Genomic DNA, 41,286 nt, shown 5'->3' on the forward strand with positions numbered 1-41,286 from the left:
AAGCCGTTGCCCCATTGGGTCAGAACACTATTTAGGGTCAGACTTTGGGTCCGAGGAAAAATGATTCTTTACCATTTATGGAGACTTGACCATGTCGCCAAAACCGCTTAGATGCAAAAAGTTGGAAACGCGGGGGGTATATACAACCTGCAAAAAATGGCCTCTCCAGCCATATAGGAGGAGGGGTGAGTGTAACTGGAGAGGCGTAAACACAGTGTTCAATTAGAAGGCGTTTCTGAGAAGGCAAAGTGATACGGTTTTTTCGAGAAATTTATAAATTTTTTTGGGATTCTCAATAGCGGGCTTTCGGAATGAGAAGAGTAACTCCCACCACGCCGGGTGGGGGCTATATATAAACGCCCAGACGGGGGGCATTGAAGGGGAATTTGCTTGATTTTTGGCGGGGAAAAGGCTTACAATGGGGTTTTTAAAGGCTTTTAATCTTAAAGGAGGGCAGGGGGCGTGACGAGTATAGAAGAGAGTTTTTAAGTCTATCTGCTCGTTCGATATGGGATTTCAACATTTTTTGAAGGTGATAGTAAGATGATTAAGCAATCGGTTCTTATATTGTTAGCGGTGTCAGTTTTGTTCGCAGTTTTACCTGTGGCCGCTGATGAAACTATCATCAAGAATGATTCCATAGCAGATACCAACCTGGCTGTCGTTGTCGGGGATTTTTACGCCGGCGAGCAGGCGGGGGTACGCCTTACCTCGCCTATTGACGGTATCATCGTAGGAGTCCAGATTCTGTGGAAGGGCGATGTCCCCGGCGATTCGCCGCAAAAGGGAAGCGCCATATACATTTATGCCGAAGGCGCTTTTCCGACGCCGGGAGCAGAGCTTGCGACAATAGACACTCCACTTCTGGTTGCGGACGGATGGAACGAATTCAGATACCTCGACCCTGACGAGACGGTCGCTTTAAGTATTCCGGTTGTCAGCGGCCAGAGCTTTTATGTAACGCTTGAATTTGCCAATGACACTGATGTTGGCTCCGGCAAGGCAAGCGTGGTGAGGGACACAGACGGCTGTCAGGCCGGCCGTAATGTTTTATATGCAATTCCGGGCGGCTGGTTCAACTTATGCCTGTTAGGAGTTCCCGGCGACCTAGTGATACGGGCGGTCGTCGAATCCGGGTCGGTATGCCCTGAGAAATTGGCCGGCGATATTAACGGCGACTGCTATGTGGATATGCTTGACCTCGCGGTGCTGGCGAATGACTGGCTGAAATGCAATAATCTGATGGACGAGGATTGTTCTTAGAAAAACAGTTCTTCGTTGCAGTTGGGTGGACAAAAGCGGTGTTTTTGGGGCGGAAAATGGGATATTCAGAAAAATTCAAGAAAGAAAAAGAGGATGGTCGATTTAGGTAAAGTGAAGGTCAATCCGCTTGTGGCGGACAAAAAACAAGTGGCTCTTTGTAAGCCTTAGGGCTGTAAATTGGCTGAACTTTGTATTGCCCACTTTCGATAACACGAACAAGGCAGAGCGAAATGAGGGCATAAGAAGAGAGAGCTGAAAGAATGAAGAAAAGAGCCACATAAACTAAGGGAGAGTTTACAAAGCTCTCCCTTGTTTTTTTGCCATGTCAATTTTCCTATTTTTCCCAGATAAAGGACTTGCTAAAGAGGAATATTTAGCTGAAGATAAACGCAATGAAACTTGGATTCCTGCTTTCGCAGGAATGACAGATACGAGAGAATTAAAGATGATGGAAGTACCACCAATTTTGCTGTCAGTGATTATCTGCGAGAGGGTGATTTTCGATAAATTCACCGGCATGCCGAGCATTATAAATATTATCCAGAATATCAATGCGCCAAAGTATCCGATACGGTATCCTTCGCTTGTGTTTTTCTGTGAATTGACAAACGGGCACGGGAGGACGAAAACAACGATTAGACTGGTTGATGAACAGGGGCCAGGGGGGCAGGAAGATAAAGTTATATTCGAGCAGAAGGGGGAGGGGGAGTTTAAGGACGTTAAGCAGGTCGTCAGTTTAGCACTGAATCTGCAGGGGGTGATGCTGCCTCACGAAGGCGAATATCGTTTTCAATTGTTCGCGGATGACTGTCTTCTCGGAGAGAGACGGATTATCTGCAGGAAGATTGCGCCGCCATCAAAAGGCGGGGAAACGGCCGAGTAAAAACTGAAGGAAATATGATTAAGATCGGCAGAGGGATTTTTATTTCGGAGGACGAATTTGTTTTCAAGTTTTCTCGCGGAGGCGGGCCGGGAGGGCAGAACGTCAATAAAGTCAATACGCGGGTCATGGTGTTTTTCGACGCTGCAAATTCGCGGAGTTTTTCCGATGAGCAGAAAGGACAGATACTCAGAAGGCTTGCAAACAGGGCAGATAAAAGCGGTGTGATAAGGGTTGTTTCGCAACAGTATCGGACACAAAAGGCAAACAGGGAGGCGGCGGTTGAGCGGTTAGTGGAGCTGTTGAAGGGGGCACTAAAAAAGAAGAAGGTACGGAAGAAGACGAGGGTGCCTGAGAGAGCCAGGAGAGAGCGATTAGAAAAAAAGAAACGACGCGGTTTTTTGAAGAGACAGAGGGCAGAGAGGAATTTTGAGCAGTAGAGGGGTCAAATCAATTCGATATTGAGAGGCTTTTCAGAAGGGGGAGAGTCGGAGGCGACTAATTTTTGGCCGAGGGCGAACGCTTCTTTCATTGCGGAAGGATGTTCTTTGATTTGGCCTGGGTCTTCCACCTTATTTACAAACAAGTTTGCGGCGTAATTTACATCGAGGACGTCGAAGAAGTATTTCATAGTGAGGCGGATGCAGTCGAACATTTTTTTGCTTTTCGAGCCGCCTACGGCGATGACCATAGCACGTCTGTCACGGCCGGTGGTGATGAGGGGCTTTTTCAAGACATATTTGTGAGCCCAAAGGCACTGGCAGCGGTCGATGAGGGCTTTTGCCTGAGCGCAGACGGCCATAAAGAATATGGGCATTGCGAAAATGATGCGGTCTGCGTCGAGCATTTTTGCGGAGACGACGTGATAATCGTCTTTAACGACACAGGTACCTGTTTTGTAACAACAGTTGCACTCGACGCAGGGGGCGATTTTGTAATCCGCCAAGCGGAGATATTCGGTTTGTGCGCCGGCGGATTCTGCGCCGGCTAAAGCCTGGCGGAGAAGCAGGTCGCTATTGCCATTAAGCCGAGGACTTGCCGAGATTCCGATTACTTTCAAAGCCATATCGGCAGTTAAGCTATCAGTATTTGGCGCGAAAAGCAACAGGGAGGAATGTTAAAGGAGTGATTTATTTTGTATTTGTTTTTTGACTATCCTCGATGGACAGAAGATAAGTTTGTAATTCAGCAACAGCATTTTCATCATTGGCATCTGAAAAGGAAGTGATTGCTTTTTGAAGGACCGCAACTGCTTCATCATATTGCTGCTGCTGCGCAAGAGCATCCGCAAGCATTAAATGGTTCTGTAGTTCGAGAGGATTTAAATTTATGGTCTGCTGAAGATATTCCGATGCTTCGCCGAATCGGCCGACTTCCATCAGCGCATTGGCCAAATCTTTGACTATCTCAATTGAGGAGGGTTTTTCAGTCAAATCTTCGCGATAGCCCTCAATTGCTTTATTTAGATATTCGGAGGCCTCTTCGTTTCTGCCTAATTGTTTTGATGCCAACCCTACATTGTAGTAAATATTCGCCATGCCCGACTTTACTTTGGTTTTTTCATTGTATTCGATGGCACTTTTGGCAGCGTCGATGGCCTGCTGCCATTTACCCTGTGAGGCCAGAATCTGCCCCATATTATTGTAGGCAATGGCAGCCATTGTCGGGTCGACCTGAATAACATTTTTATACATTGCCAGGCTTTCATCCGGTTTGCCCCGGCTTTCAAGTTTCATTGCCTGCTCGATGTATTTGTTTGACAGATAGTTGACGGCACCCTGACGAACTACCGGCGTCAGCATATTTTCCACCGGCGCATAATCATCTGTTATTACAATACCGTGTCCTTTTTCTACGAGAGCTTTTATTTCAACATCATTCGGTATCCATAAATTCATACCTGTTGTTGATTTCTCCAAGCCCAGGTTTTCGAGATTGATTTTTTGCCTGGCAGCAATAACCACAGTATTGCGCGGACCCGGACGCGACAAATATTCAGCAATAACATAAACATCAGGAAATGTTTGCCGCAGAGTTTTGACAATGCTTCCCAGGAACCGTCCGCTGTCATAGGTATCTATCAGGTTTAATATATATATGCCGTCGTCAGTCAGTATTTGAGCGATTTTGTCGTTAAACTCTTTGGTTGTGAGCTGATAGGGGACCGAATAGTCATTGATGGCATCTTCGTAAATGAAATCGTATCGAGATATTTGGTCGCCGGCTCGTTTTTTATGGAGTAACTCGTCAACATAATTGCGAGCATCCATTGGAAATGTGCTGATAGAAGTATTTTTGTCCAGGCCGAAAGCCATGACGGCTGCTTTGGTTACTCTTGGGTCGATTTCAGCGACATCAATGCGACTTCCCGGCCAGACTTTCTCGATATATCGAGGAAAGACGTACCCTCCTCCTCCGATTACCAAAGCTGAAATTTCATTTTTGTCACGAGTCAACAGATGTGTTACCGCAGCATAAATACGCCCATAGGAGGATTGTAAATCGAGTATGTCGTCCATTACGATTCGGCTGTGCATTAGTTTGTCCAGCATAAATGCACGTTTATCTGCCGTTTCCGGAATGCGAGTTACGGCGATATAGGAGTATTGGCTTTCGTCTTCATAAAGAAGTTTGGGGTCCAGTTTTTCTCTCAATGCGAGAGATGAGCCGACGTTCTCCGCCCATCCGACAGGCGCCATTCCCATAGTCATCAAAGCAATGAATATTGCCGCCCAGATATATAGCGTCCAGAGTCTCGGCTGATACAGGATAGCCATCAGCAGCAAGGCAGCGGCGACCGTCCAGATGATAGCAATAGTCCCCATCACGGCAATAAGGTAGAAGCCGGCAAGGAATGTCCCCGCGATACTGCCCGCGGCGCCGAAGGCGTATATGTCTCCGATGGTCCTTCCGGTAGGCAGTCCCCTGTCGAGGGCCATTTTCGCAACTACCGGACTTATCGTTCCAAGCAATGTTGACGGGAGCATAAAGACCAGGAATACATGCGTAAATGCATGTGCCGGCCAGCTTAACTTCCACAGCCATAGCCAGTCGCCGATGAGATTGTTCAAGATGATGGTTACCACGCAGGCAACGGAGGAGATGCCCAGAAGCACAGCCAATGCCTTTCTTGCGGGGAAACGGTCTGCGATACGGCCTCCCAGATAATTGCCTACGGTAATGCCTGCCAGGACTACGCCGATTACCGAGGTCCACGTATATAGGGATGAGCCGAGATACCTGGCTATGAGCCGGCCGGCGACAAGCTCCAGCACCATTATACAGGCGCTCGAGAAGAAGACGGTGGCGGCCGGGATGAGAATTGAGAGAAAACCTTTGTTTTTGCTCATTATTGTCCTTCCATAACTTATTCTATATTGATTGAAAGTATAATAAAGCATTTTACCACTAACAAGCGGTTTTTAACTCTACAGTTAATTGCAAATAACGATTGGTTGCGGTAAAAATGGGGAAAACGAGTGATTTTAGGGTTCTTATGTCTTTCCGGCCATATTAACACTTGGGGGCAAACTTTTATAACTGAAAGTCAAAAAATTTTTTGTTTTTTTCAAAATTATCCTTGGCGCATAGTTAGACCAACATATAATGCATGTCTAATTTGGCGTTAGATATCTCCTGACGTCACGGCTTTGAATTTCAAGGCCGTTGCCCTTGCCCTTTGCTGAGGCAAGGGCCTGAAAGGCAGTGAATTACTGCCTATACGTATTAACGGCCCACAACACGCTTGAGCTGTGTGTTCTGTGGTGTCCATATATTCCGTTGTGTTGTAATGGAACGGAGCGGTCGTAACGTACGACCCCAAAATCTGAGTCCTTAATTTACGAAAGGAGATATCTATATGGATAAACGGCAAATTCAGTTGGTCAGGGATATTTGCCATGAGGTAGATTGGTTGGTAACCCAAGACCAAGGGACTGCAGAATTGGATGTTTTGGAAAGGTACCGCCTTAAAATGAACGATCTGTTGTGGAAAAGAAAGTACCGGGAAGCTGAGGATATGGCGTATGCCATTCTTTTAAAGCGCGCCGGTCATGACGCAGATCGTTATCTTTCAGAATAAGGTTGGGACCAAAGAACTTCCAAAGCTCCGACTTTAATCGGGAAACAACCCGTGAATATAGGAAAAGATGAAGGAGGTAAGCAGTGAATATAGGTAAGGGCATAAAATTCGTTCGGATAGCTTCAGGACTTCGGCAAGGAGAAATGGCAGAGCGTCTTGGTATTAGCCAAAACTATCTATCTCTTTTGGAAAACAATAAAGCTGAACCGAGCATTGCGCTGTTGAAAAAAATATCGAAAAATTTTGGCGTTCCAGCAGGTTTCTTGTTCTGGGAAGATGCGATGCCATCTGAGGGGGAAAAGCCCGAAGTTACTGAAAAGTACGAACGTATCAGGAGCCTTGTACATGAACTGCAACAATTGCGCATCTCTCACCAGTTGCAATCAGCAACTGAATAAGGATGTAAAGTTAGACAAAACACTTCGTATCAGATCTGTTAAACATCTAGCCTCAATTCTTGGAATTTCGACTGATACGTTGTTAAGACTAAAAGAGAATTCTGATAGATACTATCGTGAATTTAACTTAGACGTAAAGGGTAAAAATCGCTTATTGGTTGAAGCAATCGGGCTGTTAAAAACTATACAACGTAGAATTCTTGACGATTTACTTTTAAGAATTCGTCCATTTGAAGGTTCCTTTGGGTTGGCGACAGGCAGAACCATTAAAGATAATGCAAAGGTACATGCTAAGTCTAAGTACATCGTAAAACTTGACATAAAAGACTTTTATCCAAGCATCCATCGAAAAAAAATTTACGAATTTTTCACAAAACAACAAAAATGCAGCCCGGATGTTACACATATACTAACTGCCCTGACGACCCGTAAACATTCGCTTCCTTTAGGGACATCTACGAGTCCGATGCTTGCTGACCAAATAGTAAGGCCTATCGACATGAGAATTAACGGTATTGCAAATAAGGCTGAATTGAAATACACACGCTATATTGATGATATCACCTTATCTGGAAATTTCCCCCTGGAGCGAATGTCCAAAACAGTTATGAAACTGTTAAAACAGTCGGGTTTTAGGACAAAGAAAGACAAGCTTATATATTACAAGCCATTTGAGATTGGACAAGAAAGAGTTATCACTGGTGTACGAGTTACTGATGGGCAAATTTCGGCACCATTGGATTATGTTAAAGCATTAGAAATTGAACTGAAAGCAGCTATTTATCAAAGTAAAAGAGAAACCCCCACAGGAGAGTTTCAGACATGTGAGCATTACCGGGGTAAAATAACTTACATCAACTGGTTGGATCCTAAATTGGGAGAGGGGTTGCTGAAACTTTATCACAAAGTAAAATGGCAACATCTTGAGTGGGCAGCAAGAAGACAGTAATCAAAGAATCTATAACAAAACCTAAAATGAGTTTTATAAAAACATCTGGATTCCCACTCCCTTAGGGATAAATTTTGCGGGAATGACAGAGAGCGACGGTAATTTTGTTATAAGCTTTAAAATCCGGGATGATTTAGATGGCAGTTCAATTTATTCTCGGCAGAAGCGGGACGGGCAAGACGAGCTATTGCATAAAGGCGATAGCGGATGAGCTGGCAGCAGGCGCTGATAGTCAGCCGCTGATTCTGCTGGTTCCGGAACAGGCGACATATCAGGCGGAGCGTGCGATTTTAAACGACAAAAGAGTGGGGGGGTATCACAGATTGTGCGTGCTTTCGTTTGCGAGACTGCAATTTTTGCTATCTGGTAAAAATACGGCAAAGCCGGCAGTAACACGCATCGGGCAACAAATGATAATCCAGAGGATTCTGCGGGACAATAAAAGCAAATTAAAATTGTTCGGTTCATCGGCAGAATTTCCCGGTCTGGGTCGGCAAATGGCGGAGACCATCACCGAGCTGCACGAATACGCAAAAACGCCGGAAGATATTGACCATTTATTGAACCAACTGAAAAAAGACGAGCGCAATAGTCTGGCTGCACTGAAGTTTGCCGATATAGGCCTGGTTTTGCGGGAATATCTGAAGTTTATCGAGGGCAAGTTTATCAATCCGGATGTTCAGCTGACCCGCAGCTGTCGAGCGGTCGCCACCTCGGCTTTGACTAAGGGCGCAAAGTTATGGGTTGATGGGTTTGCAGGGTTCACGACGTCTGAGCTTGCGATTTTAACGGAGCTGCTGAAGGCGGCGGCAGATGCTCAAATCGCGTTGTGCATAGACCCGTTAGAGATTGATTTGGTAAATCCCAATATTGCGAATCTCGAAGCGACGAGTATGTTTAGTCCGACTGAACGAACATACGCTGAGCTTGTCGAGATGGTAAAAAAGAGCAAGCTGCGGCTGGCCAAGCCGATAATTTTGAAGGATGGAGTCAGGTTTTCCCGCAGCCGGGAGCTTGCACATATCGAGCGTAATGTTTTTAAGCTCAATCCTTCAAAAATGCCGGCGGGAGACAGTGTTCGGATTGTATCGGCGCCCAACGTACGTGCCGAAGTACAATTTGTCGCGAGAGAGATATTGCGGCTGCTCAAGGAAAAAGAATATCGATACCGTGACATCGCTGTCATCGCTTCGGACATTGACCGTTACGAACATTATATAAGGGCATGTTTTGACGATTACGGGTTGCCATTTTTTATCGATAAGCGAAAGAGTTTGAATCAACATTCTGCAATCGCACTTATTTGTTCGGCGATGCAGGCGGTGCTGAATGGTTTTTCTAACAGCGATATTTTCAGCTTTCTTAAGACGGACCTTGCGCCAATAGAGCGGGGCGAGGTTGATTTGCTGGAGAATTACTGTCTTGCGTTCGGAGTGACAGGGAGCGACTGGATAAGCGCACAGGAGTGGCACTTTGCAGGTCAGGATGACAAACACTTTGACGAAGGGCGTGTGAACGGAATTCGAAAGAAAGTTTGCAGATTTTTGCTCGAACTGCGGGATAAACTTTGCCCTCTCGACAATCCGAAAAAGACGATGAGTGCAGAGGAGTTTACGAAGGCGATTTTTGATTTTGTTGACGAACTCGGTGTTCTTGAGACAATCGGCGGCTGGGCTGAAGAGACAGACGAGCATCGACAGTTTTACGACAAGTTTTTGGATATATTCGATGAATTTGGTGAGGTTTTTGCCGGTCAGGAAGAAACGGCTGAAGATTATTTTGCGATTCTCGATTCTGCATTTTCTCAGATGACGCTGGCATTTATTCCGCCGACTTTGGACCAGGTGCTTGTCGGCTCTATCGAGCGGAGCCGGCATCCGGACTTGAAAGCGGTTTTTCTTATAGGCACCACTCAAAGAGAATTTCCTGTCCCGGTGAGTTTCGAGAGGATATTGACGGATGAGGACCGGATTGCTGCCGAGTCAGTGGATTTTGCGCTGGCGGCGACGGCCGGCCAAAAGCTGGCAGAACGGCAGTATCTGGCCTATATCGCATTTACAAGGCCGAGAGAAATGCTGTATATTACGTATCCTGCAACCGATGAAGGGGGCGGTGCTGAAACCCGCTCGCAATTCATAGATAATCTGGCGGGGTTGTTTGAAAATCTTAAAGAAGAATCGGCCGCAGGATACAAAAACGATGTTGAGCGTGTCCATAGCAAGAGCGAGCTTGCTGATTTACTATGCAGCCAATTTGGTAAAGATGCTTTTTCGACCGAAGCAAAGGAAAAAGAGCAGCTTGGCGGGCTGTTAGGTGATATTGCCGCGGATAAGGAGCTTGCTGAACTGGGGTCGGAGGTTATGTCGGCGATAAGTTACGACAATCGTGCACAATTAGACACAGGGATAGTCAAAGAGATTTTCGCTGGAGAGCTGAAAAACTCAGCGACGCGACTGAGCACTTTCTCGGCGTGCCCGTATCAGTATTTCGCAAGATACATACTGGAACTGGAGGAGAGAGAGGAATTCAAGCTTGAGCCGCTGGATTTGGGCAATTTCTATCATCGTGTTCTGGATGCTTTATTAAAACGGCTTAACTCGGCGAAAAAAGATTTTGCAGTAGTCGCGGACGATGAGCTTCTTAGACTTCTAAGAGAACAGATAGCAAAATTCGCAAGTGAGAATGCATTTATATCAAACTTTTTACATCGGTCAGCACATAACGGTTTCATTATTCATTGTGCCGCTGAGGTCCTTGAAGATTGTGTCCTGGCAATAGCTGAAATGGTTCGGGCGGGCAGTTTCAGGCCGAGGTGGTCGGAGGTTTCGTTCGGCGAAGCGAAGGACAGCGTTATTAACATCGGCAAATATAAGATTAAACTGCCGGGCGGCAGGGTGACAGCTTTGAACGGGAAAATTGACCGGCTCGATGTTTCGGACGATAGAACTGCGATTGTTTTTGATTATAAACGCAGCGGTAAATCATTTAACTGGTCGGAGTTCTATCACGGTTTAGATATGCAGCTGCCGATTTATATGCTGGCGGTTAAAAACGCTGACAATCCTAAGTTTAGCATCCACAATGCGTTAGGCGCATTCTATATGCCGGTTGAGGTAAGCCCTGTGAAATGTGCTATCGAGGATTTGTCAGAGGAGACGGAAGGTTTCAATTATAAGGCGAAGGGGATATTTAACGGCGAAGTTTTCCGGCAGCTCGATAAAGAAGCTTCCAAAAACAGCAGGTTTTATAATTTTTACGTTACCAAAGACGGGCAGCCATACGGCAATTACGAAAGACAAGGGGCATTAAGGCCGGACGATTTTGAAAAAGCACTTAAATTTACCGAGAAAAAGATAATACAATTGTCTGAAGAAATTCTCTCCGGCAGAATCGAGGTCAAGCCATATCGTTTGAACCAGAAATCGCCGTGCAGTTTCTGCAAGTACAAAGCGGTCTGCCGGTTCGATTGGCAGGTAAATGAGTACAACTTTTTGGAATCCTTAGACAAAGCTGGTGCGCTCGAGAAGATGAAGGGCAAGAATGGTTGAGAAAAAAATAAAATGGACGCAGCAGCAGAAGCGCGCGATTTCAGCTCGCGGCAGAGACGTTCTGGTGAGCGCATCGGCCGGCACTGGGAAAACGGCGGTGCTGTCGGGGCGGTGTGTCGATATAGTATCCGACGAGAGTATATGTCCCGATGTGCGGAACATATTAGTGCTGACTTTTACCGAGATGGCGGCTGAGCAGATGCGGTCGCGAATCGGCGAGCAGTTAAAAGACGCATTTCTGGAAAGCGGCGACCGTCACCTTCGGCTCCAGCTTATGCTGCTGCAGAGCGCCGATATCAGCACGATACATTCGTTTTGCAAAAGGCTTATCACCGAATTCTTTTACAAGCTCGGCCTTGACCCGACTTTCGGGATAATCGATGGAGACGAGGCGAGGTTGCTGAAGGCGGAGACACTCGAAAAGACGGTTGAGTGGGCGTGGCGGCAGAATAATTTGGTGCAGGGGCTGGAACAGCTTTTCCGGCGGCGGGACCTTCGGACAAATGACGGTTTTCTTTCGAAGATAATAAGTTTGAGCAATTTTTTGGAGGGCGTAGTCTCGCGGGAGGATTGGTTCGAGCGGGCGATACAGCTTGGCGGGGTTGTCAGCCCGTTTACATCGGGACTGGGTGGGGAACAGAAACAAATTGTTGCGGAGAAATTGAAGAGCATTGCCGAACAGTTTCGACAGGCCAAAAAGCTTTACGAGAACGAGCACACAGGCGGGGACTGGGCGGAGAAGCTGAAAGTAAGTCATATTAAACCAGTTGTGCAATGCATGGAATTTTTAAATGAGGGCGACTGGGATAAATGTGCTGCGGGGATAAGAAATTTTGTCAAACCCACGACGCACAAGCCGAAAGATGTGCCGGAGACGCTTGCAGAGCTTATACGGAAAAATGTCAAAAGGGCTTTGGATGTCTTTGCGGGACTTTCGGCACTTGCCATATTGAATCCCGATTACCTCGACAGGGTCGGCGGAGCTGTGAGCCTGCAGACGAGAGTGCTTGTTGAGCTTGTTAAGAAATTCGGAGAGTTTTACAGCCACGCGAAGAGGGCGGTTAACTGCCTGGATTTCGCAGACCTCGAACGTTACGCGCTGAAGCTTTTAGTTGATGAAAATTCAGGGGACGAGAAATTATCGCCGTCGGCTACGGCATTGTCGCTGCGGCAAAGGTATAAGTATATATTTGTTGACGAATATCAGGACATAAACGCTGTTCAGCAGGCGATACTCGATATGCTCAGCAGCGGAGGAAATATCTTTGTTGTCGGGGACATTAAGCAAAGTATCTATGCATGGCGGGGAGCTGAGCCGGAGATTTTTCTCCAGCGGCTCAAGCCTGCAGCATCAGCCGGGTTGCGGGTTGACCTGAACGCCAATTTCCGTTCGGCCAAAGGCATTCTCGATTTTGTCAACAAGGTGTTCGGACGGATAATGACGGCCTCTTTCGCGAGAATCGATTACGATGAATCGGCTGAGCTGAAGCCGGCGTCTAAAAGCGAAGACGAAAAAGGCGTTGTAGAGTTTTGTTTGCTTGATGAGGAAGGCGAAGATGAGGAATTGCAGAATAAGGAGACTGCGGATAGCACAAAAGAAAGCGGGGACACCTATACTTGCCGTCAGCGTCAGGCGGCCATGATTGCCCGGCGTATAAAGCAAATGGTTGGGGCGGAAACTGGGCGGCCGGAATTCGAGATTTACGATAAGCATAAACACCAAAAAAGAGGGGTCGAATATCGTGACATCGTGGTACTGATGCGTTCACTGGCGAAAAGAGCGAACGATTATGTTGAAATTTTCAGATTGGCCGGCGTGCCTGTGAACTGTCAGGGGACAGCGGGCTATTTCGAGGCGACTGAAATCAGCGATGTTTTGTGCCTGCTGAAAGTTTTGGACAATCCGCAGCGCGATATTGAATTGGCTGCGGTATTGCGGAGCCCGTTTTTCAAGGTCAGTGACACGGAACTTGCAAAAATAAAAGTCTATAGTAAAACAAATGAGCGATATAAAAATTTCTACGAGCGCGTGCTTGAATATTCTACCTCGGGGACGGATGCGAAACTCGCTGAAAAACTTAAAAAAGCTTTTGAACAGATTGAGCAGTGGCGCGGCATTGCGCGTAACGGCAGCTTGGCGGATTTGATTTGGCAGATCTATCGGCAGACAGGCTTTTTGTCGTATATCTGCGCTTTGCCGAGCGGGGAGGCGCGCAGGGCCAACCTGCTTAAACTGCACGAGCGGGCGATTCAGTTCGAGGGCTTCGTCAGCAGCGCCGGCAGGCCGTCGTTGGGGCGTTTCGTTGAATTTGTCGAGGAGCTTCAGGAGATAGGGCAGGACTGGGTGCCTGCTGAGCCGGACAGCTCCGCTGAAAATGCGGTGCGGATTATAAGCGTTCATAAGAGCAAGGGACTGGAGTTTCCGGTTGTTTTTCTGGCTGAACTGGATAGTCAATTCAATAAGAGGGACATTCAGGAAGATTTTCTGGCGGATGTTAATGATACGCTGGGGCTGCAGATTATCGACCGCAAGTCGAACACAAAATTAAGCTCACTTGCGCATCAGGTTATCGCCGAGAAAAAATTGGCTGCCGGCCTGGCAGAGGAGATGCGCATTCTTTATGTCGCGATGACGCGTGCGAGAGAAAGGCTTATTTTAAGCGCGTCGGAAAAGAAAAAACACTGCCGGGACATTATCAGCGACGGTTTCTTTTCGGGCGATGAACCGATTAGCGATTGGCAGCTTCGACGCTGCCGCAGTCCGCTGGAGTGGGTTCTCTACGGGCTTTCAGACCAGAAGAATTTGCACGAGGCATTTGAAACGGAATTAGAGGCCGGCAGCGATGATGATTTGTTCAGCGTAAAACTTTATGGCCGGAAAGAGCTCGAAGGGCTTGGCGGGTATATTAGCAAATTAAAAGACAAGAAGAGATGCCTGCCTGAAACAATCGTAAAATCGCAGTCAAAATCTAAGCTGCTGTCGCAGGTGAAGAAATCTTTGGCGTGGCGATACAGCTTCGGCGATACTCATCTGCTGCCCGCCAAACAATCGGTGACGCAACTGACACATCGGGAAGACGAATACTTGAAACCGCTGCCTGTTTCCAGCCGCTCGCTGCTCGAATCACCTAAACTTACCAGTCGCGATATTGGTACTGCTTCGCATCTTATAATTTCACAGCTTGATTTGAGCAGACCCGTAACGGGAGAAATAATCGAGAAGACAAAGGAGAAACTTTTAGCTGATGGGGCGATAACGGAGCCGGTTGCGGAGCATATTAACACGGATTCGATAATCAAATTTTTTGAGGGTGAGTTAGGCAGGGCTGCCCTTGATTCTAAGAATATTGTTTATAAAGAATGGCCGTTTACTTTTGCTTTATCCGCTTCCGAATTGAATAATACGAGCGATGAAATCATCGTCGTTCAGGGAATTATAGATTTACTCATCAAAACGCCGGAAGGTTTGCTGGTGATAGATTTCAAGACCGACGATGTAACCGCCAAAAATGCGCCGCAACGGGCGGAACTTTATCGGCGGCAACTGGAGCTTTACGGCAGGGCGGCGGAGACAATTTTGAAAACCAAAACAATCGCAAAATGGCTGTATTTCCTAAGGCCGGGGTGTGAGGTTGAGGTTTAGCCGGCGGCATATTTCGCGGTTTCCTCTTTACGCTTGTCTATTGGTGTTACATTTGTATAATAAACCCTTTGTTTACAATCAAAAAGCAGCAATATAAGGGTTTTTAAGGAGAAGATATAGCAATGGCAAAGGCAGCAAAGGCAAATGCAGTAGTGGGCCAGTCGGGCGGGCCGACGGGGGTAATCAACGCATCTTTGGTCGGCGTAATTGAAGAGGCAAGGAAACACCCTGAAATCAAGAACCTCTACGGTGCAATCCACGCGGTAGAGGGGATGGTTAAAGATGAATTTATAAATCTGAAGAAACTGTCGCCGGCTATGCTCAAAGACGTCGTCGCTTCGCCGTCGTCTGCGCTTGGCTCCAGCAGAAATAAGCCCGATGAAGAATACTGCGCTAAAATACTCGAGGTTTTCGAGAAGCGCGATGTCAGATACTTTTTCTACATCGGCGGCAACGACTCGGCGAATACCGCGCACATTATCAATACGATGGCGGCCAAAAGCGGCTACGAGCTGCGGGCGTTCCACATACCCAAAACCATAGATAACGATTTGCTGGTGACCGACCACTGTCCGGGTTTCGGAACGGCGGCGAAATTCGAAGCGTGCGCCCTGGTAGGAGACGATATGGATAATCGCTCGCTGCCGGCGATAAAGATAGATGTGATTATGGGAAGAAACGCCGGCTTTTTGACCGCGGCTACTGTTTTGGGCAAGCAAAGAGACGATGACGGGCCGCACCTGCTTTATTTCCCCGAAAGAGTTGTTTCAATGGACAAATTCCTCAATGATATCGAAGGCGTGTATAAAAAACTCGGCCGATGCGTCGTCGCGGTAAGCGAAGGCGTTTGTGATGCCGACGGCGTGCTGTGGGCGGAGAAATTGGCCAAGGAGAAAGAAACCGATTCGCACGGAAACCTGCAGCTCTCCGGCTCGGGCGCTCTGGCGGACTTTTTGGCGGGCAAAGTGAAAGGCAGAATAGGGATAAAACGCGTGCGGGCGGATACGTTCGGCTATCTGCAGAGAAGCTTCGCGGGGCTGCAGTCGTCGGTAGATGTCAAAGAGGCAAGGCAGTGCGGCAGAATGGCAGTGAAATTTGCGATGAAAGAAGACAGCGGCTCGGTCGCAATGGAAAGGGTTGGCAGCGGGAAGAAATACGCGGTCGAGTATTTCCGCACGGAGCTGGAAAACGTCGCGGAAAAGACAAAGAAGATGCCGGACGAGTTTATCAACGCCGAAGGCAACGGCGTAACGAAGGCTTTTGTCGAATATGCGATGCCGCTGACAGGCGGGGTGCCGAAAAGCATATATCTTGGCGGCAATCCGAGAGTTTGATTGAGCGTTTTTAACGTCCATAATGTGTTTTTTACCTTTCTCGGTTATCCGATGAGCTACATCGAGCTCTCGGCCACTCTTTTGATTGCTGTTTATGTTCTGCTTATTACCCGGCGAATCATCTGGGCGTGGCCTTTGGGGCTGGTCGTCTTCTCGCTCTTTGCGGTGCTTTTCTATCAAATCCGTCTCTACTCCGATTTTTTCGAGCAGTTCTATTACATAGGCAACTGTTTCTACGGCTGGTATAGCTGGAAAAAAGCCAGGGCCGAAAAGAAAGAATTGACGGTAACTTACGCCACAGGCAAGGCCCGGCTGACAGCCATCCTGATAATAGCGGCAGGGGGGACGATTTTGGGATTTGTTGTGAGCAGGATTCATATATATCTGCCGGCGTTTTTTCCGCAGCCCGCCTTTTACCCGTATATCGACGCGACTGCCACGGTGATGGGGTTTGTCGCGGCGGCACTTTCGGCCCAGCGGAAAATCGAAAGCTGGCTGCTGTGGATTTGCGTCAATACTATTTGCATCGGCTTGTATTACGCGAGGGACGTAAAATTCGTTATGCTCCTTTATGTATTCTTCCTGGCACTGGCAGTCAACGGTTTGATTACGTGGGGAAGGGAACTGAGACGGGTAAAAGGCAGATAGTTGTTTTTGAATAGATCCCTCGACTACGCTCGGGACAAGAATTGGCTTTGTTTGGGTTTGTTTTAACCAAGTGTCCAATTTGAATTTTTCGCTATAACTGGTTGTTTTCATTGGGGTTATACCAAATTTGACTTTGTCCTAAATTGGCTTTGTTTTGCATAATTTATTCATTTTGATTGATTTTTTCCTTCTGCGCAGAAAATCAGCGCAGCTGCTGAAGGCAGACGAAAAAAAGAAAACAGAATACAGAAGACAGAATTCAGAAGACAGCAAGTAGCGTAAGCCATGCTGCGCACATAAAAGTCGAAATCATAAACAAACTCCGTTTAGTTTTAAGTTTTTAGTTCTTAGTTTTTAGTTAGTTAATAATAACTAAATCATTATTTGAATTGGACCTGCTGGACCTGAAACCTTGCCCTGCTGGGCGAATGACGTTCATCTACTGATGAACAGGGGGTATTTTACCATATTTCTGGCAAAAGTAAAGGAAAAAATTGCTGTTTTGTGTATGCAATTACAAACGGTTTTGATTGAAAAACGAAAGACGGTTAGCTTACAGATTTTTTCCTATGACCTCTGTTACTGTACTGGCTTAATTTTACTTCAATGGCCCGGACAAGGGCATCAAATGAACTCCTCTTGGCCTCATTAAGAGAAGCTGTTGGGTTATGCTCTATCATCTCAGCCACTTTACTTTTCAATTCTTGCTTTACACGATCGTTCCAATCCTTGCCCTGTTGAACAAATACATCACGCATTCTATCTGACCATTTCTTTGCTGAATGGAATTTTGGTGTGTCCAGTGTAATTCCATATACGTTCTCTACGATCTTTTTGTATATATTGGAATCGTAAAGATCTTCAATCTCGGCCTCTGTCATTCCTTCACAAGTTGAAAAATTTACATCTGCATCAGTCATAATTCCTTCTATTCTTGCTTTATCGAAGGATTCTTTACCACAACTATCGTGATCCAAAAAACAATGGATGAGACACAGAGCATCAGTTATCAAGCTGGCTTTGTATGATAGGTTTGTTCCCCCGTCCAATGTTTCAATCGCAAGAGTCTGGTTGTCAAACGCTGATTTAATTTTAGCTGATGCGTGGGAAAGAAGAGCCTTCATGGCAACCTTATCTTCATGGCCTTCGACAAGCAAAACTAATTCTGCATGGCGGAGGTTGTCGGATGCACGAACACCAAGAATATTTCGAATGTCTTCAACTTTTGTTGCTGGCTGCGCTCTCTGATTGTTAACTATAATATTGCTGGAGATATTCATCTTGTCTACAAACAATGGACAGTGTGTTGTGACGACTACTTGGTGTTTCTCGCTTAGTTCATTTAACACGGCGCGGAGTTCGTGAATTGCTGACGGATGAAGATGTGACTCTGGTTCTTCGATGGCGACGACAAGGTTTTTACCACTTGCCCCCCGCTCAGATGCGTGTCGCATTATTGCGAGCGCAGCAAGACTTTGAACTCCATCTCCTTTGTATTCCAGAAGGGTGGGTGTACCATCATCAACCTCTATCTCGCAAGATCTTCGCATTGCTCTATATCGTTCTTCCGAAGATATTCCAACGCGAACATTGGAAACAGCGGGCAAAAACTTTACGAGGGTGTCCTTTATAGTTTTTGAGAGAAGATCTAGTACCGGCTCTTGAATCTTTGCCACCCTCTCAAGTGCTTTTATGTAATCGGGATTATCCTCAACTTTAGCCAGCTCACGTTCTACCATATTCTCCACGACTTTCTGTGCCGACTCGGCTGTTCGTATGGCAGGAATATGAGTAAAATCAATATGTTCTGAAATGAACGTGCATACTTCTTCATGCTTGGCAGTCAATGCCTTTCCGCCCTTTCCCTGTTTTAGAACTCTAATCTTCATCTCGCCTTTCGAATTGAAAGATATCCGTACGGGAAGTGTTCCGGTTACATAACTTTTAATTTTTTTCCAGAACTCGTTTCTTTCATCATCCGACAAATCAAATTCCAATATAATTAAAGACTCACCATTAGGTTGTTCTTTCTGAAGCTGTATCGGGAAATCCCTATTCCAATCATAATGGCGGTGACGCCAAGATAATCTTGCTCCTAGGGGTAAACGCCTCCCCATTGTTAATACATCCATCGCAACAACTAATGCTCGAAGAATGTTAGATTTTCCTTCATTGTTTGGACCCACTAAGATAGCCTTGTTCCCCACCTTGATCTTATGGGCTTTAGTTATACTCCTATATTTTTCAACAGTGAAAGCAACGAGCTTCATCTCAAAAATCTCATTTCATAACTCTTTTTTTATTTCCCAATTCTACCCAAATTGTATTCATTTTCAACGACAAAATTTGGGGATGTTTGGACGAACACATAGGTTCGCCCCTACCTATGCGAATAATGCTTCGGTGAAGGTGTCGGGGTCGAATTCGGCGATGTCGGATGGTTTTTCGCCGAGGCCGACGAATTTGACGGGGATATCAAGCTGGTCTTTGATGGCGATAACGATTCCGCCGCGGGCGGTGCCGTCGAGCTTAGCGAGGAATATGCCTGTAACGTCGATTGCCTGGGTGAACATTTTTGCCTGCGCGATTGCGTTCTGGCCTGTGGTTGCGTCGAGAATCAATAAGACTTCATTGGGTGCGCCGGGGATTTTGCGGGCGACGATATCGCGGATTTTAGTCAGTTCTCTCATCAGGTCTTTTTGCGTATGCAGCCGGCCAGCGGTATCTAAAATCAGAAAATCCACGCCTCTTGCGACGGCGGCTTCGCAGGCGTCGAAGGCGACGGCGGCTGGGTCGGCTCCGCTTTTGTGTTTGACGATTTGCACGCCGATGCGCTCGGCCCAGATTGATAATTGCTCTACCGCGGCGGCACGGAAGGTGTCGCAGGCGGCGACGATGACTTTTTTATTGTTCTGGCTTAAGACGTATGCAAGTTTGGCAATACTGGTAGTTTTGCCGGAGCCGTTGACGCCGGCGATTAAGATTACCGTAGGGCCGGTCGAGGCCATTCGCAGTTGTCTATCCTGATGGGGCCAGTAGTTTTTGATATGCTCTTTGAGAAAGGGAATAATATCGTCGGTGGTTGCGATTTGTTTGCTGCCGTAAGCCGTCCGCAGGTCTGATATGAGCTTGTCGGTAGTTTCCACGCCGATGTCGTCGCTGATTAGGGTTTTTTCAAGCTCATCGAGCAGAGAGTCATCGATATTTCTGCTTAGTTTCAAAACCTGCGAAAGGGAGGAGCTGATTTTATCCCGCGTTTTGCTTAATCTGTCTTTGAAAAACTGGACGGTTTTAGAGAAGATTGCCATAGTTTAGTCAAAAATCCCAAGCACTAAATCCGAAATCCCAAACAATATCAAGTTACCAAGATTCAAATGTTCAAAATAAAAAACTGGATTCCCGCCTTCACGGCGGAGACAATTGCAAAGTTTCGCAGAAACGAGGGGGAATTTCAAGGGTTTCTATACTTTTTGTCACAAGACGGACAATTTTCTTTGACAAAAGGCGGGATTAAGGTTAGATTTTCATTAACACTTGGCGCAAGCCACCGGGTAAGGCTTTGTTCAATCACAGAGGGTGATGCGATTCAGCCTTATGAGGAATTTTTGGCAGGGATGGTTTAGGCAGATAGCCGCTGTTTTCACAGGGTAGCGATTTAGAAAGGAGTGGAGCTGAGTTTGGCAACGAGGGAAGTTGAAAATATTTTCGCTGATATACTCGAACGAGCAAAAGCGCTTGACCCTGTCAATACCCGCACTTGGTTCGATAAGCTGACAGTTCTGCACCTGGACGGCGGCTCACTTGAGATTAACTGTCCTGATGAGGCCACGGTGCAGTTTTTACGCGATAACTGCAAAGGCAGTTTCACCCGCGCAGCCCAGCAGATAACAGGCCATCTTGTTGCGGTAGATTTCAGTGTCGAAGAGAAAAGAAGCTTTTTGCGCCGGTCCCGCCGGCGTGAGGGCGGACCTAACCTGCATCCCGATTATACGTTCGATAATTTCGTAGTAGGGCCGAGCAACCGCCTTGCCCACGCAAGCTGTGTCGCGGTAAGCCAGTCGCCGGGCAATACTTATAATCCGCTTTTTCTTTACGGCAACGCCGGTTTGGGCAAAACGCACCTTTTGCACGCTGTCTGCGGCGAAACCAAGCGGAAATCCGATAAGAAGGTAATTCAATTCGTAAGCTGCGAGGATTTTGTCAACAGGTTCATCAGGGCGATAGAAGAAGGAAACCTGGCGGGTTTTCAGAGCCAGTTTCGCACTGTTGATATGCTGGTTATAGATGATATTCAGTTTTTGCGTGAGCGGGAGCAAAGCCAGGAAGAATTTTTCCACACTTTTAACAGCATTTACAGCAACGGCAAACAAATCATACTCAGCGCCGACTGTCCGCCCAGCAATATTCCATCATTGGAAGAGCGGCTTATCAGCAGGTTTAACTGGGGACTGGTTGCGAGGATTGATGCGCCGAGCTATGAGACGAGAGTCGCAATCGTCCAGAAGAAAGCCCATCTTCGGGGCCTGAGTATCAGCGACGAAATAGCAGAATATATCGCCCGCAAGGTGCATGCAAATATCAGGGAACTGGAGGGGGCACTTACAACCATTTACGCTGTAGCGACCACTACCGGCGAGCAAATCACCTTAGAAATGGCCCAGAGGGCATTGAAGGGCCAAATTGAATCAGCTCCCCGACATATAAATATTACGGATATTATCGACGTGGTAACCTCTCATTTTGATGTTCGGCTCGCAGATTTGCAGAGCAAAAAGCGCAGCCAAAGTATAGCTGAGCCGCGTCAGATTTGTATGTATTTAGCGAGGAACCTGACGAAGCACAGCCTCGAGGAAATCGGCGGTCATTTGGGCGGCCGAGACCATACGACCGTTATGCACGCCTGCAGCAAGATAGGTGAGGCCAGCAACAGTGACCCCCAGATGCACTCACTTCTGAACGAACTGACAAAACAAATCACGCAAGCACCGCAAGCTTGAATGCAGTTAAGCGGAGAACTTCTCTGTTGAACCCATGCGGGAGCAAATAAAAAAGGCTGTGAGGTTTGGTTTTCTCACAGCCTTTTGATTTACAAACTGAAATCAGGATTTATGCCCTGCGTTTTCTAATCAAAGCCAGTCCGCCAAACCCAAGCAGAACTAACGTCATCGGCTCCGGTACAACCTGACTCTGGTCTGCAAAAATAGTTATAGTCAAACCGTTGGCCGCATTATAATTATCTGTCAGATAATCTGATATGTCAGTACCGCCATCGAGTGAGACATCACTATCAAGACCGGCAACATTATCGCTGCCCCAGGATAACGAAACTCCATAGAGGTCGGACCAATCCGGATTGACTTCGACATTTGAAATGGCCACCCAGGCCTTACCATCCAGAGCGCCGAATCCTGTTCTTCCTTCCCAGTATTTACCACCGAAGCCGCCGCCGGAATCCATACCGCCGCTGATTTTTATAGACCAGTTGGTATCCGAGACATTCCAGTCGTAAAGCTCGACTGACCAGCTACCGCCGACGAGGTCAAACCTTGCTCTTGTCGGGGCGGTTGCAGAATCATAACGGTTCCAGCCACAGTCAACTATGGTACTGTTAAATAAGTAGGCACTGGTGTCCGTTAAAGTAATGCTTGCATCACCGCCGCTCCAAATCAAACTGCCGGTACCCGCATTATAATTGGCGCTAGCACCCGTTGTGTAATTGATTTGGACATTGTCAACGGGAGCGGCAAACGCAGACAAGGGAAGCAAAACCAAACACACAATCAATAGTACAACAAATCTTTTCATTTCACTCCTCCTAAAAAAAGTACGAACGTTTTATAACACTATCTTATTTTCTTCCGAATAAATAATGTACCGCCGACCAACAAGAGTAAACTTGCAGGTTCGGGTATTCCCGTGAACTTAATATTTGAAATGCCCGAATGGGCGAAGTCTCCCGTTACAAAATTATTTGCCGAGGCGGTTTTAAGTGAAAGGTCCATCTTGGGGCCGGTCATAACAAGCGTATCGCCATTGGAAAGCAAAATCCCTGATGCCACACCAATGCTTCCCGGTACAAAATCCAGAAACAACGTTTTGTCAAATCGTCCTTCTTCGCCGAGAGTTTCCTGGAAAAACCAGCGGTCTTCACCGGTGGCGAGGGGGTCTTCATACAAAGGAACAAGAGTAGCCTCGAGGATCTGTTTGGCTGAAGTGCCGATTCCGCCATACACCCAAGTCGTACCTTTTCTTATTCCTCCTGTGATTCTTACGGTAACGCTTCCCTCGAAATAACCGGCTGCCCGGGTGGTGGACGAAACGTCTCGTTCAAGGTTCGGTAGAAATTCAAGTTTACCCAGAATGCTGGCATAAGAACCTGTATAGTCAAAAACATATAAACTGGCCAAGCTAATTGTGTCCGGGTTAAAATCAATGTGACCTGCACCGTCCGCATATCGATACCAGGGTTCAGTCCCCATAAAACTCAAATCCATCTTGTCAACATGAAGAGTCGTAGCCGAGGAAGGAAAAGAGAAAAGAAGAACAAACACTACCCCCGCCAACAGATTTCGTACCGTTACTCCCTTTACGTTTCTCATCTCACGTCTCCTCCTTGCGTTTATCCAAACCCTTACAGCACGTTCGGAAACAAAGCCTCTTTTTGCCCAGCCACCGTTTTGAGTGGTCTTGTCTTCCAAGAGGGCAGACCGTGCCATAGCAAACGCGCCGCCTAACAAAACGTATACTCTCTTTACTCTTTCCTTTGCGGGGCCGTACTAACTGAGACCCTCTTCATAACTAATTTTGTGGTGGAGTGAAGGCATGCTTCTCTCTGTTCACCACCTCTTCCTTAACCACTATCCTAAATCAAAAGTAGCAGTAAAGTCAACAGAAAAAGGTAAAAAACATGCGTTTTTTTAAATTTTTCCATATTTTTATGTTACCTTGATTTTTGGTCTAAAAATCGGCATTACCAGTCTGCAAGGGCTCCCATATTGCCCTGTGCGAGCCACATATCGAACATATTTATCCTTCCGTCTTTATTTATATCACACAGGTCGTCATACATCGCAAAATATGCCTCATTCGTCGTATTGAGCGTTCCTCCCATTTTGCCTTGTATCAACCATGTATCGAAGAAATTAACGCGGCCATCATTATTAGCATCGCCCGAAAGTGGTGACCATGCCTTTTTTTGGCCAGGCCCATATGCAATTTGCATCAAGGGGTCGCCGATTACAACCTCAGCCCAGCTCAAAAAGGGGATGGCAGTAAACGCCGCTTCCGCAAAAGCAAGGTCGGCAAAGCCGTCGCCATCCTCGTCGGCCAGTAAATTGTACTGCAAGTAGAGATTATCAATAACGGCTTCGGATACAGGTTCAAAGGCGTGCCCAATTGCGCCTGTGCCTCCTATACTTATAAAATCCACGATTTTACCCTGTGCTACTGGACTCGTTGCCACGTTAGAAAACATCGTTACGGCATTGAGGCTTTCGATTGATGCAAAAACAGCGCCGTTCGTGCACTTAAACAACGGCTCAGAAGCAGGACCTCCGTGCAGAAGATAATCTGCAGTGCTGTCTTCGTCGCCGTTACATCCGTAAGTGGCCAAAGCAATAATTGCCTGGCTTGGCTGTCTGTTCGGGTCAGTCGCAGCATAAGCATCGAGGTCCGCCTGAGTAAGACGACGGGCAGCTCTTTGGTCAAGCATCACCTCTAAGTTATATCCATAATCCATAAAGTTTATATTCAGATTGTTTGCATTAACCTGCTGATTAGTCAGGGCTATGTATGATTCCGTATAATCATATTTGATAAGCGCACTGCGAGCATCTGGGGGCTGATTAACTGCAGGGTCATAAACGATATAATTGGCCTGGCCGTCGAGATTATAAATCCGGTTCCTGTCGAGTGCTTTTGCCGGGGCATCGTCAAGCACAACAACCGCTCCGGCCGGATTAACACCGATATTCGGATTCGAGGCTCTTTTTGCTCTTTCAAGCATCGCCCGAACGGAGAAAATGGCGCTTTGCCCCTGGTTCTTGGGACCATCCAGCCTGCACGTAAGATAAATGTCTCCGGCGTTAAATGAGCGATTTATTGCTCCGTAAATAGCAGGGTCTGGCCAGGACCATTCGTTCTCACCCTCGATTTTCGGTGGCATGCCTGTAGCCTGATAGGCGTTCGTCCAGAGGAACGTATTACTGTCCGGCGGCAGCCGCTCGAAAAGACTGATGCTGCTTTGGCTGTATCCCTGATAAGGATTGACCATTCTGTTTTCCGGGCCGAAAGGATTGCTGCCGTAGTCGCTGTACCACAGGCAGGTCAACTCTGATTCAACAGACGCTATATCCACATTTGCCAAATTATTTTTTACCGTACCAGGATTGGAGCCGGCGGGATATATGGCGTTGCCATAAGCCGGGTCTGAATCTTTGATTCGATAAGGCATACCGGCGGTTGTGATAATTACTTTGATTGTGGTGATACGCTCGGGATAGTTTAAATCGGCCAAGTAATTGCGGACAGGTTCGGCAATCGAATCGTTGTATTGCTGCCGTGTGATTATCTCGTTTTCAGGGTTGCTTTGTGGACCGCTGCAATCGGCTAAACCAGACAGATACAGAACTTGAGACTCATTGATTCCCGGATAATATTTGCGGTAGAGTTTAGCAACATAACGACTTGTTGGGCTGTTTTCATTGACCAGAACTAATACGTCCGAAGGATGCAACTGCCCAATTGCAGACGTAGAAAACAGGGCAAGACAACAGAAAAGTATTGCCCCTCCCCCCGGAAAACTTCTCCCACTCTTAAGCTTGCTCCTATGGGGCATTTTTTATATGCACCCTACTTTCTCACGCACTCGTATTTACGTTCGTGTGATGAGCCGTTCATTCGACCGAGTGCAAATATAAGTAATCCTTTATGGACAAAATACGGAAAAATTATTTTCCGGAATCAATCCTTCGACTTCTAAATGCCAAACCTGTAATAACTGCCATAATCAGCAAACTCCCAGGCTCCGGTGCTACTATCGTAAAGACATTATTCCCAGGCAAGAACTGGATGTTGTCGGGATACATGTATGACGGCATACCCTCGTCATCGCGTAGAACCCCAAAAAATCCTGTTGTGTGAGTATAATCTGTGAGTTCATAAGTAACCTGCTCTCCTACATTACCGATTGCTTCAATTGTTACTTGAGCAAGCAGGCTAAAACCACCGATGCCGGTGTTGGAATCCGTCGGCCCCGGCGTAAAAACTCCCAATGCATATATATTGCCGTTTTTGTCAGCATTCAACGACGACCAACCAGAACCTGCGGCTATTGGAGTAGGGGCTATTAAAACAGGGTCAGCATTAACCTGAACCACACCGTCGGTATCGACAACCATATCGAGCTGCCAGACGTTCAGGCCATTACCTGCTTCTACTTCTTCTTCGATATGGGCCCAAATGCTGATGGTTGCTTCCTCGCCGAAAGCAAGGGTATTTTTATCCGCAGTTATTTGGAATAAAAGATTAGCAGAAGAAACAGCATTAAAGAAAAGAAGCACAAGCGTGGCAAAACAGACGAGCTTTGATTTGCTATTCATCACCACCATTCTACTCCTCCTCTGCTGTAGAAGTCATTTAGTATGACCCCTAAGCACACTCAAAACCAAAACTGTGTTTTTCTTCGATGGTTTAGAGCAAAATTTCAAAAGCTTAACAATTACCCAAACTACCATACGAAAAAGTAAAAATCAAGGGGAAATTCTTTAAATTCGCATTTTTTGCTTGAAGAAAGTCATTTTTTTCCAAAAGGTGTTTTTTTAAGCCAAAAACGCATCATTAACTTTGCTAATACCAACAATAGAGGGGGGTTATTTCCGCCCAGGTTCTGATAAAATAGGGAACCCAAAAGCTGTGAATCACTTCACAGCTTTTGGGTTTTTAGTTGATGTTTTAGTAGATTTAAGCGTTGCGTTTTCTTAACAGAGCAAGTGTTCCGAGGCCGAGCAGGCAAACCGTCGCCGGCTCCGGAGTATGCGGCGGTGTCGTCGGCAGTAGAATTAGGTAGTCCTGACCGGAGAGTGTGCTGGTTGCGGCAAGGTTCCAATCAAAGTATGCCGTGTCGCCGTTCAGCCCGCCAAGCCAGGAGTTAGCTGCAGCGGCCTGTTCGATACCTGTAGAGCGGAAACCTGTCCCGGTGCTCACATTCCAGGTGGCGGGGTTGCCATTCTGTTCGTAAACAATCTCCCATACAGCAGCACCGAAGGCTTCCGCCAGTCGTTTATTTGCAGTAGTCGGGTTGGTGACCCAGTTGGTGTCGAAATGTCTGCCCCAAAGCTCGCGAATGTAGTTGGCTTTGAGGGTCTGCATGGGCGTACCGTATTGAGCCGGCAGAGGCGCTTCGTCCAAGGGGACAACATTCTGCCAGCCATTATATGGTTCTTGAGGCAATTCTATACAGAAGCCCCAATCAGGAACCTGTGTACCCAAATCGGTGCCGCCTGCGTTGGTCCAAGAATAGATTCCGGTGTATACGGTTACGCCGGAAAGGCCGCCGCCCCAGATTGTGCCTGTGTCCGAAAGACTATTATTGTGATTCTTGGCGTTTACAGTTCCAAGAATAGTCGCACTTGCTGTCGAAGTTAGTGCGAGGCTTACAATAACTGCCGAACAAGCAATAATTAGCCATTTTTTTCTCATCATCTTCTTCTCCTTAATTTAGTACTAAGTATTATTAATACGGATTAAACATAAGCTGCTGCGAAAGGCGCAGCTTTTCAGCACATAAGCGGTTGGGCTGTTTAGACGCATTAAAGCATCGAAATAAAAAGAAAGGAGAACAGCTCTCGCATCGTTGGCAAAGACCGCCAGAGCAACTGTGGTTAGTAATTTTATACTTCTCATCTTCCTCTTTCCTTATAGTCCGGATGACTTTAGTTAGTATCCACGGACAATCAAACAGCAAGATTCCGTCCCAAATTTACTGTGATGGATACGAGGTGAAAATCCCTTGCCCCTCTACTTCTTCCAGCCCAGACCTTATAACAGCATTGTATCTGAAATGTTTTTACGAGTCAAGAAGTATCTACCCTATTTTGCCTATTTTATCTACTTTGCCATTTTTCTTTTGTTCGTCTTATAAAAACGTAATTTCAGGCGAAATTGGAAGGAAATAGTGCAGAAAAACTTTCGTAAGTATCACTGGACAGGAACAAAAAAAGCTGTGAATTGCTTCACAGCTTTTTGATTTTTGTTTTTGGTTAGGTTCTCGTTGATTTAAGTTTGTCGTTTTCTAAGCAAGGCCAACCCGCCAAGACCGAGTAATAATATTGATGCCGGTTCCGGTGTTATTTCATAGTAGGAGCTTCCGCTTGCCGTAGCTCCGGCGCTCAAAATAAACTGGAACTTGGACTGCATACTTGTAATAGTACCAGGCAGGGCTACTATCCCTGTGTCACCTCCTGAGTATGATGTGATAGGAGTGTTTACTAAGTACGCGAAATTAGTTGTATTATTGTAAAGCGCCTTATAAGCCTTGCCGCCCGAATAGCTGCCCCAGAGAGTACGGCCAGTAGGTCCAGTGACTAATACGCCTGCTTCGGCATAAGCTTCGGTGTTGCTGAGCGGGTCGAAAGTCATCTGAGGCGAGCTGAACGAAAAACTCGTGGCATACGTACCGGCTGTAACGGAAAATCCAAGGGTGACAACCGGGTCTCCCTGAAATGCGACTGTTAACCCATTAAGGTGTGCCAATATGAGTTCACCATTGTCTTCAGCCGCAATATCGATTCCCTCTGGGAAAAGGATATTTGAATTCCACGGAACTGGGACATTAGAATTTACAACCTGTTCCCAATAAGTTGGGTCGAATAAGCCGGGGTCTATAGTGCAGTAACCCGTATATCCTCCACCTTCAACTATTAGTTCTATCGCACCGGTACTTGTAAATCCCGCGACAGCTATATTGCAAAATGTGAAACAACAAAAGGCGGTGATTAAGAATGAAATGGATACGGATTGGACCTTTGCGGTCCGTCTTCTCTTCATCATCTCTCTACTCCTCTTCCTTTGCGAAACTGAACTAAAGCTGTTTTAGTAACAACTTTCGGGGTGAAGGAAAGACTGATGCTATTTCTCTCTTCACCACCTAACCCTCATCTTATGCCGGACGTGATAGTAAAGTCAACAAAAAAATGAAAAAATTCGTATTTTTTAATTTTTCCTCCAAAGCTGTTTTTTTGAGTCAAAAACGCATCATTTTAGTTTCGCTGATACTGATAGAAGAAATTGTTTAACCCGATGGTTATGGTATTGGCAGGCCGAGCTCGGCGAGGACCTTTTTCATATCCTCCCAGACCTTTTTGCGGTTCTCGGGTGAATAATTTCGTAAAAGGTAGGCGGTGTGGTATGTAGGCATAACTTTAACAGGGGCGCTGCCGAGGCCGGCATAGTATTCGTGGAATTGTCCCCGCAGCTGGCCGATAGGTGTGTTTGTGTTTAATAGCGTTCGTGCCGCGGGAGCACCCAGAGCTACGATGACCTCTGGATTTATTATCTCAATCTGCCTTTGAAGGTATGGAAAACAGTTTATTATTTCCTCTGCTCGCGGCTCACGATTTTCAGGCGGCCGACACTTCACGATGTTGGCGATGAAGACTTCTTCGCGTTTTAGTCCGCAGGCAGCAATTATCTTATTCAGCAGCTGTCCGGCTCTTCCGACAAAAGGCCTTCCCTGGGCGTCTTCATCGGCTCCGGGGCCTTCGCCGACAAAAAGTATGCGGGCTTTCGGATTACCCTCGCCTGGCACGGCATTAGTTCGCAGCGAACCAAGGTCGCATTTGCGGCATTGGCGGACCTCATCGGCGATTTTTTCAAGCTCTACAGCTGCATTGGCGGAAGCTGCGCTATCCTGCTGCGGTTTTGGTTCCGAAGGTTTGGCTTTGAGGGTAAAGCTGCCGGTGAAGAAATCCTCCATTTCAAGGTGCTGACGGACAGTTTTGTTTATATCTATTTCTTTTTCCATTATGGAATATTGTAGCCGATTTTCAGGGGTATTCAATAAAAAAGGACGCCTGTTAAAAAGAGGCGTCCTTTTAGAATTTGTAATCAGGATTTTTTATACGAGTCCCTGATCGAGCATCGCGTCGGCGACTTTGGTGAAGCCGGCGATATTTGCTCCCATTACGAGATTGCCTGGCTGGCCGTATTCTTCGGCGGCATCGTAGCACTGCTTGTGAATGGCAATCATAATGTTGTGAAGGCGTTCATTGACCTCCTCACGTGTCCATGAGAGCCGCATTGAATTCTGCGACATTTCCAGGCCGCTGGTGGCAACGCCGCCGGCGTTTGATGCCTTGGCCGGGCCGTATAGTATCTTTTTATCGATGAATAGTTCAGCAGCTTCCGGCCTGGTCGGCATATTGGCTCCTTCTGCGACGAGGATACAACCGTTCTTCAGGAGGGTTTTCGCATCGTTCTCGTCTATCTCGTTTTGTGTTGCACTGGGGAAGGCGCAATCGCATTTAATTTCCCAGGGGTATTTGCCCTCACGATATTCTACGCCGAACTTAGCGGCGTATTCCTTGATGCGTCCGCGCCGTACGTTTTTAAGCTCAAGGACAAAGGCAAGTTTTTCCTCATCGATTCCAGCCGGGTCATATATTGTTCCGTTGGAGTCGGAAAGGCTGACGACTTTTGCGCCAAGTTGATTAAGTTTTTCTACGGTGTATTGTGCGACGTTTCCAGAACCTGAGACTGTACAAACTTTATCCTCGAAGCTTTCGCCTTTGGTTTTCAGCATTTGTTCGGCGAAATATACACAGCCGTATCCGGTTGCTTCGGGACGAATGAGCGAGCCGCCCCATTTAAGGCCTTTACCGGTAAGGACACCGGTGAACTCGTTGCGAAGACGTTTGTATTGGCCGAACATAAATCCAATTTCCCGACCGCCAACTCCGATATCGCCTGCCGGGACATCAGTGTCAGGACCGATATGACGGAAAAGCTCGGTCATAAAACTCTGGCAGAATCGCATAACTTCGCTGTCGCTTTTGCCTTTAGGGTCGAAGTCTGAACCGCCTTTGCCTCCGCCCATCGGCAGGGTGGTGAGAGCGTTTTTGAATATCTGCTCGAACCCGAGGAATTTGAGGATGCCGGCATTAACAGTGGGGTGGAATCTTAGGCCGCCTTTATATGGTCCAAGCGCGCTGTTGAATTCAAACCGGAATCCCCTGTTGACGTGGATATTTCCCTTGTCATCCTGCCATGGCACGCGGAACATAATCTGTCTTTCCGGCTCGACAACCCTGTCAAGGATTTTGGCATCGACGTATTCGGGATGTTTTTTGAGGACTGGCTCCAAACTATCAAGCACTTCTTTTACGGCCTGATGGAACTCCACTTCGCCGGGATTACGTTTTAGAACTTGCTCATAAACGGTCTTTATAATAGTGTTTTCAGCCATTTGAGAGATCTCCGAAAAATAAATTTCTATCTTCTATGACTAACTTTTATAATAAGTTACGCTAATGAAAAATCCAAGTATTTGTTTTGAATACGGCTCAAAGATGCAATAATATATACTATTTAGATGACGTTTAGCAAAGGATTAATAATAATATAATTTATTAGATAGGCTTATAATGCATATAGAAACGTTAAAGATATTCTGCGATTTAGTTGAGCTGGAGAGCTTCTCAAAAACCGCTGAAAAACATTTTCTAAGTCAATCTGCGGTTTCTCAGCAGCTTGCACAACTGGAACTGGTTCACAAGGTTCAACTGCTGGACAGAAAGAAAAGGCCTCCGGCCCCGACCGCAGCGGGTCAACTGCTTTATGACGCCTGCAAGGACATCATTGGAAGATACGAGCAATTCAAAAGAGAGCTGAACGCTTTGCAAAAACCTTCCGCAGGAAGAGTCAACGTGGCTGCGATATACAGTATCGGTATGCATACTCTTCCGGACTATGTTAAAAAATTCATGGTCAAGTATCCGGATGTTAATGTCCATATTGAATATTTAAGCTCCGGCCGGATTTATGAATTGGTTCTGTCCGGCGAAGCAGATATTGGTCTTGTAGCTGTTCCAAGAAGAGATAAAAGACTGGAAGTGTATGATTTTATTGATGAGCCGTTAGTTTTGGTCTGCAGTCCTAAGCATCCCTTAGCAGGTGAATCACAAATCGATGTCCATAAAGTGCAATTTGAGAAATTCATCGCCTTTGAGAAAGATACTCCCACCCGCGGCCTGATAGACAGTATCCTACAGCGTTACAGTATTTCTGTTCGCCCTGTGATGGAGTTCGATAATACGGAAACCATTAAACGAGCGATAGAGATAAACGCGGGGATAAGCATATTGCCTGAGAACACGATAGTCCAGGAAGTCAGCAGCGGAACAATAAAGGCGATACCGTTTTCGAATGAGAGATTTATCAGGCCGACCGGCATAATCGTTCGCAAGGATAAACTTTTGGGGATGGCCAGCCGGTACTTTATTGAGCTGCTTCGCAAAAAATCGTAAAACGAGATACGAGGTATGTCTATCAAAGCTGTGATATTTGATTTGGATGGGACGATAACCCAACCGTTTTTTGACTTTGATGCCATTCGTGAAGAGATGGGGCTGGATAAAAATTCCGGTCCAATTCTGGAATCGATGCAGAAGATGTCGCCGAGTCAGCGCAAAGATGCAGAAAGGATATTGCACTATCACGAAGAAAAGGCGGTGATGGAATCCAAGCTTAACGACGGCACCAAGAAAACACTTGAATCGCTTCGCAAGGCAAAAATTAAAATCGGGATTTTGACACGTAATAAAAGTTACAATGCGCTTGCTATCGCTGAAAAGCACGGACTGCAATTCGATGCTATTGTTGACAGGGACGACGGTCCGGTCAAGCCGGATGCATTCGGTGTGCTGCGGATATGTGAGAAGTTTGGCATAAGGCCGCAAGAAGCCTTAATGGTCGGCGATTATCTTTTCGATTTGCAGTGCGCCAAGGCCGCTGGCGCTGTTGCGGTACTTTTGACCAATCACGAGCGGGCGGATGAATTTGCAAAGCAAGCGGATTTTTGTATTGAAAGAATAGACCAGATACTTGAGATTGTTGAGAAATCAGATGACAGGAGTAAAATCGGCTGATGAATGAAAAGATAATAACGAGAATTTTTTATCTGTCGGCAGCAACAATGGGAGTGTGGGTGGTGAGCTGTTTGGCTAAACAGACAGATTCTAATTTGGCGGCTAAGCCGCAGGTAGAAATAGTTTTGGAACAATTAAAGAAGCAAACCGCCGAGCTGAAATCTTACCAGAGTCATATTGAATATAAATTCATTCAGCCGTTATTGGAATCAGAAACGCTAAAGAAGGGCGTTCTGTATTATCAAGGGTCGCAGGGGAAATCGGCGCTGAGGATAAATTTTCAATCGCTTAAGCAGGATGAGGAAGAGGAACAGAAATACATCGAGCAGTATATTTTCGACGGCGTCTGGCTGACGCTCATTGACTACCAGATTAAAGAAGTCAAACGTTATCAGAGGGCTGAGCCGGACGAGCCGGTTGATGCTTTTGAGCTGGTCGGGGCAAGTTTTCCCATAATCGGCTTTAGTAAAGTGGAAGACCTTAAAAAGGAATTTGAAATAGGGCTGGTCGAGTGGGTTGAAGCAAAGGAGTTTATTCAGCTGCATTTGAAGGTCAAGGCGGATTCGACTTATAAGGACGATTATACTTCTATTGACTTCTGGATTGATAAGAAGATGCATCTGCCGGCGAAAATTGTCGCGGTTTCAACCGAAGACGATATTTATGAGATAAAATTTCTTCAGCCGAAGGTCAATGAGAAGATTGATAAAAAGATCTTTGACTTAAAAATCCCTGACGGATTCAATGTTGAAACAGAGCCGCTTAAATAAGAAAGACAAAAATAAATAGAATGGAAAGGAATGAAAATGGCAAAAGGGATAGTTGTTTATTATTCGAGAAGCGGAAATACGAAAGAAATGGCGGATCTGATAGCCCAGTCAATGAATGAGGCCGGTCTGCCGACCGACTGCAAATCTGTCGAGAAGGTCAAGGCAGATGACCTGCTCAAATATGACGCGATAGTCATCGGCTCGCCGACCTATTACGGCCATATGGCAGGGCCTATTAAGCAGTTGTTCGACGACATGGTTGCCTTCCATGGCCAACTCGACGGCAAAATAGGGGCGGCCTTTAGCAGCGCAGCAAATATCGGCGGCGGTAACGAAACTACAATCATAGGCATAATAGAAGCGATGCTCATCGCCGGTATGGTTGTCTGGGGCGACCCGCAAGGCGATCACTACGGGCCGGTATCTATCAGTAAGCCCGATGAGAGGGTTAAACGGCAATGCCAGCGGCGGGGGCAGAGAATTGCAGAATTAACGAAAAAACTCCATTAAATTTACGTTGTGAAGGCACCAGGGCACAAATGGATAGGGGGAAAGTTGTATAAGTGCTTATATATTATGGTCTTAAGCGGTTTTTTGCCTTAATGGTAAAAAGTGAAAAAATGTGTGTTTTTTTGCGAAAAAAAGCATTTTTCTTTGACAAAATGACGGCGGGCGGTTAGCTTTTTAGCGTTTTTAGCTGGAAAATAGCAGTTTTAACCTACGAAGTGGAGGTTTATTTTGATGCAAGAGTATGAAGCTCTAAAAGCACTGGTTGCAGAAACAGAAGCTGACATCAGCAAAGCCGAAGGCGGAAACAAGGCAGCAGGGACGCGCGTCCGCAAACAAATGCAGAAGATAAAACAAGCTTCTCAAGTTGTTCGCAGCCGCATTCTCGAAATCAGGTCAGCCGAGTAGATTAGCACTAGTAATTGAAAACACGGACGGTTGTGCATATTTCAGTCTGGTTCCGACCGGATAGTCGGCTTGTTGAAACCGGCGGGATAGGGGTGTTTTGAGTGCGCAGAGCGTTTCAGTATAGGTTCAGTTATGCCACCTGCATTATTGTTTGATTTAACTCAAATAGACCTTACGGCAAAGCCAGTCTTCGACAAAGAATCGATTGGCAAAGTAAATCCCCAAAGGTTTGAGATGCAACAGCTTGATGGTATCCTTTGGTATGACAAAGAAAAAATGCTGGTTCTGGGTTATAAGGATATAACGGAGAACGAGTTCTGGATTCGGGGCCATATTCCCGGTCGGCCGCTGATGCCGGGGGTGATAATGATAGAATGTGCAGCGCAGCTGCTCAGCTTCTTCGTCAGGTATATTTTAGGCGAGGATGTTTTCATAGGCTTTGCAAGCATCGATTCCGCTAAGTTTCGAGCAACTGTTCTGCCGGGACAACGACTGCTGCTATTGGGCAGAATTACGAAATTCCGGCCGGGGCGCAAATATGACGCTTATATTCAGGGCATTGTCGATGATAAAATGGCCTTTGAGACCGAGGTTTCGGGAATGGCGGTTTGAATTGTAGTGAAATTGGTGTGGCAGGTGTAATTGTTCTGCATATCGCCATCAGTGCCAATTACCTCTCATACACTGCCTAACCGGTCGTGGAGGTAGAAGAATCTGGCCGCATTGTAACTGCCGTTATGCTGCGCTAAAATCTGTGAATCTGCGTAAATATATGTCTTCTTGATAGCCATATTGTCATTCGGGTCAAGCTCAAGCAATATCGTAGGCAGTTCTCCGAAGATGTCAACTTACAAAGTCTCCGAATCATTACGCCTCTACACCATCAATCCCAAAACCAATACTTCCAAAGGGCGCCTAAAAATACTATTAAAAAATTAACACCTACAACGATAGGAAGAAGTAAACGTTTAATAATAATCGCACCGTTTCTAACCTCACGAACAAGAACAGATTCAATGGGATTCTTGTTGTTTACGAAACAGACTGTTTCATCCTCTAATGAATAAGGGCCTTTAACCTCTTTTCCGGCTTTTCTTGTCTTTTTTATTTCCTCTTTTTCCTTCCCGCCTATTACCTTATTTTTCTCTACAATATTGTACCTGCTGGATGTATATAGACTTCCTTTGTATTCATACTCGTAAGAAATAACCCGATAGAAAATCGGAGGGTTAGCCATAGGATGAACATCTAACTTCACATTTTTTATTAGGCAGGGCACCTCAATCCAATTCTTAACTCCTTTCACATCTTTGTTTGTCTTCGACAAGGTGAGCAAAAACCAAATAACACAAACCGACACTACTGTCGCAGAGACTATCGCTTGTTTTTTATATCGACTCTTATAATGTCTGTTCTGTTCTTCTCGTTCCACAATCAATCCCGGAGGAAACGTTCACCCCAACTACTGAGATAATTCTCGAAATTTTTCATTGACGGATCATCAAGCAGCCAATCCAAATTGCCACTAGCTATATCCCCTGCCAGATAATCACCAAACTTAATTAACTTGTCCTGAAGTACGGTATCCGTCAGGTTCGAACCAACAAAGTTTACAATACCAACAATTCCGCGTATGCCGGCCCGTGTTAATCCTCCTTCAAACTGTGCCATTAAGAGTTCTGCCTGAATTGCCTGATTCATGCCCATAATATTAAATATCTCACTTGCTTTCGCTGATTCTCTAAATAACGTTGTTGAAAACGCACAATCCAATTTTCGAAGACTACCCAGAATACCGTTAACTACAAGAGTTTCCGCATAGCTTATCTCTCGCCCACTCGGATCAGTGTGGTTTATCGGGTTATTTAAACAATACAGATATTTGTGCAGCGTCAACGGTTCTTCGAACTTGCCAGATTCCGGGTCTCTTCCCGTAAAGCGCATCAGCGCAGGGTCGTATTGGCGGGCGCGGAGATAGTATTGGTTGATTTCACTGTCGTAATACTGTCCAGTATATTTAAAACTATTCTCTGTGTTCTCTGTGCACTCTGTGGCAAAGGATTCACCGAAGGGATTATAGGTGTAACTATTTTGCGTTGCACCTTGATTGTTGATAACAAGTCGCGCGCTGCCTAAACGGTCGTGGAGATAGAAGAATCTGGCCGCATTGTGGCTGCCATTATGCTGGGCTAAAATCTGTGAATCCGCGTAAATATATGTCTTCTTGATAGCCATACTGTCATTTGGGTCAAGCTCAAGCAATATCGTAGGTAATTCTCCAGATATGTCAACAACATACTTTCTTCGCGTCGTTGTCTGGCCTGAAACGGTCGATTGCCGCCAGACGCGGTTGCCGAACGGGTCATATTTTAGCGAGATTGAATCAGAGCCGGCTGTCGCAGAGCGCAGCTTGCCTTCCCAGTTGTATACGAAGGAGAATGAAGGCTTGGCGGTAAGCCGGCCGTTTTCGTCCCACGTAAGCGCATCATTGCCGGCCTTGGTCATAATGTCGCAGTCGTAGATATCGCTGTCGCCTGCGGTTTTATCGTATTCGTAATCGGTATCGACGCTGTTGAGAGTCTTTGTTTCTATTACGAACTCTAAAAGATATGCCAAATATTCAATAGCCCCAAGGGGATTCGAACCCCTGTTGCCGGGTTGAAAACCCGGTGTCCTAGACCGGCCTAGACGATGGGGCCAAGCATTTTATTCCATAGTGATGGCTTCGACGGGGCAGCTATCAACACAAACGCCGCAATCGATGCAAGCGTCAATATCCACTACCGCCTTACCATCAACCATCTTTATTGCCTCACTCGGGCACTCTGGAACGCAGGATTCACAACCTGTGCATTTTTCTTTGTTTACTTTAGCAGGCATTTTCATAACCCTTTCAAAAACGAATAAAAACCTACCATATCCCATAAGGGATGCCTTCCGGCATAAAAGACGAAATGTTACAGAATTATGTTCATATTACAATATAAATTTTTACAAATCAAGGGGATTGCCCCAATTTTTGAGGGGGAAACGGATGATTTGGGTCTCCTGTTCCTGGCTTTAAGCCTGAGGATGTCAATCATCGGTTCTGAAGGGCGAAGCGGGGAGGCCCGTCTGATTATATAAATTTGCGCCTTCAGGATTGTCGGCCCAGGCATAGCGGACGGCAACAGGGTTGGGCACAGAGTTGTTCCAGACGATGATTTTGTCGCCTTGGATTTTGGCATTTGCCCAGACGAATTTTTTGTCGGCACCGGCAATGGCGAAATATTTCAGGTTGCTGTCTTTTGCAATTAAGCCGCCGTCGGTATTTGTAAACGTGAGAGTGATTTTGTTGCCATCTGTTGTCATAGATTGGTAAATCGGGCCTGAATAGATGACGTCTTTCTCGCCATAAGCGAGGTTTTCGGCAGCGAGGGCGAGGCGTTTGCCGACGTCTTCCTTATTCAAGGGATGAATATCATTCCATTCACCGATATCGATGGTGACAGCCATTGCAGTGTTGGGGATAGCGAGAGTTTTAAGCTGAGCTTCCCGTAGTTCTGCCCAGCCGCTTTCGGAGGGCTGGTCTTTAGCTGCCATGAAAGAGGTCAGCTGGACATACAGGAAGGGGAAATAGCCCTGGTTCCATTTTTGTCTCCAGTCGGCTATCAGAGTGTAGAAGAGTTTTTGATATGCAGACGGATTTCTGCTGGCGTTGGATTCGCCCTGATACCAAATCACACCTTTAATGGAGTAATTGAGGAGCGGGGCTATCTCTCCATTATATAAGCCTACCGGCTGCCAACGAACAAAGGTCGTCGGCGGGATGGGGTCCATAGTGACACCTAATTTATACTGCCACATGCCTTTTAAGTCGATAGTCTGGCCTGCCCCAACCAACTGGTAAAGTTTCTCGGTGACGAAGCCGCCGCGTGCCCAACTGTTACAGTTGATGACCCTTACGACGATGGTATTTTTGCCTTCCTTTAGGAGGTCGGCGGGGATTTTGTATTTTCTGGGGGGCCATTCGTAGGTGATTGCTCCGACCTTTTTGCCGTTAAGGTAAGTTTCGTCGCCGTCGACAATTCTGCCGAGCCAAAGCCGAGCGGGTTTTCCGGCCATAGAGGCAGGGACATTAATATCTTTTCTGAACCAGACGACGCCCTTAACAGGGCCGAGGGGGCCATCAGCCCAGTGGCCGGGGACATCCATTGTTGCCCACTGCGAGGCATCATAGGTTGGGTCGAACCATGGTTTTTCGCCGGGAGCAATACCTTTGTCGGTCTGGTTGAGACGGCCATACCAAGCATCACTGGCAGCCTTATCTCCATCTTCGACTTGCTTAATGTAGGCGGGGTCTTTGAATTTTTGCAGTGTTGCAAGGTCCTCCGGAAAGGCCTTTAAGGCGTCCTCGCTCATCCAGGCCTGTGCCGGCGAGCCGCCAAGACTTGCATTTATAAGGCCGATTGGGACGTGGTATTTCTGGTACAATTCCTTTGCGAAAAAATAGCCAATGGCTGTGAATTTAAAGATAGTTTGGGGATTAGCCGATGCCCAGGTGCCCGATTCGAGGTCATCATGGGGGGCGTCGAAGTAATACTTATCAGGAACCTCGAATTGCCTTATAGAGTTATTGTCGGAATTAGTTATTTCGTTGGGGTATTTATCTTTTACCCTTTCCATTGTCAGTTCCATATTCGATTGTCCGGAGCAGACCCACACATCGCCGATGAGGATATTTTTCAGGGTTATATTGTTGGCGGCTTTAATTTCCATATTGTAAGGGCCGCCGGCTTTTGATGGAGAAAGCGTTGCCGTCCATTTACCATCTGGGTCGGCTGCGGCGGAATACATTTTACCGTTAAAGTCGATGGTTACCTTTTCGCCTGCGTCGGCCCAGCCCCAAATTTTTACATTAGCGTCTCTTTGTAACACCATACCATCGCTGACCAGTCGCGGAAGCCTGACATTGCAAAAGGCTATCTGACAAATCAGCAATACATAACAGCATAATGCCGAGCCAAGTGTTCTTGCATTCAAGTTCATAAACAATCTCCATTTGGGTTTTTATTAGTTGAAACAAGAAAGTTATTTTGGGGCGAATTTTTTGCGGTAGTCCAAAGGGCTCATTCCTTTTTGCTGCTTGAAATAACGAGCAATATTATTAGCTGCATAGGGATACCCCAGTAACTTTGCAATCTGGGACACGGATAAATTTGTGCCAATCAACATATTAGCCATCTGATTAATGCGGGTATATTTGATTTCTTCGTGTATTGAGTGGTTTAGGACTTTGCGGAAATGCTGCTCGAGGGCTCTGCGAGAGAGGCCAACCGCCTGAGCAACATCGCCGACCTGGATTATCTCTCTGGAATGCCTGCGAATAAAGCTGATGGCTTCTGCGACATCCTTGTCTTCTATGGCCATAATGTCCGTAGATTGTCTAGTTACGACGTGCAAAGGCAAGATGGTAACTTCTTTTTCATTTTCTGTTATTTTCTGGTTCCTCATCAGCTTATCGAGGATTTTCGCAGCTTCGTAGCCAGCTCTTTCGGTGCTTAAAGCTATGCTTGATAACTGTGGATAAGAGAAATTGCAGATTAATTCGTCGTTGTCAACGCCGAGAATAGCCACATCGTCGGGGATTTTACATTCTGCGATTTTACAGGCCGCCAGTATATCCAGGCCACGGTCGTCATTACAAGCCATCAGGGCGACAGGCTTTGGCAAAGACTCGAGCCAGGCGGCGATGAGGGACTGCTCTTTGGCTGGCTTGCGCAGATGCTTTGCTCCTGGTTGCTGGTAAACAGAAGTCTGGAAGCCGGACTCGGCGAGGATGCGTTTAAAACCATCGCACTTTTGCTGAGACCAAATCATATCGTCGAAGCCACAGTAGGCAAAATTTCTGAAGCCGCGTTGAATAAAATACTCAGCTGCCATACGACCAGCGTCGATTTCATCGGTGGAGAGGCGACAGGCTTTGTGTTTTGGCTTATCCAAACCGCAAATAACGGCCGGTAGGCCTAGATTAACGATACTGTCAATGAAATCAGGGTCCCAAGTGTGGGCAATAACGCCGTCCGCATCTATGTCCGTGAGCCATTTGTGCGATTTTTCTTTGTCCTGTCTGTAGAACTCCGGCTTCATATAGTAGAGCCAGTGCCCGTGAAGGTTGGAATACTGGATAATGCCGTGGAGCAACCCTCTGCCGAAGCTTCTTGACCTTTCGATGATTAATATAACTTTGGGAATTTTTAACATATATTTGTTATTATACTATATCTTTCTATGCTGTGTCTATAAGGAATTATGCGCAAAATGATGTTATTTTTGCGCATAATAACGGCCCGTTTGGGGCCGGAGTATGTATAATTACTATAGTGTGCTATTAGGCTATATTACTGCTGTTATTTAATGCCGTGTTTGCAACAGGGTTAATCCTCGTGTCGAGCATAAGCAAGAGGAGCACTTTGGGTGAAAGTTGAAGAGGAAGGTGTTCGTTGATGTTAAGCCAAAAAACAATTAATCATTTCATTAATAAAGCAAATAAACATTTCGTTAATAATTACAATCTAATTTTTTAGGAGAAATACCATGTATAGAAAATTTCTGTTTTTAGCCACTCTCGTCCTGGTGCTAAGCCTGGTATGCAGCAGCTACGGCGCAGATACCACTGCTCCAAGGCCGGTCCCTGCGAAGTGGCGGATTGTCCCGATAACACTTGGGCCAACCT

Annotated in this window: 37 protein-coding genes and 1 tRNA gene; 18 read left to right on the top strand and 20 right to left on the bottom strand. The window is 46.4% G+C overall.

What is annotated here, in order from left to right; all coding sequences use genetic code 11:
• The first annotated feature begins 543 nt into the window (after positions 1 to 543).
• From PHG53_09955 to arfB, 3 genes are all read left to right on the top strand, one after another.
• On the top strand, positions 544 to 1,263 hold the full coding sequence (locus PHG53_09955; GenBank protein ID MDD5381941.1) for a hypothetical protein: 720 nt from the start codon (positions 544 to 546) through the stop codon (positions 1,261 to 1,263).
• Positions 1,264 to 1,684: 421 nt separating this feature from the next.
• Complete coding sequence (locus tag PHG53_09960) at positions 1,685 to 2,146, top strand: hypothetical protein (GenBank protein MDD5381942.1); 462 nt, start codon at positions 1,685 to 1,687, stop codon at positions 2,144 to 2,146.
• Between the two features lie 14 nt (positions 2,147 to 2,160).
• Entirely contained in the window at positions 2,161 to 2,583 is a 423-nt protein-coding gene (gene arfB, locus PHG53_09965) for an alternative ribosome rescue aminoacyl-tRNA hydrolase ArfB (GenBank protein ID MDD5381943.1), read from the top strand.
• Between the two features lie 5 nt (positions 2,584 to 2,588).
• On the opposite strand, the gene PHG53_09970 is transcribed toward arfB, so the two are convergent.
• On the bottom strand, positions 2,589 to 3,209 hold the full coding sequence (locus tag PHG53_09970) for a flavodoxin family protein (protein ID MDD5381944.1): 621 nt from the start codon (positions 3,207 to 3,209) through the stop codon (positions 2,589 to 2,591).
• Between the two features lie 64 nt (positions 3,210 to 3,273).
• Entirely contained in the window at positions 3,274 to 5,493 is a 2,220-nt protein-coding gene (locus tag PHG53_09975; protein MDD5381945.1) for a fused MFS/spermidine synthase, read from the bottom strand.
• 509 nt (positions 5,494 to 6,002) lie between these two features.
• Here PHG53_09975 and PHG53_09980 point away from each other — a divergent pair.
• From PHG53_09980 to pnuC, 7 genes are all read left to right on the top strand, one after another.
• Positions 6,003 to 6,224, top strand: a complete 222-nt coding sequence (locus tag PHG53_09980) for a hypothetical protein (protein MDD5381946.1) — start codon at positions 6,003 to 6,005, stop codon at positions 6,222 to 6,224.
• An 83-nt stretch (positions 6,225 to 6,307) separates the two neighbouring features.
• Positions 6,308 to 6,622 (top strand): helix-turn-helix transcriptional regulator, encoded by a 315-nt coding sequence (locus PHG53_09985; protein MDD5381947.1) that lies wholly within the window; start codon positions 6,308 to 6,310, stop codon positions 6,620 to 6,622.
• Positions 6,623 to 6,701: 79 nt separating this feature from the next.
• Positions 6,702 to 7,571, top strand: a complete 870-nt coding sequence (locus tag PHG53_09990) for a reverse transcriptase family protein (protein ID MDD5381948.1) — start codon at positions 6,702 to 6,704, stop codon at positions 7,569 to 7,571.
• A 137-nt stretch (positions 7,572 to 7,708) separates the two neighbouring features.
• Entirely contained in the window at positions 7,709 to 11,119 is a 3,411-nt protein-coding gene (locus PHG53_09995; protein ID MDD5381949.1) for an exodeoxyribonuclease V subunit gamma, read from the top strand.
• On the top strand, positions 11,112 to 14,762 hold the full coding sequence (gene addA, locus PHG53_10000) for a helicase-exonuclease AddAB subunit AddA (GenBank protein ID MDD5381950.1): 3,651 nt from the start codon (positions 11,112 to 11,114) through the stop codon (positions 14,760 to 14,762). The genes PHG53_09995 and addA overlap by 8 nt, the downstream gene beginning before the upstream one ends.
• Before the next feature lie 122 nt (positions 14,763 to 14,884).
• Entirely contained in the window at positions 14,885 to 16,096 is a 1,212-nt protein-coding gene (locus PHG53_10005) for a 6-phosphofructokinase (GenBank protein MDD5381951.1), read from the top strand.
• Positions 16,097 to 16,744 carry a nicotinamide riboside transporter PnuC gene (gene pnuC, locus PHG53_10010; GenBank protein MDD5381952.1) on the top strand — a complete coding sequence of 216 codons (648 nt, stop codon included), beginning with the start codon at positions 16,097 to 16,099 and terminating at the stop codon, positions 16,742 to 16,744.
• A 548-nt stretch (positions 16,745 to 17,292) separates the two neighbouring features.
• Here pnuC and PHG53_10015 read toward each other — a convergent pair.
• Both PHG53_10015 and ftsY read right to left on the bottom strand, forming a co-directional pair.
• Entirely contained in the window at positions 17,293 to 19,014 is a 1,722-nt protein-coding gene (locus PHG53_10015) for an ATP-binding protein (protein ID MDD5381953.1), read from the bottom strand.
• A 114-nt stretch (positions 19,015 to 19,128) separates the two neighbouring features.
• Positions 19,129 to 20,052 (bottom strand): signal recognition particle-docking protein FtsY, encoded by a 924-nt coding sequence (ftsY, locus tag PHG53_10020; protein MDD5381954.1) that lies wholly within the window; start codon positions 20,050 to 20,052, stop codon positions 19,129 to 19,131.
• A 66-nt stretch (positions 20,053 to 20,118) separates the two neighbouring features.
• On the opposite strand from ftsY, the gene PHG53_10025 reads away from it, so the two are divergent.
• Together PHG53_10025 and dnaA are read left to right on the top strand one after the other, a co-directional pair.
• Entirely contained in the window at positions 20,119 to 20,367 is a 249-nt protein-coding gene (locus PHG53_10025; protein MDD5381955.1) for a hypothetical protein, read from the top strand.
• A 54-nt stretch (positions 20,368 to 20,421) separates the two neighbouring features.
• Positions 20,422 to 21,741, top strand: a complete 1,320-nt coding sequence (gene dnaA, locus PHG53_10030; GenBank protein ID MDD5381956.1) for a chromosomal replication initiator protein DnaA — start codon at positions 20,422 to 20,424, stop codon at positions 21,739 to 21,741.
• Between the two features lie 109 nt (positions 21,742 to 21,850).
• Here dnaA and PHG53_10035 read toward each other — a convergent pair whose 3' ends face one another.
• The 9 genes from PHG53_10035 to gdhA all read right to left on the bottom strand — a co-directional run bounded on the left by PHG53_10035 (position 21,851) and on the right by gdhA (position 31,205).
• Positions 21,851 to 22,549 (bottom strand): PEP-CTERM sorting domain-containing protein, encoded by a 699-nt coding sequence (locus PHG53_10035; GenBank protein ID MDD5381957.1) that lies wholly within the window; start codon positions 22,547 to 22,549, stop codon positions 21,851 to 21,853.
• A gap of 38 nt (positions 22,550 to 22,587) precedes the next feature.
• The gene (locus PHG53_10040) at positions 22,588 to 23,343 is read right to left on the bottom strand and encodes a PEP-CTERM sorting domain-containing protein (protein MDD5381958.1); all 756 of its coding nucleotides are present in this window, start codon (positions 23,341 to 23,343) and stop codon (positions 22,588 to 22,590) included.
• A gap of 371 nt (positions 23,344 to 23,714) precedes the next feature.
• Positions 23,715 to 25,478, bottom strand: coding sequence for a dockerin type I domain-containing protein (locus PHG53_10045; GenBank protein MDD5381959.1), 1,764 nt, complete (start codon positions 25,476 to 25,478; stop codon positions 23,715 to 23,717).
• 214 nt (positions 25,479 to 25,692) lie between these two features.
• On the bottom strand, positions 25,693 to 26,352 hold the full coding sequence (locus PHG53_10050; protein ID MDD5381960.1) for a hypothetical protein: 660 nt from the start codon (positions 26,350 to 26,352) through the stop codon (positions 25,693 to 25,695).
• A 352-nt stretch (positions 26,353 to 26,704) separates the two neighbouring features.
• A complete protein-coding gene (locus PHG53_10055) occupies positions 26,705 to 27,445 on the bottom strand; it encodes a PEP-CTERM sorting domain-containing protein (GenBank protein ID MDD5381961.1) in 741 nt (246 codons plus the stop codon).
• Positions 27,446 to 27,466: 21 nt separating this feature from the next.
• Positions 27,467 to 27,646 (bottom strand): hypothetical protein, encoded by a 180-nt coding sequence (locus PHG53_10060; GenBank protein ID MDD5381962.1) that lies wholly within the window; start codon positions 27,644 to 27,646, stop codon positions 27,467 to 27,469.
• Between the two features lie 372 nt (positions 27,647 to 28,018).
• Positions 28,019 to 28,792 (bottom strand): PEP-CTERM sorting domain-containing protein, encoded by a 774-nt coding sequence (locus PHG53_10065; protein MDD5381963.1) that lies wholly within the window; start codon positions 28,790 to 28,792, stop codon positions 28,019 to 28,021.
• Positions 28,793 to 29,045: 253 nt separating this feature from the next.
• Entirely contained in the window at positions 29,046 to 29,765 is a 720-nt protein-coding gene (locus PHG53_10070) for a uracil-DNA glycosylase (GenBank protein MDD5381964.1), read from the bottom strand.
• Positions 29,766 to 29,858: 93 nt separating this feature from the next.
• Positions 29,859 to 31,205: an NADP-specific glutamate dehydrogenase gene (gene gdhA, locus PHG53_10075; protein ID MDD5381965.1), complete on the bottom strand. Its 1,347-nt coding sequence runs from the start codon at positions 31,203 to 31,205 to the stop codon at positions 29,859 to 29,861.
• A 178-nt stretch (positions 31,206 to 31,383) separates the two neighbouring features.
• Between gdhA and PHG53_10080 the strand changes: the two genes are divergently transcribed.
• From PHG53_10080 to PHG53_10105, 6 genes are all read left to right on the top strand, one after another.
• Positions 31,384 to 32,265 (top strand): LysR family transcriptional regulator, encoded by an 882-nt coding sequence (locus tag PHG53_10080; protein ID MDD5381966.1) that lies wholly within the window; start codon positions 31,384 to 31,386, stop codon positions 32,263 to 32,265.
• A gap of 15 nt (positions 32,266 to 32,280) precedes the next feature.
• Positions 32,281 to 32,886, top strand: a complete 606-nt coding sequence (locus tag PHG53_10085; GenBank protein MDD5381967.1) for an HAD family hydrolase — start codon at positions 32,281 to 32,283, stop codon at positions 32,884 to 32,886.
• On the top strand, positions 32,886 to 33,656 hold the full coding sequence (locus tag PHG53_10090) for a hypothetical protein (GenBank protein ID MDD5381968.1): 771 nt from the start codon (positions 32,886 to 32,888) through the stop codon (positions 33,654 to 33,656). The genes PHG53_10085 and PHG53_10090 overlap by 1 nt, the downstream gene beginning before the upstream one ends.
• Before the next feature lie 36 nt (positions 33,657 to 33,692).
• A complete protein-coding gene (locus PHG53_10095; protein ID MDD5381969.1) occupies positions 33,693 to 34,166 on the top strand; it encodes a flavodoxin domain-containing protein in 474 nt (157 codons plus the stop codon).
• 231 nt (positions 34,167 to 34,397) lie between these two features.
• A complete protein-coding gene (locus tag PHG53_10100) occupies positions 34,398 to 34,571 on the top strand; it encodes a histone H1 (GenBank protein MDD5381970.1) in 174 nt (57 codons plus the stop codon).
• A 132-nt stretch (positions 34,572 to 34,703) separates the two neighbouring features.
• Positions 34,704 to 35,183: a beta-hydroxyacyl-ACP dehydratase gene (locus tag PHG53_10105; GenBank protein MDD5381971.1), complete on the top strand. Its 480-nt coding sequence runs from the start codon at positions 34,704 to 34,706 to the stop codon at positions 35,181 to 35,183.
• Between the two features lie 65 nt (positions 35,184 to 35,248).
• On the opposite strand, the gene PHG53_10110 is transcribed toward PHG53_10105, so the two are convergent.
• From PHG53_10110 to PHG53_10140, 7 genes are all read right to left on the bottom strand, one after another.
• On the bottom strand, positions 35,249 to 35,389 hold the full coding sequence (locus PHG53_10110) for a hypothetical protein (GenBank protein MDD5381972.1): 141 nt from the start codon (positions 35,387 to 35,389) through the stop codon (positions 35,249 to 35,251).
• 65 nt (positions 35,390 to 35,454) lie between these two features.
• A complete protein-coding gene (locus PHG53_10115; GenBank protein ID MDD5381973.1) occupies positions 35,455 to 36,003 on the bottom strand; it encodes a hypothetical protein in 549 nt (182 codons plus the stop codon).
• 2 nt (positions 36,004 to 36,005) lie between these two features.
• A complete protein-coding gene (locus PHG53_10120; GenBank protein ID MDD5381974.1) occupies positions 36,006 to 37,187 on the bottom strand; it encodes an RHS repeat-associated core domain-containing protein in 1,182 nt (393 codons plus the stop codon).
• Between the two features lie 8 nt (positions 37,188 to 37,195).
• Positions 37,196 to 37,270 (bottom strand) — tRNA-Glu (locus tag PHG53_10125).
• 7 nt (positions 37,271 to 37,277) lie between these two features.
• Complete coding sequence (locus PHG53_10130; GenBank protein ID MDD5381975.1) at positions 37,278 to 37,451, bottom strand: 4Fe-4S binding protein; 174 nt, start codon at positions 37,449 to 37,451, stop codon at positions 37,278 to 37,280.
• Positions 37,452 to 37,646: 195 nt separating this feature from the next.
• Complete coding sequence (locus tag PHG53_10135) at positions 37,647 to 39,599, bottom strand: sialate O-acetylesterase (protein ID MDD5381976.1); 1,953 nt, start codon at positions 39,597 to 39,599, stop codon at positions 37,647 to 37,649.
• Positions 39,600 to 39,641: 42 nt separating this feature from the next.
• Positions 39,642 to 40,814, bottom strand: a complete 1,173-nt coding sequence (locus PHG53_10140) for a DNA-binding transcriptional regulator (GenBank protein MDD5381977.1) — start codon at positions 40,812 to 40,814, stop codon at positions 39,642 to 39,644.
• Between the last annotated feature and the right edge of the window lie 472 nt (positions 40,815 to 41,286).

This window comes from Phycisphaerae bacterium (assembly GCA_028714855.1).
Classification (GTDB): domain Bacteria; phylum Planctomycetota; class Phycisphaerae; order Sedimentisphaerales; family Anaerobacaceae; genus CAIYOL01.

Excerpts from the sequence above, each read along its gene's own strand:
- PHG53_09955 (MDD5381941.1), top strand. The coding sequence starts at position 544 with ATGATTAAGCAATCGGTTCTTATATTGTTAGCGGTGTCAGTTTTGTTC.
- PHG53_09960 (MDD5381942.1), top strand. The coding sequence starts at position 1,685 with ATGACAGATACGAGAGAATTAAAGATGATGGAAGTACCACCAATTTTG.
- arfB (MDD5381943.1), top strand. The coding sequence starts at position 2,161 with ATGATTAAGATCGGCAGAGGGATTTTTATTTCGGAGGACGAATTTGTT.
- PHG53_09970 (MDD5381944.1), bottom strand. The coding sequence starts at position 3,209 with ATGGCTTTGAAAGTAATCGGAATCTCGGCAAGTCCTCGGCTTAATGGC.
- PHG53_09975 (MDD5381945.1), bottom strand. The coding sequence starts at position 5,493 with ATGAGCAAAAACAAAGGTTTTCTCTCAATTCTCATCCCGGCCGCCACC.
- PHG53_09980 (MDD5381946.1), top strand. The coding sequence starts at position 6,003 with ATGGATAAACGGCAAATTCAGTTGGTCAGGGATATTTGCCATGAGGTA.
- PHG53_09995 (MDD5381949.1), top strand. The coding sequence starts at position 7,709 with ATGGCAGTTCAATTTATTCTCGGCAGAAGCGGGACGGGCAAGACGAGC.
- addA (MDD5381950.1), top strand. The coding sequence starts at position 11,112 with ATGGTTGAGAAAAAAATAAAATGGACGCAGCAGCAGAAGCGCGCGATT.
- PHG53_10005 (MDD5381951.1), top strand. The coding sequence starts at position 14,885 with ATGGCAAAGGCAGCAAAGGCAAATGCAGTAGTGGGCCAGTCGGGCGGG.
- PHG53_10015 (MDD5381953.1), bottom strand. The coding sequence starts at position 19,014 with ATGAAGCTCGTTGCTTTCACTGTTGAAAAATATAGGAGTATAACTAAA.
- ftsY (MDD5381954.1), bottom strand. The coding sequence starts at position 20,052 with ATGGCAATCTTCTCTAAAACCGTCCAGTTTTTCAAAGACAGATTAAGC.
- PHG53_10025 (MDD5381955.1), top strand. The coding sequence starts at position 20,119 with ATGTTCAAAATAAAAAACTGGATTCCCGCCTTCACGGCGGAGACAATT.
- PHG53_10035 (MDD5381957.1), bottom strand. The coding sequence starts at position 22,549 with ATGAAAAGATTTGTTGTACTATTGATTGTGTGTTTGGTTTTGCTTCCC.
- PHG53_10040 (MDD5381958.1), bottom strand. The coding sequence starts at position 23,343 with ATGAGAAACGTAAAGGGAGTAACGGTACGAAATCTGTTGGCGGGGGTA.
- PHG53_10050 (MDD5381960.1), bottom strand. The coding sequence starts at position 26,352 with ATGGTGGTGATGAATAGCAAATCAAAGCTCGTCTGTTTTGCCACGCTT.
- PHG53_10055 (MDD5381961.1), bottom strand. The coding sequence starts at position 27,445 with ATGATGAGAAAAAAATGGCTAATTATTGCTTGTTCGGCAGTTATTGTA.
- PHG53_10060 (MDD5381962.1), bottom strand. The coding sequence starts at position 27,646 with ATGAGAAGTATAAAATTACTAACCACAGTTGCTCTGGCGGTCTTTGCC.
- PHG53_10065 (MDD5381963.1), bottom strand. The coding sequence starts at position 28,792 with ATGATGAAGAGAAGACGGACCGCAAAGGTCCAATCCGTATCCATTTCA.
- PHG53_10070 (MDD5381964.1), bottom strand. The coding sequence starts at position 29,765 with ATGGAAAAAGAAATAGATATAAACAAAACTGTCCGTCAGCACCTTGAA.
- gdhA (MDD5381965.1), bottom strand. The coding sequence starts at position 31,205 with ATGGCTGAAAACACTATTATAAAGACCGTTTATGAGCAAGTTCTAAAA.
- PHG53_10080 (MDD5381966.1), top strand. The coding sequence starts at position 31,384 with ATGCATATAGAAACGTTAAAGATATTCTGCGATTTAGTTGAGCTGGAG.
- PHG53_10085 (MDD5381967.1), top strand. The coding sequence starts at position 32,281 with ATGTCTATCAAAGCTGTGATATTTGATTTGGATGGGACGATAACCCAA.
- PHG53_10090 (MDD5381968.1), top strand. The coding sequence starts at position 32,886 with ATGAATGAAAAGATAATAACGAGAATTTTTTATCTGTCGGCAGCAACA.
- PHG53_10095 (MDD5381969.1), top strand. The coding sequence starts at position 33,693 with ATGGCAAAAGGGATAGTTGTTTATTATTCGAGAAGCGGAAATACGAAA.
- PHG53_10100 (MDD5381970.1), top strand. The coding sequence starts at position 34,398 with ATGCAAGAGTATGAAGCTCTAAAAGCACTGGTTGCAGAAACAGAAGCT.
- PHG53_10105 (MDD5381971.1), top strand. The coding sequence starts at position 34,704 with ATGCCACCTGCATTATTGTTTGATTTAACTCAAATAGACCTTACGGCA.
- PHG53_10130 (MDD5381975.1), bottom strand. The coding sequence starts at position 37,451 with ATGCCTGCTAAAGTAAACAAAGAAAAATGCACAGGTTGTGAATCCTGC.
- PHG53_10135 (MDD5381976.1), bottom strand. The coding sequence starts at position 39,599 with ATGAACTTGAATGCAAGAACACTTGGCTCGGCATTATGCTGTTATGTA.
- PHG53_10140 (MDD5381977.1), bottom strand. The coding sequence starts at position 40,814 with ATGTTAAAAATTCCCAAAGTTATATTAATCATCGAAAGGTCAAGAAGC.